49 protein-coding genes (2 of these 49 only partly in view) are annotated in these 57,671 nt (G+C 56.0%); 24 read left to right on the plus strand and 25 right to left on the minus strand.

Annotated features, from left to right (window positions below; translation table 11 throughout):
* Together ACP3PW_RS08810 and ACP3PW_RS08815 are read left to right on the plus strand one after the other, a co-directional pair.
* Window positions 1–1,334, plus strand: the 3' portion of a protein-coding gene (locus ACP3PW_RS08810; RefSeq protein ID WP_426416326.1) for a thiamine pyrophosphate-dependent enzyme. The gene continues 907 nt to the left of window position 1, outside the view; the window shows 1,334 of its 2,241 coding nt (coding positions 908–2,241); its start codon lies off the left edge, out of view; its stop codon occupies window positions 1,332–1,334.
* A complete protein-coding gene (locus ACP3PW_RS08815) occupies window positions 1,331–2,368 on the plus strand; it encodes an ACP S-malonyltransferase (protein WP_426416327.1) in 1,038 nt (345 codons plus the stop codon). The genes ACP3PW_RS08810 and ACP3PW_RS08815 overlap by 4 nt, the downstream gene beginning before the upstream one ends.
* Window positions 2,369–2,373: 5 nt before the next feature.
* Here ACP3PW_RS08815 and ACP3PW_RS08820 read toward each other — a convergent pair whose 3' ends face one another.
* Window positions 2,374–3,498, minus strand: a complete 1,125-nt coding sequence (locus tag ACP3PW_RS08820; protein WP_426416328.1) for a VanZ family protein — start codon at window positions 3,496–3,498, stop codon at window positions 2,374–2,376.
* 132 nt (window positions 3,499–3,630) lie between these two features.
* On the opposite strand from ACP3PW_RS08820, the gene ACP3PW_RS08825 reads away from it, so the two are divergent.
* Window positions 3,631–4,842, plus strand: coding sequence for a CaiB/BaiF CoA transferase family protein (locus ACP3PW_RS08825; protein WP_426416329.1), 1,212 nt, complete (start codon window positions 3,631–3,633; stop codon window positions 4,840–4,842).
* Between the two features lie 27 nt (window positions 4,843–4,869).
* On the opposite strand, the gene ACP3PW_RS08830 is transcribed toward ACP3PW_RS08825, so the two are convergent.
* Window positions 4,870–5,853 (minus strand): YheT family hydrolase, encoded by a 984-nt coding sequence (locus tag ACP3PW_RS08830; RefSeq protein WP_426416330.1) that lies wholly within the window; start codon window positions 5,851–5,853, stop codon window positions 4,870–4,872.
* A 208-nt stretch (window positions 5,854–6,061) separates the two neighbouring features.
* On the opposite strand from ACP3PW_RS08830, the gene ACP3PW_RS08835 reads away from it, so the two are divergent.
* Both ACP3PW_RS08835 and ACP3PW_RS08840 read left to right on the plus strand, forming a co-directional pair.
* Window positions 6,062–6,457: a phnA protein gene (locus tag ACP3PW_RS08835; protein ID WP_426416331.1), complete on the plus strand. Its 396-nt coding sequence runs from the start codon at window positions 6,062–6,064 to the stop codon at window positions 6,455–6,457.
* Between the two features lie 81 nt (window positions 6,458–6,538).
* On the plus strand, window positions 6,539–8,890 hold the full coding sequence (locus ACP3PW_RS08840) for a fatty acid cis/trans isomerase (RefSeq protein ID WP_426416332.1): 2,352 nt from the start codon (window positions 6,539–6,541) through the stop codon (window positions 8,888–8,890).
* Between the two features lie 1,181 nt (window positions 8,891–10,071).
* On the opposite strand, the gene ACP3PW_RS08845 is transcribed toward ACP3PW_RS08840, so the two are convergent.
* Window positions 10,072–10,314, minus strand: coding sequence for a hypothetical protein (locus ACP3PW_RS08845; RefSeq protein ID WP_426416333.1), 243 nt, complete (start codon window positions 10,312–10,314; stop codon window positions 10,072–10,074).
* A 136-nt stretch (window positions 10,315–10,450) separates the two neighbouring features.
* On the minus strand, window positions 10,451–13,204 hold the full coding sequence (locus ACP3PW_RS08850; RefSeq protein ID WP_426416334.1) for a UvrD-helicase domain-containing protein: 2,754 nt from the start codon (window positions 13,202–13,204) through the stop codon (window positions 10,451–10,453).
* A 485-nt stretch (window positions 13,205–13,689) separates the two neighbouring features.
* Here ACP3PW_RS08850 and ACP3PW_RS08855 point away from each other — a divergent pair, with 485 nt between their 5' ends.
* Complete coding sequence (locus ACP3PW_RS08855) at window positions 13,690–14,661, plus strand: IS30 family transposase (protein WP_426416335.1); 972 nt, start codon at window positions 13,690–13,692, stop codon at window positions 14,659–14,661.
* Window positions 14,662–16,775: 2,114 nt separating this feature from the next.
* Window positions 16,776–17,327: a hypothetical protein gene (locus ACP3PW_RS08860; RefSeq protein ID WP_426416336.1), complete on the plus strand. Its 552-nt coding sequence runs from the start codon at window positions 16,776–16,778 to the stop codon at window positions 17,325–17,327.
* 14 nt (window positions 17,328–17,341) lie between these two features.
* On the opposite strand, the gene ACP3PW_RS08865 is transcribed toward ACP3PW_RS08860, so the two are convergent.
* The 15 genes from ACP3PW_RS08865 to ACP3PW_RS08935 form a co-directional block, all read right to left on the minus strand.
* A complete protein-coding gene (locus ACP3PW_RS08865) occupies window positions 17,342–18,901 on the minus strand; it encodes a diguanylate cyclase domain-containing protein (protein ID WP_426416337.1) in 1,560 nt (519 codons plus the stop codon).
* A 357-nt stretch (window positions 18,902–19,258) separates the two neighbouring features.
* Window positions 19,259–20,128, minus strand: coding sequence for a DUF808 domain-containing protein (locus ACP3PW_RS08870; protein ID WP_426416338.1), 870 nt, complete (start codon window positions 20,126–20,128; stop codon window positions 19,259–19,261).
* A gap of 131 nt (window positions 20,129–20,259) precedes the next feature.
* Window positions 20,260–21,096, minus strand: a complete 837-nt coding sequence (locus ACP3PW_RS08875) for a 23S rRNA (adenine(2030)-N(6))-methyltransferase RlmJ (RefSeq protein ID WP_426416339.1) — start codon at window positions 21,094–21,096, stop codon at window positions 20,260–20,262.
* A 148-nt stretch (window positions 21,097–21,244) separates the two neighbouring features.
* A complete protein-coding gene (locus ACP3PW_RS08880) occupies window positions 21,245–21,712 on the minus strand; it encodes a DUF1643 domain-containing protein (RefSeq protein ID WP_426416340.1) in 468 nt (155 codons plus the stop codon).
* A gap of 61 nt (window positions 21,713–21,773) precedes the next feature.
* The gene (locus ACP3PW_RS08885) at window positions 21,774–21,995 is read right to left on the minus strand and encodes a hypothetical protein (protein ID WP_426416341.1); all 222 of its coding nucleotides are present in this window, start codon (window positions 21,993–21,995) and stop codon (window positions 21,774–21,776) included.
* Between the two features lie 49 nt (window positions 21,996–22,044).
* Window positions 22,045–22,455 (minus strand): hypothetical protein, encoded by a 411-nt coding sequence (locus ACP3PW_RS08890; RefSeq protein WP_426416342.1) that lies wholly within the window; start codon window positions 22,453–22,455, stop codon window positions 22,045–22,047.
* Window positions 22,456–22,562: 107 nt separating this feature from the next.
* A complete protein-coding gene (locus tag ACP3PW_RS08895) occupies window positions 22,563–23,099 on the minus strand; it encodes a GNAT family N-acetyltransferase (RefSeq protein WP_426416343.1) in 537 nt (178 codons plus the stop codon).
* Between the two features lie 1,220 nt (window positions 23,100–24,319).
* Window positions 24,320–25,303 (minus strand): formate dehydrogenase subunit gamma, encoded by a 984-nt coding sequence (locus tag ACP3PW_RS08900; protein WP_426416344.1) that lies wholly within the window; start codon window positions 25,301–25,303, stop codon window positions 24,320–24,322.
* A 38-nt stretch (window positions 25,304–25,341) separates the two neighbouring features.
* On the minus strand, window positions 25,342–25,938 hold the full coding sequence (fdh3B, locus tag ACP3PW_RS08905) for a formate dehydrogenase FDH3 subunit beta (protein ID WP_426416345.1): 597 nt from the start codon (window positions 25,936–25,938) through the stop codon (window positions 25,342–25,344).
* Window positions 25,939–25,967: 29 nt separating this feature from the next.
* Complete coding sequence (locus ACP3PW_RS08910; RefSeq protein ID WP_426416346.1) at window positions 25,968–28,835, minus strand: formate dehydrogenase subunit alpha; 2,868 nt, start codon at window positions 28,833–28,835, stop codon at window positions 25,968–25,970.
* Window positions 28,836–28,883: 48 nt separating this feature from the next.
* Window positions 28,884–29,084, minus strand: coding sequence for a twin-arginine translocation signal domain-containing protein (locus ACP3PW_RS08915; protein WP_426416347.1), 201 nt, complete (start codon window positions 29,082–29,084; stop codon window positions 28,884–28,886).
* 25 nt (window positions 29,085–29,109) lie between these two features.
* The gene (locus ACP3PW_RS08920) at window positions 29,110–29,739 is read right to left on the minus strand and encodes a TorD/DmsD family molecular chaperone (protein ID WP_426416348.1); all 630 of its coding nucleotides are present in this window, start codon (window positions 29,737–29,739) and stop codon (window positions 29,110–29,112) included.
* The gene (locus ACP3PW_RS08925) at window positions 29,736–31,358 is read right to left on the minus strand and encodes a 4Fe-4S dicluster domain-containing protein (RefSeq protein ID WP_426416349.1); all 1,623 of its coding nucleotides are present in this window, start codon (window positions 31,356–31,358) and stop codon (window positions 29,736–29,738) included. Before ACP3PW_RS08925 ends, ACP3PW_RS08920 begins: the two co-directional genes overlap by 4 nt.
* A gap of 243 nt (window positions 31,359–31,601) precedes the next feature.
* Window positions 31,602–32,219, minus strand: a complete 618-nt coding sequence (locus tag ACP3PW_RS08930; RefSeq protein ID WP_426416350.1) for a DUF3306 domain-containing protein — start codon at window positions 32,217–32,219, stop codon at window positions 31,602–31,604.
* The gene (locus ACP3PW_RS08935) at window positions 32,216–32,803 is read right to left on the minus strand and encodes a DUF3305 domain-containing protein (protein ID WP_426416351.1); all 588 of its coding nucleotides are present in this window, start codon (window positions 32,801–32,803) and stop codon (window positions 32,216–32,218) included. The genes ACP3PW_RS08930 and ACP3PW_RS08935 overlap by 4 nt, the downstream gene beginning before the upstream one ends.
* A gap of 298 nt (window positions 32,804–33,101) precedes the next feature.
* Between ACP3PW_RS08935 and fdhD the strand changes: the two genes are divergently transcribed.
* Together fdhD and ACP3PW_RS08945 are read left to right on the plus strand one after the other, a co-directional pair.
* Complete coding sequence (gene fdhD / locus ACP3PW_RS08940) at window positions 33,102–33,971, plus strand: formate dehydrogenase accessory sulfurtransferase FdhD (protein ID WP_426416352.1); 870 nt, start codon at window positions 33,102–33,104, stop codon at window positions 33,969–33,971.
* Window positions 33,972–33,973: 2 nt separating this feature from the next.
* Window positions 33,974–34,900, plus strand: a complete 927-nt coding sequence (locus ACP3PW_RS08945) for a substrate-binding domain-containing protein (protein WP_426416353.1) — start codon at window positions 33,974–33,976, stop codon at window positions 34,898–34,900.
* A 74-nt stretch (window positions 34,901–34,974) separates the two neighbouring features.
* Here the strand turns inward: ACP3PW_RS08945 and ACP3PW_RS08950 are convergent, their stop codons facing one another.
* Window positions 34,975–36,387: a sigma-54-dependent transcriptional regulator gene (locus tag ACP3PW_RS08950; RefSeq protein ID WP_426416354.1), complete on the minus strand. Its 1,413-nt coding sequence runs from the start codon at window positions 36,385–36,387 to the stop codon at window positions 34,975–34,977.
* 653 nt (window positions 36,388–37,040) lie between these two features.
* Here ACP3PW_RS08950 and mobA point away from each other — a divergent pair.
* From mobA to ACP3PW_RS08985, 7 genes are all read left to right on the plus strand, one after another.
* Window positions 37,041–37,652: a molybdenum cofactor guanylyltransferase MobA gene (gene mobA / locus ACP3PW_RS08955; RefSeq protein WP_426416355.1), complete on the plus strand. Its 612-nt coding sequence runs from the start codon at window positions 37,041–37,043 to the stop codon at window positions 37,650–37,652.
* Window positions 37,649–38,164 carry a molybdopterin-guanine dinucleotide biosynthesis protein B gene (mobB, locus tag ACP3PW_RS08960; RefSeq protein WP_426416356.1) on the plus strand — a complete coding sequence of 172 codons (516 nt, stop codon included), beginning with the start codon at window positions 37,649–37,651 and terminating at the stop codon, window positions 38,162–38,164. The genes mobA and mobB overlap by 4 nt, the downstream gene beginning before the upstream one ends.
* A gap of 52 nt (window positions 38,165–38,216) precedes the next feature.
* Window positions 38,217–39,464, plus strand: coding sequence for a bifunctional molybdopterin-guanine dinucleotide biosynthesis adaptor protein MobB/molybdopterin molybdotransferase MoeA (locus tag ACP3PW_RS08965; protein WP_426416357.1), 1,248 nt, complete (start codon window positions 38,217–38,219; stop codon window positions 39,462–39,464).
* A 142-nt stretch (window positions 39,465–39,606) separates the two neighbouring features.
* A complete protein-coding gene (locus tag ACP3PW_RS08970; RefSeq protein ID WP_426416358.1) occupies window positions 39,607–39,981 on the plus strand; it encodes a hypothetical protein in 375 nt (124 codons plus the stop codon).
* 302 nt (window positions 39,982–40,283) lie between these two features.
* Complete coding sequence (gene zwf, locus ACP3PW_RS08975) at window positions 40,284–41,768, plus strand: glucose-6-phosphate dehydrogenase (protein ID WP_426416359.1); 1,485 nt, start codon at window positions 40,284–40,286, stop codon at window positions 41,766–41,768.
* A 438-nt stretch (window positions 41,769–42,206) separates the two neighbouring features.
* Complete coding sequence (locus tag ACP3PW_RS08980) at window positions 42,207–42,863, plus strand: hypothetical protein (protein ID WP_426416360.1); 657 nt, start codon at window positions 42,207–42,209, stop codon at window positions 42,861–42,863.
* Window positions 42,864–43,028: 165 nt separating this feature from the next.
* Entirely contained in the window at window positions 43,029–44,441 is a 1,413-nt protein-coding gene (locus ACP3PW_RS08985) for a DASS family sodium-coupled anion symporter (protein WP_426416361.1), read from the plus strand.
* A gap of 14 nt (window positions 44,442–44,455) precedes the next feature.
* Here the strand turns inward: ACP3PW_RS08985 and ACP3PW_RS08990 are convergent, their stop codons facing one another.
* The 4 genes from ACP3PW_RS08990 to ACP3PW_RS09005 all read right to left on the minus strand — a co-directional run bounded on the left by ACP3PW_RS08990 (window position 44,456) and on the right by ACP3PW_RS09005 (window position 48,141).
* Entirely contained in the window at window positions 44,456–44,695 is a 240-nt protein-coding gene (locus tag ACP3PW_RS08990) for a hypothetical protein (protein ID WP_426416362.1), read from the minus strand.
* A gap of 127 nt (window positions 44,696–44,822) precedes the next feature.
* A complete protein-coding gene (locus ACP3PW_RS08995; protein ID WP_426416363.1) occupies window positions 44,823–46,406 on the minus strand; it encodes a methyl-accepting chemotaxis protein in 1,584 nt (527 codons plus the stop codon).
* Window positions 46,407–46,885: 479 nt separating this feature from the next.
* The gene (locus tag ACP3PW_RS09000) at window positions 46,886–47,251 is read right to left on the minus strand and encodes a hypothetical protein (RefSeq protein ID WP_426416364.1); all 366 of its coding nucleotides are present in this window, start codon (window positions 47,249–47,251) and stop codon (window positions 46,886–46,888) included.
* A gap of 35 nt (window positions 47,252–47,286) precedes the next feature.
* Window positions 47,287–48,141: a substrate-binding periplasmic protein gene (locus tag ACP3PW_RS09005; protein ID WP_426416365.1), complete on the minus strand. Its 855-nt coding sequence runs from the start codon at window positions 48,139–48,141 to the stop codon at window positions 47,287–47,289.
* Window positions 48,142–48,298: 157 nt separating this feature from the next.
* On the opposite strand from ACP3PW_RS09005, the gene gltS reads away from it, so the two are divergent.
* The gene (gene gltS / locus ACP3PW_RS09010) at window positions 48,299–49,531 is read left to right on the plus strand and encodes a sodium/glutamate symporter (protein WP_426416366.1); all 1,233 of its coding nucleotides are present in this window, start codon (window positions 48,299–48,301) and stop codon (window positions 49,529–49,531) included.
* 118 nt (window positions 49,532–49,649) lie between these two features.
* Here the strand turns inward: gltS and ACP3PW_RS09015 are convergent, their stop codons facing one another.
* Window positions 49,650–50,138, minus strand: a complete 489-nt coding sequence (locus ACP3PW_RS09015) for a GlcG/HbpS family heme-binding protein (protein WP_426416367.1) — start codon at window positions 50,136–50,138, stop codon at window positions 49,650–49,652.
* 162 nt (window positions 50,139–50,300) lie between these two features.
* On the opposite strand from ACP3PW_RS09015, the gene ACP3PW_RS09020 reads away from it, so the two are divergent.
* The 7 genes from ACP3PW_RS09020 to ACP3PW_RS09050 all read left to right on the plus strand — a co-directional run.
* Window positions 50,301–50,984 carry a response regulator transcription factor gene (locus ACP3PW_RS09020; protein ID WP_426416368.1) on the plus strand — a complete coding sequence of 228 codons (684 nt, stop codon included), beginning with the start codon at window positions 50,301–50,303 and terminating at the stop codon, window positions 50,982–50,984.
* The gene (locus ACP3PW_RS09025; RefSeq protein WP_426416369.1) at window positions 50,965–52,401 is read left to right on the plus strand and encodes a sensor histidine kinase; all 1,437 of its coding nucleotides are present in this window, start codon (window positions 50,965–50,967) and stop codon (window positions 52,399–52,401) included. The genes ACP3PW_RS09020 and ACP3PW_RS09025 overlap by 20 nt, the downstream gene beginning before the upstream one ends.
* A gap of 127 nt (window positions 52,402–52,528) precedes the next feature.
* Window positions 52,529–53,941: a DEAD/DEAH box helicase gene (locus ACP3PW_RS09030; RefSeq protein ID WP_426416370.1), complete on the plus strand. Its 1,413-nt coding sequence runs from the start codon at window positions 52,529–52,531 to the stop codon at window positions 53,939–53,941.
* A 163-nt stretch (window positions 53,942–54,104) separates the two neighbouring features.
* On the plus strand, window positions 54,105–55,355 hold the full coding sequence (locus tag ACP3PW_RS09035) for a GGDEF domain-containing protein (protein ID WP_426416371.1): 1,251 nt from the start codon (window positions 54,105–54,107) through the stop codon (window positions 55,353–55,355).
* A 344-nt stretch (window positions 55,356–55,699) separates the two neighbouring features.
* A complete protein-coding gene (locus tag ACP3PW_RS09040) occupies window positions 55,700–56,059 on the plus strand; it encodes a hypothetical protein (protein ID WP_426416372.1) in 360 nt (119 codons plus the stop codon).
* Between the two features lie 587 nt (window positions 56,060–56,646).
* Window positions 56,647–56,982 (plus strand): helix-turn-helix domain-containing protein, encoded by a 336-nt coding sequence (locus tag ACP3PW_RS09045; RefSeq protein WP_426416373.1) that lies wholly within the window; start codon window positions 56,647–56,649, stop codon window positions 56,980–56,982.
* A protein-coding gene (locus ACP3PW_RS09050) for a type II toxin-antitoxin system HipA family toxin (protein WP_426416374.1) crosses the window boundary here: on the plus strand, window positions 56,979–57,671 show its 5' portion. It continues 414 nt past the right edge of the window; 693 of the gene's 1,107 nt are visible here — the first part of the coding sequence; its start codon is at window positions 56,979–56,981; its stop codon lies off the right edge, out of view. The genes ACP3PW_RS09045 and ACP3PW_RS09050 overlap by 4 nt, the downstream gene beginning before the upstream one ends.

The raw sequence follows: 57,671 nt of genomic DNA on the forward strand, positions 1-57,671 counted from the left end.
ATATCGAAGCCAACGAGGCACTGGACCCCTTGCTCTTTAGCGCCGGCAGAGTTGTCGAGGCGGGGCTACAGCGCGCGGATCAACTGCTTGATCTGTACTGCGATCTAAAAAACCGTATCGAATGCATCGGCGAGCGCGCGGTTAAGCGCCCCAAGTTGACCCGGCCAGAGCAGGTTATCGCCTCCCTCGCGCCACAGCGCCCGCCCCTGCCGCCCCTGCCCGTGCTGCCGAAGTCGGAGCGCGAGCTGTTGTTCAAGCGTGATCGAACCCTGATGGCCAAACCGCAACCGATGGGGAAATTGATCAACTGGACCCTGGCCGAGTTGATGGCTCAGCGCGATAACATCGTGGTGTGCGGAGAGGATGTGGGGGCCAAGGGGGGCGTTTACCACGTTACTAGCGGCCTGCTACAGAAATTTGGTCCCTCAAGGGTGATCAACACCCTGCTCGATGAGCAGAGTATTCTCGGTTTGGCGATCGGCATGGCCCACAACGGATTTCTGCCGATTCCCGAAATTCAGTTCCTCGCTTACGTGCACAATGCCGAGGATCAGATTCGAGGCGAGGCGGCGACTCTGCCGTTCTTCTCCGACGGTCAGTACAGCAACCCCATGGTGATTCGTATCGCCGGACTCGGTTACCAGAAGGGGTTTGGTGGTCACTTTCACAACGACAACTCGTTGGCCGTGTTCCGGGATATCCCCGGGTTAGTGATCGCTTGCCCCTCCAACGGAGCCGATGCCATGGCGATGATGCGCAGCGCGGTCGCCTTTGCCGCCGAGCAGCAGCGCGTGGTGGTGTTCATTGAACCCATCGCCCTCTATATGACCCGCGACCTGCATGAGGAGGGCGACGGCCTGTGGAGCAATGAGTATTGCAGTGCGGACGCGTCTACCGCGATCGCGGTGGGCGAGTTCGGTGTTGAGGGAGAGGGCACCGAGCTGTGCATTCTGACGTACGGCAATGGCTACTACCTGTCGCGGCAAGCGGCGAAAACCCTGCGTGAGCAGGGTGTTGCGCTGCGCATTATCGACCTGCGCTGGTTGGCACCGCTGGATGAGGTCGCACTGGCCGAGGCCATCGCCCCCTGCGAGCACTTGCTGATCGTGGACGAGTGCCGCCAGACCGGCTCGATCAGTGAGGCGTTGGTCACACTGGTGCAGGAACAGCTGCAATCAGCGCCGAAATTGGCGCGCCTGACCGGCAACGACTGCTTTATCCCCTTGGCCGGAGCCGCTACCAGTGGGCTGCCCAGTGCCGAAGGCATTATCGATGCCGCGCTGGCTCTCATCGGCAAGAGCGGTCGACCCCGGACCCTGGAGGCTTGTAAATGAAAGAGCGTGTCGTCGTGGTGTGCCCGGGACGGGGCACCTACAACAAAGAGGAGCTGGGCTATTTCAAGCGCTTGCACGGCGACAAAAAGGCCCTGATCGAGGGGATTGACCGCTATCGTGCAGGCAGCGGGCAGGTGGGTATCGCCGAACTCGATGCCATGGCGCGCTACTCGTTGAAGCAACACAGCCCGGGAGAGAACGCATCGGCCTTGATCTACGCCTGTGCCTACGCCGATTTTCTCTCCATCGACCCCGAGCTTTACGAGGTGGTGGCGGTGACGGGTAACTCCATGGGCTGGTATATCGCACTGGCCTGCGCCGGTGCACTCGACCCCGACAGTGCCATTCGCCTGATCAACACCATGGGCTCTATGATGACCGAGGGTGTTATCGGCGGTCAGGTTCTCTATCCCCTGGTGGATGATCAGTGGTATCCCGATCCAGCCTTGCAGGCGCAGCTCGATGGGGCGGTGGAGGAGATCAACCGCGAGCCCGGTTGCGAGCTCTATCACTCGATCGCGCTGGGAGGTTACTGCGTACTGGGGGGCAATGAGTCGGCCCTGAAACGGTTGGAGCAGCGCCTGCCCAGGGTGCAGGATCGCTTCCCGATGCGGCTCTACAATCATGCGGCGTTCCATACCCCCCTGTTACAGGGTATCTCGGAGCGGGCTAAACAGCAGCTCCCCCCATCTCTGGTGCAGGCCCCCAAGGTACCGCTGATCGATGGTCGTGGAGCCATCTGGCAGCCCTACAGTACCGATCATAAGCGCCTGCATGACTACACCCTGGGCCATCAGGTAGTGGCTCCCTACGACTTTACTCGTGCCATCGAAGTCGCGCTCAAGGAGTTTGCCCCGGACCGGCTTATTATCACCGGCCCGGGCACCACACTGGGGGGTAGTGTCGCCCAGGTGCTTACAAAACTGCGCTGGGAGGGGATGGGTTGCAAGGCCGATTTTATCGCCAGACAGAAGCAGGACCCCTTTGTGCTATCTATGGGCTATGAGGATCAGCGTAAGCAAGTACTCGCTTAGGGGGGCTAATCTTTGGGTAGCTGCTGTTCGCGCAGCTGGTGCAGGGTGCGATAGAGTAAGGCGATCAGGATGATCAGGATAGGATCGGTGATCTCCGCCAGGTGGTGGTCGAATAGCAGCTGACCCATTTCGATGGCGAGGGTCGCCATGACCATAATGAGGGTCGCCACCGGTAGCCGCACCCCCAGTTTTAGTAGCAACCAGATGGCGGCGCCAAACAGGAAAAACTTCTCGAAGATCACTGCCGTGTTAAGCATCATCGCGCCCCCCAAAAAGCCATAGAAGGGGATCCAGTGAAACTCGGCGTCGTAGCTGCGTAGCTCAAAGGGTTCCAACCCATTGATAACCAGCATTCCCAGCAGTAGCAGGAACACCCAGCGGACACGGTCGGGATTGTGCTGCATCCATCCCAGCCAAAGGGCCGCGGCCAGCAACGCACCCACCACATTGGAGGGGCTGACACTGTTGTAGATCACCAGCACCTCCAGCGCGAACAGCACTGGAATCGCCAGCCACATCATCAGGTCTGGCCAGCGGGGTGGTTTCAGGCTTTGCCAGATCAGCGCGATTACCAGCCAGGCCACGGAATCATGCAATACATTGGTTGCTGAAAGTTGTGGATTGAGCAGGAGGGGCTTAAGACCGTTTTTGATCGATTGCCAGTCGATTGAGGGCACGAAAGGCATCAGTCGGTAGCCGATCCAGCTGGCGGCAACCAGCAAAGGGAATACCTCCAGCTGCTGGTGTCGGGCGAGCAGGCGATCGGCGCGCAGGAAAGGGATGCGTGCCCCGACGATGCCGACCAGGGTGCCGAGTAGATTCCACCATACATCCCGAATATTGGCATCGCGGCTGGGTAGGTAGACCTGGAACAGTTGCAACACCAACGCCAGCACCAAACCACTGATCAGCACCTTGAGCAGCCGTTTGCGGCGGAAGCTGAACATACCGAAGTAACCGTAGGGGATAAACAGGATGACATTGCCGAGGATATCGCCAATATGGCTACGCCCGTTCCAGCCCTGCATCAACTCGTTCCACAGGTGATGCTCCCCCAGCCCGGAAAAGTTGAAGGGGTAGAGTGATCCGTAGGTGATCAGCAGGGCGCTGAGGTAGAAAATACCCTTCAAGTGGCTGTCCTATGCCGCCGGTTTTTCTCAGCATAGTCGATGCACTCATGGAACCACAATAGGACTTTTGTGAGCCTCGTTCGCCTCGATTCAAGGGCTTTGGTATGCTGGCTTGCCTGGTAAGGAGATCCCATGAGCAAGTCGCATACACCCAGCCTAAAGCCGCTGGAAGGAGTTCGGGTACTGGAGTTGGGGCAGCTTTTGGCGGGCCCCTTTGCCGCTACCCTGTTGGGGTATTTTGGTGCAGAGGTGATCAAGGTGGAGCCTCCGGGCCGTGGCGATCCGCTGCGCAAGTGGCGCGTGTTGGAGGAGGGCACATCGCTCTGGTGGCGCAGTCTTGCGCGTAATAAAAAATGCATCACCCTGGATCTCAAGAGTGAACGCGGGCGCGAGCTGGTGCGAGAGCTGATGCTCAAGTCGGATGTGGTGATAGAAAATTTCCGCCCCGGGACCATGGAGAAGTGGGACCTGGGCCCGGAGGCATTCAAACAGGTACATCCTGGCCTGGTGTATACCCGCATCTCGGGTTATGGGCAGGATGGTCCCATGGCGAGTAAGCCCGGTTTCGCCTCGGTGTGTGAAGGCTTCAGTGGCTTTCGCTATGTTAATGGGTTTCCCGGTGAGGCACCGGTTCGGCCCAACCTCAGCCTGGGTGACTCTCTTGCCGGGTTGCACGCGGCGTTCGGTATTGTGTTGGCGCTGTTGCAGCGCCAGCAACCGGGTGGCGCGGGGCAGGTGGTCGATGTGGCACTCTATGAGGCGATGTTTAATATGATGGAGGGGGTGATCCCCGAATTCAGCGGCGCGGGTGTGGTGCGAGAGCCTTCAGGCACCACGGTTACCGGCATTGTACCGACCAACACCTATCGCTGCGGCGATGGCAAATACGTGGTGATTGGTGGCAACGGTGACTCGATCTTTTGCCGCTTGATGGAAGCCGTGGGGCGCGAAGAGATGGCAGCGGACCCGCGTCTGGCCGACAACGCCGGCAGGGTGCAGCACGAGGCCGAGATCGATTCGGTGCTCTCCCAATGGACCGGAGCACGAGGCAGCGACGAGGTACTCACGGCGTTGGAAGCGGCGCGAGTGCCGTCAGGTCCCATCTACAATGTGGAGGATATGATGGCCGACCCCCAGTATCGTGCCCGGGGGCTGTTCGAATCTGTCGAGATCAACGGTAAACCCCTCGAAATTCCGGCTCTTGTGCCGCGATTGGAGGGGACCCCCGGCGAGACTCAATGGCCTGGCCCGGAGCTGGGCAGTCACAATAACGAGGTGCTGGGAGAGCTTCTGGGGCTCGACGCCGATGAGCTGGCGGCGCTCGGGGAGCAGCAGGTGGTGTAGGTTCATCTGCCAGCGCGTGCCCTCGCGCTAGTGGCTCAGAAACCTGAACAGCGCCTCGTTGGCCCAGCTGCGCAATGACCAGTTTTTGATATAGCCGCAGTGACCGCCGTGGCGGGTAAGCTGGATCTCAAGATGGGGGTTATCCGCCAGCTCGGTGATCTTCTCGGCCCGTATGACCGGGTCATCTTCGGCCGCCAGTAACAGTGCCGGAACCTTCAGCTTTGCCATCCGCTCACCGATGATCGAATAGCTTTGCAGATAGGGTTCGGTGCCGTCGAAATCGGTGTGATGGCGAACGAAATAATCGGTCATCTCCCGCAGCGAACGCATATTGAGCAGCTCTTCGCGGTACCCTAGTTCGGGGAAGTGCTCCAGCTTGGTGGCCAGGGATCGTTTCCATTTGCGCACGAAGTAGTCGTGGTAGATCGACCAACCATGCTCCAGGGAGTCCATGGTTGAGGGGGGATAGAGTACGGGGCAGACGGCCGCCACCCGCGTCAGTGGTATATCGTATTCAGCGGCGCGCAGGGCGACGCGAAGGGCAAAGTTACCGCCAAGGGAAAATCCGGCCAGCATTAATGAGTGGGGTTGCAGGCAGCTCTGGATATCGTGCATCGCCCCCGCTACCTCCGCATCGCGAGAGGAGTTAAACAGCTCCCGGTTAAGGTGATGGCTGGGGCCGTGATCGCGCAGGTGAAGGCGCAAAAGATCGAATCCCTGTTCGAACAGGTACGCCGCAGCCGATAGCAGGTAAAGGGATTCGCTGCTGCCCTCCCAGCCGTGGATCAGCACCACCAGTTTACCGCTGGGGGAGGGTTGGGGGCTGTATTCACCATGCAGGCGCACGTTATTGCCGCAGTTGAATATCATCTCCTGGCTACATGCCCGCAGGTTACGAGCGCGCCATTTTTCCAAAGGCCTGCGCAGCGGCATGCTCGCCATCAGCGATTGCACATGACCGCTGGTGAAGGGCCAGCGGGGAGTAAAGGGATCGAGGGGGGGGAGTGTCACAAGGGTGCATGGATGCGGGTGCCTGCGGGTAGTGGGATTACTCTAGTGCCGTGACGGGCTGAGCACAAGCACCTCGTGTGGTTATCACCTGCGGTGATGGCTGGCGATGATTATCGGTGCTCAGTGCACCGCTTTTTGCTATGGTGAGCGCAACGCCCTGTGTCATGACGGGGCAACTAAAACAAGGGTATCAGGGGTTACAAAAGCTATGGCCAAAGGTTTGGATAAACACCGCGCACGTCAGGATTCCCTCTCCTGGTTTGGTAAGGATCTCGCGCGCCGTGCCAGCTCCTGTTGCGAGCTCTGCGAGGCCTCCGGCGTCAAGCTGGTTACCCATGAGGTAGAGCCGGTTCCGGTAGAGCCGGAGTTTGAGCGCTGCATTCTGATCTGTGAGGATTGCCAGCAGCAGTTGCTCAATCCGAAGCGAGTGCAAGCCGACCACTGGCGTCTTCTCGGGCGCGCCGTATGGAGCACGGAACCGGCTGTGCAGGTGGTTGCGGTGCGCATGGCGCGACAGCTGGCTACCCGATACGACTGGGCGCAGGAGATACTCGATCCCCTGTTCCTCGACCCCGAGGTTGAGCAGTGGGTCGATAACCCCTGACGAGGTGCCGCGCAGGGGGAGTCCTCGTCAAAAAGGAGGTGGCAGTGTGCCAAGGAAGCAGCAAGCGAGAGGTCGACCGCAATGATAGTGAAATTTAATCGTCTTATTCTGCTGGGTGGGGTCGTTGTTCTTAGCGGCTGCGCCGGGTTTGGTGCGATGACATTGCAGGAGCGCTACGGCGAATCCGAGCCCCGGGAGCGCACGCAAGAGACCCTGCCGCCCAATCAGGTCGACTACTGGAGTGAGGTCAAACCGGTGCTGGAGCAGCGCTGTGTGGTTTGCCACGCCTGCTACGATGCCTCGTGCCAGCTTAAACTCACCTCCAGCGATGGCATCGATCGCGGTAGTTCGCGCGCTAAAGTCTATAACTCTGTGCGCTTGCGTGCCGCCCCCCCCACGCGCCTTAACGAGGATGCCCACAGCACGGGCGATTGGCGTCGGCGAGGGTTCTTTCCGGTGTTGAACGAATATGAAAACACCCCCCAGGCCAATCGTGACGCCGGGGTGATGTATCGTATTTTGCGGCTTAAGCAGCAGCACCCCCTGCCCGCGCAGAAGTTGCTTCCCGAGAGTCTGGATATCTCCCTTGATCGCAAGGAGGTGTGCACAACGGCGGAGGCGTTTGATCTGTTCGCCAATGACAACCCTCTGTGGGGAATGCCCTATGCACTGCCGGGCCTGCCCCCCCACGAGCAGAACCTGCTGCTGCGTTGGCTGGAGCAGGGTGCGATGCACACGCCGCGTCCCCCACTGAGCGAAGCGCTGGTCGCAAAGCAGCGCCGCTGGGAGCGTTTTTTTAACGGCGATGATATGCGTTCGCGGTTAGTCAGCCGCTATATGTATGAACACCTCTACCTTGCCCATCTCTATTTTCCCGACGTCGATGAGCGAAGCTTCTTTCAGTTGGTGCGCTCCTCAACGCCTCCCGGAAAACCCGTGCAGCGCATTGCCACCCGGAGGCCTTATGGTGATCCGGGGGTGGAGCGGGTCTATTATCGACTGATACCCCACACCGAAACCATTGTTGCCAAGACCCATATGCCCTATCGCCTCGATGGCGAGCGCATGCAACGCTGGAATGACCTGTTTTTTAGTGGTGATTATCAGGTCACCCAACTACCCGGCTACGACGATGAACAGGCATCCAACCCGTTCCTGACCTTTAGCCAGTTACCCGTACAGGCGCGCTACCGGTTTATGCTCGATGAAGCCCGTTACACGATTAACGGCTTTATAAAGGGTCCGGTTTGTCGTGGACAGGTTGCTCTTAACGTTATTAATGATCATTTCTGGGTCTATTTCGTGGAACCGGACCTGCCGGGTTACGAGCAATCCGCGGCCTACATGGCGCAGCGCAGTCAACGGCTGGACCTGCCCGCGGCCAGCGACAATATCTATACCCCCATGACCCACTGGTTACGTTATTCCGCCCAGCAAAAAACGCTGCTGGCGGAGAAGGATGCTTATCTGAGCCAACAGTTGGGTGACGAGCGTTTTGGGTTGGATTGGGTGTGGGATGGCGATGGAAATAATCCCAACGCGGCGTTAACGGTCTATCGCCATTTTGACAGCGCGACGGTGGAGCAGGGGTTGCTGGGTGAGCCACCGAAAACCGCCTGGTTGATCGGCTACGAATTGCTTGAGCGCATTCACTACCTGTTGGTGACCGGCTACGACGTGTATGGCAATACCGGACACCAGCTCGTGACGCGACTCTATATGGACTTTTTGCGTATGGAGGGCGAGGCGAACTTCCTGCTCCTGTTGCCGGAGGAGGCCCGCGCTCGAGAGCGAAATTTCTGGTATCGGGGCGCGGAAAAATCGGTATTGGATTATATGACCCTGCCCAATTTCGAGGCAGATGAAAAACTGGCGATTGATTATAAAACCGATAATCAAAAGTTGGAGCTTTATGAGATGCTGGCGCGGCGGCTATCCCCGGTGTTGCCCACCAAGCAGCAGTTGCAGTCGTTACCCAATGCCAACATTCGTGACGGTTTTGCACCCTTGAGCAAACTGAAAGGCGGCGCGGTGACTCTGCTTCCGCAAACAGTTTATGTACGGATTCTATCGCCAGACAGCTATCATTATGTGACTCTTGTTCATAATAATGCGCACCGTAATATCACCGCCATGTTTGACGAGCAGGACGAGCGCCAGCCCGATGAAGATACCCTGGACGTCATAGCGGGTTTTATCGGTAGTTACCCCAATGCGCTCTACCAGGTGCACGAGTCCCAGCTCAAGGCGTTTGTCGGCCAATTGTCTGCGATGGAAACCCAGGACGACTACGAGGCGCTGGTGGATCGTTATGGCGTGCGGCGCACGGACCCTAACTTCTGGTCCCTGAGTGATCCGTTCCAGAAAGCCTATCGCGATCTGAACCCGGTCGACAGCGGCGTGCTCGACTACAGTCGATTGGAAAATCGCTAGGGGTAGTGTTTGGGGTTTGTATAGGCGCTGTTTCTGTAGGTCGCCCTTCGGGGCGGGAGGGTGTCGGGAGGCACCCCGACGGGTGCTTTAAGGTGTAACCCTCTGTAGGTCGCCCTTCGGGGCGACAGCGGTGGAAGCCCGCTAATCCTCCTTCGCACACCAGTTGAGTCTGGGTGTGTGCGCCTTTGGCGCGATGGTTTTTGCCTTGCGGCTGGCATTGTGTCGGGACGCACCCCGACGGGTGCCTCAAGGGGGCGACCAGCGCCCCCTTAAGAATCCCCGCTGGCCCTCACCAAACCGGCCTTCGGCTGCGCGCGTCGCCGCTTCCGCTATCGGGCGCTCCGAGCGGGCTCCTGCCCGCACGGAACGGCTCGGCGTCCATGCCTCGCCCCTTCGGGCCTACTTCGATAGCGCAAGCAGCTCCTTGCCGGCTTGGAGGGTAAAGAGGTGTCGCCTGACGGTTTCTTTGAGGAGAGCTCCTGTAGGTCGCCCTTCGGGGCGACAGCGGTGGCTTGTAGACCAATTACGTCTGGGTGTGTGCGCCTAGGGCGCAATGGTTTTTGCCTAGCGGCATTGTGTCGGGACGCACCCCGACGGGTGCCTCAAGGGGGCGACCAGCGCCCCCTTAAGAATCCCCGCTGGCCCTCACCAAACCGGCCTTCGGCTGCGCGCGTCGCCGCTTCCGCTATCGGGCGTTCCGAGCGGGCTCCTGCCCGCACGGAACGGCTCGGCAGTCGCTCCCGGCCGTCCATGGCCTCCGCGACATTCGAACATCACGTTCATCATCGCCCCTTCGGGCCTCTTTCGATAGCACAAGCCGCTCCTTGCCGGCTTGGAGGGTAAAAGCGGTGTCGCCTGATGGTTTCTTTGAGGAGAATCCCTGTAGGTCGCCCTTCGGGGCGACAGCGGTGACTCCTTGCTGCCAGCATTGTGTCGGGATGCACCCCGACGGGTGCCTCAAGGGGGCGACCAGCGCCCCCTTAAGAATCCCCGCTGGCCCTCACCAAACCGGCCTTCGGCTGCGCGCGTCGCCGCTTCCGCTATCGGGCGTTCCGAGCGGGCTCCTGCCCGCACGGAACGGCTCGGCGTCCATGCCTCGCCCCTTCGGGCCTACTTCGATAGCGCAAGCAGCTCCTTGCCGGTTTGGAGGGGAGGCATACAACTTGTGTTAGTAATTGGAGCTATTTTAGCCTATAGCCCACTGTCATTAATTTAGATCTTCCCATAAATTTCATTTTGGGAAGTGATAATTCTTCTGTAACTTCATTATTTGATACTTGATTACACGCCTTTAACTGTTCAACATCAACAGAAAAGCGATAGAACTTACCGTCCGATTTTATGAAATACCATTTTTTTGCTTTCGATTTACTTTCTGGTACATACCAAGTCATGTAAGAAGTTACATGCTTCTGAAACCGCATAAATTCTCCCAACTAACCCTTTATAGTTTTGCGCACTTAACACTTTTTATTAAACAGCTAACGACTAAGATCACCGGCAAAATAACGCTGCATAGCGAAGCGGCGCAGCTTTATTTTGTCCGAGTTCAGCGCCTTGTTATGCATTCTTTCTCAGTGAGCTCCACTGTCCAGAATGAATGGCATATATGTCAACCACTGATTCATGATCATCGACGATATGAACGCATATTTCATTAGCTAACGGTGACCAAATGGATTTTTGCAGGCTACCAAGAGAGAACCCCTCTTCTCGGAAACTTTTTTGCCAAACCTTATTCCTCGAGTCCCATCGGTAACCGCTTGCCTTCAATTGATCTTTTATAGCGTACGTCGCACCGGTGTTTTGCTGGTTTAGATTTCCTACTCGAACTGTTAGGCGGCTATTTTCATCTTTAACTGGTGGAAATTCTTCCCAACAAACATATTGAAATGCTTGGCTGGATATTGTGTCTTGAAGGAATGGTGATATATTGTTTTGTTCAGTTAGGACAATCAAGGTATCTACCGCACGAGTAAGTGCCACATAAAACAGACGTCTTTCCTCAGAAATGATTTTTTCAATGTTGTCGCCAAGAACTCGTGTAAAAACCCAATCAGGGTGAACAAGAGGGTAGCTCCGTAGAACAGCATCAATTACGATTACCGCATCATTTTGAAGACCCTTATATTTGTGGGCTGTAGATGTAGAAATTCTATATCTCAAATCTTCAGGAAAAAAGGAGCGTACAAGGTCACAATAATCATCGAGACAATTTTTCTTGCGAGATTTAACAACATCATAATTTACGTACCAAGGTAATGTGTTTTTTCTAGAAAGAAGAACCACGTTTTTGTCGGTAGACAACAAATTCGATACAAGCCTCAATACTGCGGGTGTAATCTCATCACCATTGTGACGCTCTTTTTCCCTATCAGACGGGATGAAATTCTCAAGGTTGCCATACAGAATTGTTCCGTTGTCTGTTTTATATGATTCAGCAGGTTTTCCAAGCCCTTTCATTAGGGCGTTACCAAGTGATACGATCGATTTAGATGATCGGTAATTAGTCGAAATGTACAGCTCACAAGAGGGGGAAAAGTAATGTTTAAAATTCTCATAAAACTGTAAGTCAGACCCGGCAAACCCGTTTATAGCCTGCCAATCATCTCCAACACAGAAAAACTCTATTCCATCATTTTGAGATCGTATCGCTTCTACTAGTTTAAGAAATAAATCAGAGAAATCTTGATACTCATCGATAAATATGTAACGTATATCTGTTAAATCTCCTTTTCCTGATTTTCTTTCAAATATTGATTTCCCTTCACTTATGCTGCCGGCCGCTCTCTGCATCAAGCCGTCGAAATCTTCTTCACCAGTTGCACTTAGACGTTCGAGGTATGCGCTATAGAGGTGTTGTGCGATCTGCAAAAACTGCTCCTCAACTGAACTCAAATAATTCCGTGAATCCACAAGGTTCATCAATTGCCTTGGAGTAAGAGATAGCTTTCTGCATCGTTGGATAAAACCGACTGATGTACTTGTAAACCGGTCTATTGCCCTACCTTTAACCCTATCCCATATTTCATCTTCAGTTAGACGCGAGCAAATCACGCCGTTATCTTCCAAAATCTGTTTGAATACGGTGAAAAATTCCTCTCGCCCTATGGATACATCACTGGGGGTTATTTCCACGAGCTTCCAAGAGTGGTTGTGTTCCCAGTATCTTCTTTTATCTTCAGTTAATTCATCATAATCAGGGTCGCCACGCAGACCAAAGTATTCAACGATAAGACCACTTTCGGGAGAAAGAAATACTGTAAAATCTGGTCGGTAGTTAACGCCATGCCACCAATAATTTCTTTCGTACTTATACGGGATGTCATGTTCAAACAAGAAATCCGCTATAAGCTTCTCTCCATGGGACTTTAAATACTCGCCACGAAGACTGACATTCGGTAATGTTCTGCGATACTCAATAAATTCACTTTTCCCTAGATTATATCCACCAGAAACTATTCTTTCCCAGTCAGTCCGAAAATGTTCAAGCATTAATAATCGAATTTCATCTCGGAACCTTGGGTTGCTCAGAAAATCATCAATCACATGTTGAAGTGATTGGCTCTTTGCTAGGGAATTGTTAGCGGGGTCATCATAGAGAAGCGCTTCTTCTGGATGAACAATTGCGTAGGCTAACGCGTGAAATGTCATTACATGGGGAATACTATCCCCGAAATATTTCTTGAGCCGTTCCTTTATTTCTTCTGCTGCTTTTCGATTAAATGCAAGCAGGATTATCTGATTAGGTGGTATGTAGCAGTGTCTTTGCAGGAAAATGGCGCGGTTTACAAGTGTAGTAGTTTTTCCACTACCTGCACGAGCTATCACCTGTATATGCTTTCCATAGCTTGCTATTGCTGTTGACTGTTCGCCATCAAGCTCAACTTTAGTATGAGTCCTTACCCAGGATCGAACAAAGCCAGCTTTCTCTTTCTCGTACTCTTCACGAGAAATTATCTCAGAATATTGTTCTCCGTAGAGGCTATCTGCTCTAAGAAAATCACTCTCAAAACACTTTTTCACCCTTGCAAGGGCCTTTTCTTTCTCCTGCAGCTGTCTTTTTTTCTCTATTCGTGCTTGTTCAGCACGTTGTGCTTGTTCAGCACGTTGTGCTTGTTCAGCACGCAGCTGTCTTTCTTTCTCCATTCGTGCTTGTTCAGCACGTTGTGCTGCGAGCAATTTCTCTTTTTCTATTCGCTTTGCTTCATCCTCATTTTTATACTTAAGTTCGTAAAACCACTCTCTGCTAATATATTCAGAATTTTGCTTAAATACTAAATCAGCTTCTATGAATTTAAAGTCTTCCAGCAATATTTTTATTTGCTGTTTTAACTTTGCTAACTTCTCATTTAATTGTTTATTTTTATATATTTTTTTCCTGTCTTCATACCAAGATTCGTCAACATAGCTTATATACTTAGAATAATATTTATCTGCCTTCGAAAATGCATATGATTCAAAACGCTCTATAATTTTTTGTCGAGAGTAAGCTGATATTTCATCCTGCTGTTTTTTGCCGTATTTTACTTTTATATCGTCATAATCAAATTTTCCTAGGGCCGATATGTTGCCTTTGTAATATTCATCCGCTTCATGAAACCTATAATCTTGCAGTAGAAAAATAAGTTCTTCCTGATTGTTTAAATAGGCAATCTGTTGGCCAAGCTCTATATATTTGTGTATTTCTTCATTGTTTATGACGCGGATTCAAATCTGAAGTGCATCATCTAACCCGGTAGAGAAGGAGGCCAGCTGAAGGTAAGCTCTCATCCTTTTCTCCGGCAAGAGATGAAGTAATGAAAAAGACCTACCAACAACTGACCTATGAACAACGGTGCCAGATTTCTATCTTAAAGAAAAGCGGCTTTAGCCAGAGGTCTATTGCGGCTGCCATAGAGGTTAATCAGTCTACTGTGAGCCGGGAGTTGGCCAGAAATACCGGAAGCAGGGGTTATCGTCATAGGCAGGCTCAGCGCAAGACTGAAAGACGCCGAGCAGACGCTGTAAGTGCTACCAAGATGACTATGGAGGCCATCGAGCTAATCGAGTCAAAGTTACGTTTGGAATGGAGCCCTGAACAGATATCGGGATGGTTGCTAATCGAACAAGAGCAGCTCATTAGCCATGAGAGTATTTATCTGCATGTCTGGGCCGATAAGCAAGCTGGGGGCGATCTTTACAGGCACCTTCGCCGTCAGGGGAAGAGGTACGATAAGCGTCGCAACGGCAAGTCAACGCGGGGCCATATAAAGAATCGAGTTAGCATAGATGATCGCCCTCAGGTCGTTGATGAGAAATCACGTGTAGGCGACTGGGAGATCGACACAGTGATTGGTAAGGGCCATCGTGGAGCGCTGGTCACTGTTGTCGAAAGAGTCACGAAATACACACTTTCAGCGCAGGTTAATAGCAAGAGCGCTGCGGATGTAACTCAAGCAACCATTCGCCTTCTCAGGCCGATAAAAGATATCGTTCACACGATAACAGCTGACAACGGTAAAGAGTTTTCATACCATGAAAAAATTGCCAAGGCGCTCTCGGCAGATATATATTTTGCACATCCCTACAGTTCCTGGGAACGGGGATTAAACGAAAATACCAACGGCCTCCTGCGACAATATTTTCCGAAAGGAACTGATCTAAAGGCAATTAAGGCGATAGATGTCAGGCAGGCGGTAGAACGGCTTAATACTCGGCCAAGGAAAGGGTTGGGGTTCAAAACACCTGAGAAATTGATGAATATACACCGGGCTGCCAAGGCGGCTTAACTATGATGCGGTTGGAATTTGAATCCGCGTGATTTTTGCTATTGGTGACCAACTATATTCAGGTGATAATGCAAGAATCCGAATTTTTTTTCTCAGTTCACAAGTCTCGTTAACTCCACGGCATGGATTTACCAAAATATTCAATAGCATCTCATATGCATCATTGCCTTTTTTACCATGAAGGGTTTCTATTCGCGTAAGCAGCGTCATGATGGTGACTAAGAACTTATTACTCATTATTGGTTCGGATTTTTTATGCATAACAGCTTAATTCTGTGCCGGCTTGTTTTGCCATGTTTCTGTTGTGAATGGTGGTCTTGTAACAGACTGGATTTAAACCTTTTTTATGTTTCATTGGTTTTCATTGTCCGGTGAAAACAGGCTGGCTCATATTTCATGGTGGCGCGGCGCGGTATCTGGTTGCCTGCTTTTTTCTAAGTTACTGATAATGCAGCAATTGCTGGATGCTTTCCAGAGGTAAACGCGCCAGTGTCTGCGATAAAGTGAGCGTTTTAGCACCTTTTGACTTATCTCACTGTATTCACATACAGCTGTTGTGATGGATGAGTATTGTTCAAGTTTATGGCTTGTGGTGTCGCCCTGAAGGGCGACCTACAAGGATTCTCCTCAAGGAAATCCTCAGGCGACACCCCTTTACCCTCCAAACCGGCAAGGAGCTGCTTGCGCTATCGAAGTAGGCCCGAAGGGGTGAGGCATGGACGCCGAGCCGTTCCGTGCGGGCAGGAGCCCGCTCGGAGCGCCCGATAGCGGAAGCGGCGACGCGCGCAGCCGAAGGCCGGTTTGGTGGGGTCCAGCGGGGATTCTTAAGGGGGCGCTGGTCGCCCCCTTGAGGCACCCGTCGGGGTGCGTCCCGACACAATGCCGGCCGCAAGGCAAAAACCATCGCGCCAAAGGCGCACACACCCATACCCAATGGATCTGCAAGGTGGATGAAAGGGTGGGGTTCCAAGAGCTATTCCATCAGGTTGGAGTTCAACGAAACCATCAGGTGACACCCCTTTACCCTCCAAGCCGGCAAGGAGCTGCTTGCGCTATCGAAAGAGGCCCGAAGGGGCGATGATGAACGTGATGTTCGAATGTCGCGGAGGCCATGGACGGCCGGGAGCGACTGCCGAGCCGGTCCGTGCGGGCAGGAGCCCGCTCGGAGCGCCCGATAGCGGAAGCGGCGACGCGCGCAGCCGAAGGCCGGTTGGGTGGGAGCCAGCGGGGATTCTTAAGGGGGCGCTGGTCGCCCCCTTGAGGCACCCGTCGGGGTGCGTCCCGACACATGCCAGCCGCAAGGCAAAAACCATCGCGCCAAAGGCGCACACACCCAGATTCAATGGGTGTGCGAAGGAGGATGATCGGGAGGGGGGATCGCTGACGCCATCCCTGGCTCTCGCGATCTACCTACATCCTGTAGGCATGCGGCGCTACCGCCGTCCCTGGCTCTCGCGCCATACGACCCACAAGGACGTGGGGAGTGCCGATTGCGCAGGAGCGCAGCTATCGGCCCACATCCCCTGATCGCTCCCGTTGGATCAATGTGGCATCGGGGATGCTGAGGGCGCCGCTCCTGGCCATCCTTGGCCCCGCGGCATACCGCCCGTCCCTGGGCATAAAAAAACCCCTGTAGCCGGTGGCTACAGGGGTAATGCGGAGATACAGATAGATTCACATCGGCGATCGAGACGTCCGTGAATCTATCCGCCATCAGTCATACGAACAGGAGCGGAATGTCTGTCGATTGAAAACTGATAGCTATCATGTGCAAACACATGATCCGGTTAGGCCAGGCCGCCAGCAGGCGAGTGGCTAAAACGGGTTTTAGCGCCGCATCAATTTCGAACCCGCAAGGGGACGTTTCGCCGCGCTAACTTGATAGAAAGTGTCTGGTTTTTAAGCTGATTACTCTATTAGACGTTGGTCTGTGACTGGTCAGTCAGCTCCTGAGCCGGCTGGATTTATTGCCACCATCGCCCAATACTGAGGGCTCAATGGGTGAAATCTAGCCTTGATGGGACTGCACTTGGGCGCATTGGTCTATTTATGACTTTCTCTGCGTCATGGGTCATACCCTGTGAGCCGAGATGCACAGCTGGTAGGAGGTCTTTTTGGCGGATAATTCAAGTGATATACGGTATGAGCCCGACCGCAAGCTGTTTCATATTCGGGCGCGCCGGGTCATCGGCCTGGTGGATGTGTTACTGACCAGTCTGTGGGGCAGCGCCCTCGGAGGTGTGGTGGTCGAAGGGCTGTTTGGTGGTATCCCCTGGCAAAGCCTGGGACCCATCAAGGGGTTGCTCACCCTGCTGGCCCTGGCCGCCATGTTTCTGATTAGCCTGTGGCGAATGGCGGAGGGGGTGCGATCGCTGGTGCTCGGTGTGAGCCCGCGCTTCGTGCTACGCCGTGAAACCCTGCTGGGGCTCAAATACCAGCCCGAACGAGGGTTGCCGACTCACTCCATTGCGCTGGGTAACCAGGTCATCACCCGGGTCGCTAACCTGCAAACATTTCTCGATGCCTGGCAGCAGGCCAAGGATGAGATCGCCCGTGAGCAGCTGCTCGCAGGAGAGGCCGTTGACGAGAAAGAGCGCGGGGCTCTGGCGGGCGAAGGGTCAAACCCAACGGACCCGGAGCGCCCCGAGGATCGGTCGGGGGATTAGGCGCACCGCCGCCCTCAGTTGAGTGCAGTACAGTGCACGCCCTGGCGCAGGGCAGGGTGCAGTTCCGCGCGGTTACGGCCCTGCTGCTTGGCGGTATAGAGCGCTTCGTCGGCCGCTTCGAGTAGCTTGTCGGGCATCATCTCCAGGGTTGGAACCGTGGTGGCAATGCCCAGGCTGATGGTAACCACCTTCGCCGCGGAGGAGTCTTCGTGGGGGATGGCGCAGGCTTCTACGGCCTCGCGAATTGCGTTTGCGACCCTGCTGGCGCCGTCGCTATCGGTGTCGGGCAACACCACCGAAAACTCCTCGCCCCCGTAGCGTGCCAACAGGTCCGAGCGTCGATGTACGGCATTACCCATGGCCTTGGCAGTTTGGCGCAGACAGTCGTCACCCATGCTGTGCCCGTAGTGGTCGTTGTAGAGTTTGAAGTGGTCGATATCCATAATAATGATGGATAGAGGCTCATTTTTACGGCAGCCACGATGCCATTCATCCTCGAGTTTGCGGTCAAACTCGCGTCGATTGGGCAGCTCGGTCAGGTAGTCGAGGTGGGCGAGGGCGTCCAGAATCGCGGCGCTCTGTTTGGAGCGCAGCTGGGCATCCAGTCGCGCTTGTGCCACTTTCGGGTTGGATAGGTCAAACAGGACATCCGCCGCGCCCGCGTCGAAAGCGGCCATCTCCTGCTCATCGTTGAGGCCATCGAGCAGGATCAGTACCGATGTGTGGCGATAGCTGTGTTCACGCTTGAGTCGGCTACAGAGCGCTAGCCCTTCGCTGGTCAGTGATGGGTAGTCGATCAGGATCACATCAGGGGCGCAGTCCTGCTCTTTGAGCCACTGTTCGGCCGCGGCAGCGCTGGGTCTGTTGATGAGGATATAGGCCGCTTCCAGCTCCACCAGGTTGCAGCGGGCCGGATCAAACTCGCCGACCAGTAATACGTTCTGTTTGGGTTTGAGTTGGCAGGCGGCAAGGGACTCCGGTGCGATCGGAAGCTCGGTTCCTGCGAAGAAATGGCGTAGCAGGTCGTAAGTAGGGAAGCCCAACAGGGGTTTTTTGTTGAGGGAGGAGAACATCACCGGGAGGCGGGTTTTATAGATATCTCCCTCCCACTCTTTCTGCCACTCCAGCAACTCCGCGGGAAATTGCTTGAGGAGCTCGGCGGACGGAAACTCAAGCCCCACTTCGGCGGTGAGTGATTTCAAGAAATCGGGGTTCGAGATGTCCTTGCCATCAATCCAGAGGGCTCGGTAGACGCGAGTACGAAACTGCGAGGCCAGCTTGGGGTCCTGTTCACGCAGGTGATAGGCCACCTGATTGACCAGGCGAGTGTTGGGTCTAAACGGGGGCGCATGGACCGTAATCTCTGATGCCCGTTTACGGACCACCGCGACCTCATTAAGAATCTGGTTTTTTTCATCCGGCGTGACCACCGCGCTGGTGGCTGAGGCTTCGTGTTCTATTCCGCGCCATTGGATGCGCTGGGTATCCCCCATGGAGATCAGCCGCTCGTTGAGGGCGTAGCAAAATGGACAGTTAAAGTCGGAGTAAAACTGAATGGTATCGGTTGTATTCATGCACAGAGCCCCGTCGATCTGTTGTGAACAGACTGGCTATTCCTTTGTTGAGCGATCCTTCAGAATATTCTATCTCATGGATATGGGATAGGAATCCAGATCAATACATCCTACCCTATCGGCTGGCGAGTTTTGCCGGTCTGGTACTCAAAATCACCATTGCGATACCGCTGGAATCGCGCTCCATGCCGGCACCAGGGGCAAGCTGATCGCTTCGTGCAATAACAGGGCTCCCGCCGGCGCAACGGTGACATTGGTGTTGGCTTTTAATGCGCACAGAGCCCTGAAGATAGCGCAACGCGATAACAGTAAGGCTTCAGGCGGGAGGGCGCTATCTCAGGGCACTATCTCAGGGCACTATCTCAGGGCACCGATCAACTTGACGCAGGCGACCAGCAGGGTGCCCAATACCAGCCCCACCACCAGGTCGGGCAACATGGAGGGCAGTATGTCGAGGGCGTGGTGCACCGCATCAATGTTGTGCACGTACATTCCTCCACCGACCAACAGCATCGCGACAGTACCGACCACGCCGAGCAGGCGAATCACCCTGGGGAGTGCGGCGACCAGCCCTTCACCCATCAGCTGGTACGGACGCCGCAGCCATGGCGCCTGTTGTGGTGCGCGCTCTATCAGGTAAAAACCGGTATCGTCCATGCGCACCAGAAGCGCAACCGCACCGTAAACGCCGACCGTCGCCAGCAGCGCAATCAGACTCACCACGATCACCTGCACCGCGAACTGCTGCTCAATCACGGTTCCCAGCGTAATCACAATGATCTCGATGGAGAGGATAAAGTCGGTGCGGATGGCACCTTTTATTTTGCGGGCTTCGAGCTTGAGGATCTGGGCGGGGTCAGCGGATTCTTGCGCGGCTATCGCGTGGGGCTTATGGGGGAAAAACCATTCGCTTACCTTTTCGGCCCCTTCGTAGCTGAGATAGGCACCACCCACCAGTAGGATGGGCACGATCAAACCGGGCAGGTAAGCGCTCAGCAAGAAGGCCAGCGGCAGGATAATCAGCTTGTTGACCATGGAGCCCTTGGTGATGGCCCAAACCACAGGCAGTTCACGGGATGCGCGAAACCCGGTGGCTTTCTCGGCATTGACGGCCAAATCATCCCCCAGCAGTGCGGCGGTCTTCTTTACCGCCACCTTGCTCATTACTGCCGCATCGTCGAGCAGTATCGCGATATCATCCAGGATCGCAAAAATTCCACTGGCCATAGATTATCAACACTCCGTCTTTGAAGGGGGAGGAGCGCACACCCAAGGCCGCTCCGGGTAAAAAGAGAATATTATCCTACTGCATTTTATGGTTTGTTTGTGATGGCCCGGTGAAACGGGCCGTCGCACCGCTATTCGCTGACCAGCTGGTCGCATTTAAAAAAAGCGCCTTTGTCGGTGCCCAACACCTCAACCAGCCTGGGCAATAGCCGGGACATCTTGTCGAACAGCCCCCACGGAGGATTAACCACTATCATGCCGGAGGAGGTCATTCCGCTGCCGTCGGTATCTGCGCAGAGGCCCAACTCGAAACGCTGAATGTTTTTGATGCCACTATGGATAAACGATGTTTCCAGCTGGGCAATGCGCTTGCGGTCGACCACAGGGTACCAGACTCCGTAGGTGCCGGTGGCAAAGCGTTTGTGGGCGCTCTGGACTGTTTTGAAAACCTGCTCGTAATCCGATTTGATCTCATAGGAGGGGTCGATCAACACCAATGCCCGGCGCGATATCGGGGGCAGGTGTGCCAGAACACCCTTGAGACCATCCTGGCATATCACCTTTATGCGCCGGTTGCCCTCGGTGTTTTTCCTCAACCGGTCGGCATCATCCTTGTGCAGTTCGTACAACCAGGCATTGTCTTTCCTGCGCAGAAACTGGCTGGCGATAAGGGGGGAGCCTGGATAATAGCGCAACCGGTTCGATGAGTTGCAGGCGGCGATCGTCTCGAAGTAGCGCGATAACTCAGGAAACTGACCGGCTTCTAGTTTGCCAATGCCGTTGGCGTGTTCTGCCAGTTTGAGGGCATGGCTCGACTCCAGGTTGAACAGCCCTGCCCCCGCGTGGGTATCGATGTAATCAAAGGGCTTGTCCTTCCTGGTAAAGTGCTCGAGGGCCTCCACCAAAACAATATGCTTGATGACGTCGGCAAAATTTCCAGCGTGAAAGGAGTGTCGGTAGCTGAGCAAAGGGAAACCCTGTTCGTGAGATCGACGATCGGTTGTCATCGACCTGGGTGGAGACCAAGGGCTATTATCGCCACTGCGAGGGTTAAATGCTATTGATGGCGTTGCGGTAACACGCCGGTCGCTGCTGTAGCGGGTGAGGCTTGGCGTTTTAATCGCTCATGGGAACCGGTACCAGGTTACTTTTCAGGTACAGCGGGTGGGCGGGCTCGCCCGATTTGTTCATTTTGAGGTAATGCAAATGGGGTAGCGATTGTTTTACGGCGCTGGATCTTTGCAGATAGCTGCCATCGTTACCCCAGGCGGCCACAACGATCGCCGCCTCTTTTGCCAGCGCCGCAAGCCATGCATCGTTCTCGGCTCCGATGGGGGCAGGGTAGGCTTTCATGTCGGCGGGATCCGTTGCGCGGTAGGCAAACAGGTTGGCCATGCACACGCCGCCATAGCCCCAGGAGGTAGCGAAATTGATACAACGGATAAGGGTTGGGTCGTCTACCGTCTCATCGGCTGTCGATGGGTTCAGGCCGATGACCATCGCCATGGGCTTGGTCTCATCCCAAATACGCCACAGCGCGTAGCGGTAGCGTCGGCAAGGGGATAATTTGGCGTCGGCTTTCAATCAATGGCTCCGCTGCAATTCAGGCTCGGGCGACTCATCATCGGATCTCTCGGGCGCGGTTCTAATAGGATGAATTGGGCGTATTATCAGGGTCGATTTCGCCATAGACCTCTTCAGGATCGACGTCGTTGATAAGCAGTATTTCCCTGACGGTTTCAATCTGGTCGAGTACCATCTGGTAGCGATCGCCGTATTCATAGCGGGTCACCTCTATCGCTTTCGGCATGTAGGTAAATGCAATCTTGAGTGCCGTCAACGCCTCGTTATCGATTTTTTCGCTCATGCAGGCCACCTTCGTGTTTGCTTCAGTGCTATGTCGTCGGGAATACCGATCATGGAGCCAGCATGGTATTCAGGCTTGACCGCACGCCCTGTTCGCCAATGCTCGGGTCAAGAGCGCCGCGTCGTGTCCCATCCGGGCCGAACAGCACAAGAACCGTCGTACCCACCTTCTGTTGCCGGCTAAACGCCCGTCCCTTGGGGGTGTTCACGTCAACCACCAGGAACTCCACGCTCTGCTCAAAGTCCGGGCGTATCCGATTGAGCAGGTCCATGGTTTCAATGCCTCCCACCGTATTCTTATCATGGGTTAGCACCACAACCGCCGATCCCTGGCCGATTTTGGACAGGTCGTCGCTAAACCCCTTGGGTAGCAACATCACCGCGGCGGCCAGTATAAAGCAGACAAATAGAATAAGGACCAGGTTGGTCGCTCGGGATGAACCCTGCTGTGAATAGCGCATAGTGATAAAGACCCTTTGTTGGATGCAAACAATATACTAAAGCGGTTGTATGGGGTCAGGTGATATTTTCATATGACACCCCATAGGCGGGTGCCGCCTGCGTTGTACTACCAATATTTTTGATCGCTTAATGCTTCCACGCATTCCGTGGCGCCTTGCATAGGCTGCACCGGGTGGCCGTCAAGGGACTGAGCCAGCCAGCCTTCGGGCTGACTCAGTACAAAGGGAGCTTTTACAATCTGTTCGCTGATCTGTTTAAAACCGATTTTGGAATAAAAAGCCGGGTCGCCGTAGGTGAAGGCCAGGTCGACGTCCATACGCTTTAAATGCTCGAGCCCATAACGGATCAGTTCTTGTCCTATGCCCGAGCCTTGAACGCGGGTAGAGACTGCAACCGGCGACAAAATAAACGCAACCTGATCGTTGGGCACAATAAAACGACTAAAGAATATCGACCCAACAATACGATCGTTCTCCGTTGCAATGCAGCCAATTAGATTTTTTGGTGCTGTGTCAGCAATCAGCCGTGAAACCAGATCGGCAATAATTCGGCCCTCGGATTCGCCCTCTGATGCAGAGAATACATCGGAAAAAAGCGCTACAACGTCCGCGGTGTCCGATGCTGTGAATAGTGAATATTTCATAGTAAAAGGTCAGCCTGCCACGATATTTTCAGCGAGTTTACTCTCTTCAAACTAGCCTACCGTCTTGAAATGGTTCAGAGAAGCCCTGTTTTCCTACCCTACAGGTCGTTTCAGTACCAAGGGAAGTATGCAGCTTTTTTATCCCTCATAACCGGCGATAAGTCCCGTCAAACCCTATGCCGGCAGGCAATAATCCACCGCGCCGGAGGCGCTCCTGCAAAGTGCAATGATGTAGAACCGGCCTCATGGGTGACACTTAAAACCGGCCACATAGGTAACACCTATGCTGGTCGGTCAGTACCCTTCCTCCCGTCATCCTCGCGAATGCGGGGATCCACAGCAGATTGAATTACTGGATGCCCTCCTTCGAGGGCATGACGAAGGGGAAGGGGCTCCCGACATCCATGTTGCCGCAGGGCAAAGAGATGAAGTCGCCCGACGGGGCGAGACCCGTCAAACCGTTTGCCGGCAGGCAATAATCCATCGCGCCGGAGGCGCTCCTGCAAAGTGCAATGATGTACAACCGGCCTCATGGGTGACACTTAAAACCGGCCACATAGGTAACACCTATGCTGGTCGGTCAGTACCCTTCCTCCCGTCATCCTCGCGAATGCGGGGATCCACAGTACCTTGAATTACTGGATACCCTCCTTCGAGGGTATGACGAAGAGGGGAAGGGGCTCCCGACATCCATGTTGCCGCAGGGCAAAGAGATGAAGTCGCCCGACGGGGCGAGACCCGTCAAACCGTTTGCCGGCAGGCAATCATCCACCGCGCCGGGGGCGTTCCTGCAAAGTGCAATGATGTAGAACCGGCCTCATGGGTGACACTTAAAACCGGCCACATAGGTAACACCTATGCTGGTCGGTCAGTACCCTTCCTCCCGTCATCCTCGCGAATGCGGGGATCCACAGTACCTTGAATTACTGGATACCCTCCTTCGAGGGTATGACGAAGGGTTGTGCCTGAAATTTCAGGCCGCTTCGGGGGGAAGGGAAAAGCTAAGAGTTGCCTGAGAGCCCCTGATCGCTCTCGGCATCCCTGCCTTCCGCGATCTACGCCCATCCCCGGGCGCCGCTATCGCCATCCGTGGCTCTCGCGGCATACGACCCACAAGGATGTGGGGAGTGCCGATTGCGCAGGAGCGCAGCTATCGGCCCGCATCCCTGGACATAAAAAAAGGCACCCGAGGGTGCCTTTAATCAAGTCAGCCAGGAGAGCTAGCTTTCCTGTTTCATTCGCTTGTACCAGAGGTTGTGGTGCTGCTTGGCCCAGGCCTCGTCAACATGACCACTGTTCATGCCCTCGAGGGCACCTTCGGTACCCAGTGATCCAATGTAGATATGGAACAATGAGCCGCAGAACAACAGTACGGCGGAGCCAGCATGGATCAAGTTAGCGTTCTGCATGGTGTCGCGAATCTGCCCATAGTTGGGGAAATCCAGCACCAGACCGCTGCCCGATACGATCAGTCCCAACAGGACCACGATCCAGAACCAGACCTTCTCGCCGCCGTTCATGTAGTCGGCATCGGGGTGCTCGTTGCCGATAATGCCGCCACCCTTGGCGAACCACTTGATGTCGATCAGGGTGAAGAAGTTATTCTTCATCCATTTTACGATCATCACCAGCAGGGCGATGCAAAATAGCGGCCCCAGGTAGTTATGCACATCCTTGCCAAGACTGAGGAAGGTCGAAAAGGCATCCTTCCCCATAAGCGGGATCAGAACCGATTTACCGTAGAGAATGCAAAGGCCGGTTACACCCAGCAGCAGAAACAGTATCGCCACGAACCAGTGAATGGTTCGGTCGGCACGGTTCCAGCGCTCGATGGTCTTGCCGCTGCGAGGCTCACTGAGGCGATTGGGTCCGATCAACAGGTAAACCAGTACCAGGGTGACCAGGCTCAGGGACAGCGCCCAGGCGCCGCCCGGAGAGATCCACTGGGCGCGGAACTCCATCCACCAGGTTCCTGACTCATTGATCAGCATACCGCTTTCGTTGCCCTGTATCTGTGTAGTGCCGATGGAGCCGTGGCGCACATGATCCCAGAATGCCGTGGCGGAGTCAGGAGCGACTGCTGCCAGGGTATAGGGGACCATGGGTGCCAGAAGCAACACCAGAGCACAACAGACGAGCGCGAGGTTAACGCCGCGTAAGCGGCGTTTCATCCCCGGGTTCTCTGCTTGTGTCGATGATTTCATAAGCATCTTTCCCGTTAAGCGGGTTAACAGCGCTGCCGTTAACCCTTGGCTTTACGACCGTAGGCCATGGACTGACCCCAGGCACCCGCATTGGAGCCGCGATAGGTCACACGCTCACGGAAGATGTCGGAAACATCGTTCGCATCACCGGCCAGCAGTGCCTTGGTCGCGCACATCTCTGCACACGCAGGCAGTTTGCCTTGGGCGATACGGTTGGCTCCGTACTTCTCCCACTCGGCCATAGAGTTATCCTCTTCAGGACCCCCGGCGCAGAAGGTGCACTTGTCCATCTTGCCGCGAACGCCGAAGGCGTTCTCCATCGGGAACTGCGGCGCGCCGAAGGGGCAGGCCATCAGGCAGTAACCGCAGCCGATGCACTGGTCTTTGCTGTGCAGCACGATGCCATCCTGGGCTTCGTAGATACAATCAACCGGACACACAGCGATGCAGGGAGCATCGGTGCAGTGCATGCAGGAGACAGAGATGGAAGCCTCATCCGCTTCGCCATCGTTGATGGTAACAACGCGACGACGGTTGATGCCCCAAGGCACCTCGTTGGTGTTTTTACATGCGGTAACGCAGCCGTTGCACTCAATGCAGCGCTCCGAATCACACAAAAATTTCATTCTAGCCATGATAATTATTTCCTGTGCTATGCGGCTGCTTATGCCGGCAGAATTCGACAAAGACTCACTTTAGACTCTTGCATCTGGGTCACAGAGTCGTAGCCGTAAGTCATCGCGGTGTTGGCAGATTCGCCCAGTACATACGGGTCAGCGCCCTCTGGGTACTTGCTGCGTAGATCCTTGCCTTCGAGCACACCACCGAAGTGGAATGGAAGGAAAGCGACGCCACGGTCAACGCGACGTGTGATCAGGGCTTTCACCTTGATTTTGGCGCCTTCGGGAGTCTCTACCCACATATCCTGTCCGTCGCGGATGCCAGCATCGTTGGCATCGCCCGGATGGATCTCGGCGAACATCTCCTGCTGCAGCTCAGCCAGCCAGGGGTTGGAACGGGTCTCGTCACCACCACCCTCGTACTCAACCAGGCGGCCGGAGGTAAGAATGACAGGGAACTGCTGGCTGAAATCCTTGCTCTGAATCGACTTGTAGAGAGTCGGCAGACGGTAATGGGACTTGCGGTCCTCGTAGGTTGGGTACTTCTCAACCAGGTCGCGACGGGTGGTATACAGCGGCTCACGGTGCACCGGTACCTTATCCGGGAAGGTCCATACCACGGCACGGGCCTTGGCGTTACCGAAGGGAGCGCAGCCGTGCTTGATGGCAACACGCTGGATGCCGCCGGAGAGGTCGGTCTTCCAGTTTTTGCCTTCGGCAGCAGATTTCTCGGCAGCGGTCAGGTCATCCCACCAGCCCAACTGCTGTAGCAGCTTGGCGGAGAACTCGGGGTGGCCGTCCTTGATCTCGGAACCTGCGTTGTGCGATCCCTTGGCCAGCAAGCTGACCCCGTCACGCTCAACACCGAAACGGGCACGGAAGGTGAGTCCACCCTCGGCGACCGGCTTGCTGTTGTCGTACAGCAGCGGGGTGCCGGGGTGCTTCTGCTCGGCGGTTCCCCAGCAAGGCCATGGCATGCCATAGAAATCACCATCGGCAGGGCCGCCTTCGGCCTTGAGGCTGGTGAAGTCGAAGGTGTGCCAGTTTTGCTGGTGCGCCTTCATACGCTCTGGGCTCTGACCGGTGTAGCCGATGGTCCACATACCTTTGTTGAACTCACGGGTGATATCTTCGATCAGCGGCTCTTCGCCATTCACCTTGATGTTCTTGCACAGCTCATTTTCAAAGCCAAACTTCTTGGCGAGCTTGTACATAATGGTGTGGTCAGGCAGTGATTCGAACAGGGGCTCGATCACCTTGTCGCGCCACTGTAGCGAGCGGTTAGACGCGGTAACGGAACCGTAAGTTTCGAACTGGGTTGTCGCGGGTAGCAGGTAGACACCGTCCTTACGATCGGGCAGTACAGCGCTGACGGTGGGATAGGGATCAATGATGACCATCATATCCAGCTTGTCCATCGCCTTCTTCTGCTCCAGTCCACGGGTCTGGCTGTTGGGTGCGTGACCCCAGAACACCATGGCGCGCAGGTTATCCTCTTGCGCAATGTTGCCCTTGTCCTCCAGTACGCCGTCGATCCAGCGTGATACCGGAATGCCCGCAGAGTTCATTGGGAACTTGGGCTTCTCGGCGGTGCCTTCGAACGCCTTGCGGTTGTCGAAACGTCCCTTAACCCACTCGTAATCCAGGTCCCAGACGCGGCTCCAGTGCTTCCAGGCGCCGGCTGAAAGGCCGTAGTAGCCTGGCAGTGAATGCGACAGAACGCAGAAGTCGGTAGCGCCCTGTACGTTGTCGTGGCCACGGAAGATGTTGGCACCGCCACCGGCGACACCCATATTACCCAGCGCCAGCTGCAGGATGCAGTATGCGCGGGTGTTGTTGTTACCGATGGTGTGCTGGGTACCACCCATGCACCAGACGATGGTTCCGGGCTTGTGCTCGGCAAGGGTCTGGGCCACGCGGCGCATCTGCTCTTCGCTGACGCCGGTGATGTTCTCAACCTCGGCAGGGGTAAATTTCTTCACCTCTTCGCGTACTTCGTCCATGCCGTAGACACGTTGCTCGATAAAGGAGGCGTCTTCCCACTTGTTCTCGAAGATATGCCACAACAGACCGTGGATAAAGGGAACGTCGGTACCGGGGCGAATCCGCACATACTCGGTAGACTTGGCTGCGGTGCGGGTGAAACGTGGATCAACCACGATCACCTTCGCCTTGTTACGCTCCTTGGCGTGCAGGATGTGCTGCATCGCGACCGGGTGCGCCTCGGCAGGGTTGGATCCGATCAGGATCATCGCCTTGGAGTTATGCATGTCGTTGAACGAGTTGGTCATCGCACCGTAGCCCCAGGTGTTGGCAACACCGGCTACTGTAGTGGAGTGACAGATACGCGCCTGGTGATCCACGTTGTTGGTACCCCAAAGGGCCGCAAACTTGCGGAACAGATAAGCCTGCTCGTTGTTGTACTTGGCGGAGCCTAGCCAGTAGACGGAGTCAGGACCGCTCTCTTCGCGGATCTTCATCATCTTGGAGGTGATCTCGTCCATCGCCTCGTCCCAGGAAACTTTCTGCCACTTACCGCCGACCAGTTTCATTGGATACTTTAGGCGACGCTCGCCATGGCCGTGCTCACGTACAGAAGCACCCTTAGCGCAGTGGGCACCGCGGTTGAAGGGGTGATCAAACGCTGGTTCCTGTCCGGTCCATACGCCTTCCTGAACTTCAGCGTAGATACCGCAACCCACGGAGCAGTGGGTACAGATGGTACGTTTGGTTTCGACCGGCATGTTGCTCTTGCTGGCCGCATGGGCCTTTTGCATCATTCCGGGAGCCAGTAGCTGGCTGGCGGCCAATCCGCCGGCCGCAACGCCACTGGCGCTGAGGAAGGAGCGACGGCTGATGCCGCTCTTGGCCTGGTCCTGCCCACTTTCGGGGCTTACTTTGGTCAATTTCATTTGGATGTTGCCTCGTGTTAATCCGATATCAGAACCTGATTACTTCGCCTAGATGCGGGCGGTATCGTAATAGGCCTTGACGTGATCCGACTTGCGGTAACGTCCCGATTGCTTCTCCTCAAGCGGCTGTTCAGCGGCTTGGGCCGTACCTGCGGCGCCGACAACTGCAGCGGCACTACCGGCGACGGCAACACCCTTAAGAAACTCGCGTCTCTTAAGTTGCTCCTGGCTCAGTGGTTTCTTGCTCATCGTTCTCTCCCCTACGGGTTTTTCGTTATTGTGGTTGGTTAAAACGGTTTATTTCGGTTTGCATTAACGACTCACCCAACTGACCCACAGCGATGTAGAAGTTGGAGTTGTTGGCGTTTTGCAGGTCTTCAAAGAAGCGCTGTATCCACCCCTGGATGTGGGAGCAGAAAAAGCGTTGTTGTTGCTCGGTAGAGCCCTCCTGAACCAGATACGCCATCACCTCACAGAGGGCGGCGACATGGTCTTCCGGTTCGTGGGTATTTTGCTGGCGCTCGAAGCCCATATCGGACAGGTCCTGGCGCAGGCTGATAAGTGGTTTTTCCATCATAAAGCCTGTCTGGTACCAGGAACCGAAGGGCAGTAGCTCGCCCCGACCGATACCGATAAACAGGCTGTTGTACTCCTGGCTTGCCGCAGATGGCGTCGTGCGGGAGGCGCTTTGCTGTAGCACGTTATAGGCATGCTCGATAGCGCTGCGCGGGTGGTCAATTTCGATTGCAGCCAGCAGGTCGAGAAGCTCCTGGGTGGCAGGACCACGCAGCATTGCGCCGAGCAGGGCATAGCCCTCTGCGCGCAGGCTGTCTTCTGCGCTCAGGGGAGCGGAGGCTTCGACAACCTCGGTGGCACTGTCGGTGGTAATAATGTTGGCGCTCATGGCAGTAACTCCGAATCCTGTTTCATTAACGCCTTAACCCGGCATTCCCCGCACAGTTCCAGCAAATTGAGATTGTCGCCCTGGAACATATGGTTACCGGCAAGTTTCGATTGCATCTTGCGGAACAGGCTTTGGGTAGCGAAGGGTGTTCCACAGTCGGTGCAGCACAGCGGAGCGTCTTCGTGCAGTGTTTGTTGCGACTTGCGCAATGAACGGTCGAGGAGGTATTCGCCCCGTAGCTCCAGTACCTGCTCAGGGCACGCGCTGACGCAGAGGTTGCATTGCACGCAGTTGTGCTGGGTAAACCGCAGTCTGGGCTCATCGCCACCGGACTGCAGTGCCATGGTGGGGCAGACCCCGGCGCAGGACATGCACAGGGTGCAGTTGTCGCCGTCGATGTTAAGGCCACCCATAGGGAAGCCTGCGGGCATGGCGAGGGCGCGGGGTGCTTGTTCGGTGGCGGTCGCCAGCTGGTCAATGGCCTGGAACAGAGCCTCACGGCGCTTGCTGTCGGGCAGGTAGCCTGCGGTGGAGAGTGGCTGGTCATCGCTGGCCAATAGCTCCGCCAGGCGCTGGGTATCGTTGTGTTCGATCAACGCGATGCGGCTGTCATCGATACCGAGTTCTTTCAGTAACGCCTGCCCATAACCGAGCTGGACATTGAGTGCGCTGCGAGCGGTGTCGGCGTAGTCGTTGGGGGCAACAATAACCACCTGCCGCGCTCCCCAGGCCAGGGCGCTGAGCCAGGTCTCGAGGCCCGCGCAGTTGATCTCTTCGAGTTCGAGCCTCACCAGCCCATGGTTGTTGTCGGTGGGCACGGCGCTGCTTTCGGTGCCCTCAATGACCACGACGGCGGGCTGTTGTTCACGAACCGCCTGCTGCAAAGGTTCGCGTAGTTGCTGCAGCAGCTGCACGGGTGGGGTGTCGAGGTGCTCGATCGCTCCCGTGGGGCAGGCGCTGGCGCAGCCGCCAACACCGTGGCAAAGGTGGTGATCTACCTCGATACGGCCGCTGAACGATTGAATTGCATCGGCAGGGCAGACGTCCAGGCAGCGGGTGCAACCCGTTATGTTGCTGTTGCTGTGGGCGCAGATGTCGGAGTTGACCTGCAGGTAGACCGGTTTGCTGAACTCGCCAACCAGTTGGGGTAGCTCCTCCAGTGCGCGTTCCAGACTCTGTTGGTCAGGGCAGTAGAAGTATCCCGCAGGAGCCCGCTCACTGCTCATCTGGGCACTGCTGCCGAGGTCAAGAAGCAGGTCGAAGGCTTTCAGCTGGCTGAGGCTGGCCAGTGAATTATCCGTAAGGCCGCCAGGCAGGGAAACCGTTGCGTCAAAATGACCCATATAGCCGCTGATCGACTGTAGTTTGTGGTGGTGGAGTGGGGCGCTGATCTCTAGCCCGGCTGCGCGCTCCATCTCTGCATCCAGGGTCGCCGGCATCGCCTCGGTGATTAACAGGGTGCAGCGCAAGCTGCCCGCCAGCTCAGCCGCTGCCAGACGGGCACGGTGCTCCGGTCCAACGATCAGCAGCTCACCGGAGCTTCGGTAGGTAATAGTATTTTGTAGGGGCTCAAATTGACTAACAAATGAGCCGCTATGTTCCATGGTTACTGCAGTCATAGATCCTCGTCAGGCTGGTTGGAAGACTAAGGCTTCTCTTATTTCGAATTGTTTACCAGCCCGGGTATACCTATATAGCAAATCCGGAACCGGCACCGCAGGGAAAAAAGCCCCTGTTAATCCTTTAATGTCTTACTGTTTTTCGGTTTTTTTGTGTCGTATGGGTCGTTTTGTCTGTTTTGGTTCCCTGTGTCCCTTTTGGCGCACTTGCCAGGAGTGTGTCGAGAGCTGTTATCCGGTGCCCTATAGGTGCTTGGGCTGTTGTTGTGTGTTGGCACGGACCGGGTCTTCGTCGATCTCCTGCGTTAACCCATTTGAATCCTGTGGCTCTGTGGGCTGGGTGGTTTCCCCTGACGGGGTCTCCGGGTTGTCATTAAGCGTTGCGTCGGCTTTAGCCTCAGGGTCAAGGTTCTCCTCGGTCTCGTCGAGGTTCTCTTCGTCGCGCTGGCGCGGGTGGGTGTTGTCCGGGTCTCGGTCGATCCACTGCTTCAGGTGTTCGCTGACGGTCTCTCCCAATGGTTCGAAAACGCTGTAATCATCGTCGTAATCGTCGAGATTGTCGGTGATATTGAAGTGGGACAGGTGAAAGAGCTGTTTCAGGGCCTTGGTCCGCAGCTCCTCGCTGACCCCTTCGCTGAGGAAGCCGGAATAATTGGCATCGTTGTTGAGGCTGGCAAGTTCCGGCATATCGGCATCGGTTTTCGGGGCGGGGGGCTGCTCCTCCCCAGTGCTCAGGGGCTGGCTCTCAATCTCGGTGTTTGCTGTCTCTTCGGTGGCGGGCGGGGTTGTTTCGTTTTCTGCCTGCAGCTTGCGTCGGCTCCAGCGGCTGGCGAAGCCCTCGTTGGTGTCGTCGGCGCTCATGGGGTTGTTTCTCCGTCGTTGGGGCCGTTCTTATGCATAGGCTTGTCGCCGAACAGTTCTCCGCTGTTGAATGAGCTGTGGCCCTTGGATTTTTCCTCCCGGCCTTTTTCTCCTTTCCCGCCTTTTCCACCTTTGCCTCGAAGTCGGCGTTTACCGTTGTCGCTTTGGTCTTCGCCGTGGCGCGCCATAAAAGCCTCTATCCAGCACAGTACCGCAGGGGGCATGGGGGCCGAGAAAACATCCTCTTCACCGCCGTCCATATAAGAGGACGCAAGATCCTGGCTGGCGCTGACTCGCAGGGGGTGCAGGGCATCCTCATCGTCGCTGTCATCGTCGATGTCGCAGACGACAAAGAGTTTAGGTGCGCGGGAACTCAGGTTGAAGCGGTAGGCGGCGCGTTCATCGCGGTGCAGTTGCAGTTGCAGTCGAGCGCAGGTGGTCGCGTTTTCAGGTGTCGGGGCGTCGGCAGGCACGAGTTCGCAGGCCCAGCTGGCGGTTAGCCAGGGGCCGACATGGCGTTCGGTTTTAATCATCGCCACCTTGAGTGGGTAGATCTCTTCGTCAAGGGTGTCTTGTTGTTGCAAGTGATCGCTCCTGATGTGGCGGATTGTTAATGGCAGTCGGGTTCCATGGGGAGCTGACTGGGCAGCCTGCTATCTATGCAAAGGCTGTTCCTGAAAAAAGTCCCATTGAAACCCTTTGCTTTGGGACGTTTTGGGGCAATTGTCCATGTTTTGAGCGTCAAGTGGGTCATATTGACTCAGTTTGAGTGGAGTATCGCCCCATTTAGGCAGGGTACGCTTCTTGCTTTTATAGCGGGCACTGAAGCCTGTCGGGATACCCTATTCCCTGATGGCAACCTATTTTGCTGGAGCCCACACCATGAATGCGATATCTGCCTATCGCCCCCTGATGAGCCAATCCGGTATTCAGGGCACCCATTGCATCGAGGCGTTGGATGAGCAGGGGCAAGCGCGAGAGATCCATATCGCCGGAGAGCGGGCGCTGACGATCTATATAGACAAGGTAGAGCTACTTACCCTGATGACCATGGGGCGACGTCCCGAAGAGCTGGTGCTGGGGTATCTGCTCAATCAGGGCATTGTCGATCGGGTTGAGCAGGTACGTTCCGTACAGGTGGAGTGGGATGTTGAAGCGGCGGCTGTTGTCACCGACGGCTCCATCGAGGGTTGGCAGGAGCGGCTGGGGCGCAAGACGGTAACCACTGGATGTGGCCAGGGTACGGTGTTTGCCAGCATGATGGATAAGTTTGAGGATATTCAGCTGCAGCGGCAGAGCTATTCCCAGTCGGGCATTTACGGGCTGCTTGATTCCCTTTCCCGCCACAACGAGATCTATCGACAGGCGGGAGCGGTGCACGGTTGTGCGTTGTGCCGGGGAGTCGATGTGATCGACTTTGTCGAAGATGTGGGGCGCCACAACGCGGTGGATACCCTCGCGGGAAGAATGCTGCTCGATGGCCTTCAGGGTAAGGATCTTATCTTCTATACCACAGGGCGGCTCACATCGGAGATGGTGATTAAAGTCGCGCAAATGGGTATTCCCCTGCTGCTGTCGCGCTCGGGCTTGACCCAGATGGGGTTGGAGATGGCGCAGCGGGTAGGGCTGACCATGATAGGCCGTGCCAAGGGTAAGCACTTCATGGTGTTCAGCGGACAGGACAATATCAATTTTGATCAGAGGCCACCGCCCCGTCCGGAGCGGGCTGGTGGTCGGTCACAGGGGGGATGAGTATGCAACAGGGACAGGTTGCGGTGGGGAAGCCGGGGGAGCGCGGTGGCGCGGAGTTTCTCAATATCAAGCAGGTGGCCGACTTTCTTCAGCTGAACGAGAAGAAGGTGTACGCCATGGTTAGCGAGGGGGTGATTCCAGCCACCAAGATTACCGGTAAATGGCTCTTTCCCAAGCGTCTGGTAGAAAGCTGGTTGTTGGAGTCGTGCCATGGAGGTGTGCTTTCCGACCGCCTGCTGGTGGTCGGCAGTGGTGACCTGCTTCTGCAGCAGGCCCTGTCACGGCAGCAACGTGATATGCAAGATGCGGGTCTGGTGTCGATGTCGGCCACGGGAACCCGTCTCGGGCTGGCAATGCTCGATCGCGGGCGCGCCGATCTTTGTGTGATGCATTGGGGGCCGGCTGGGGAGAGTCGGGTGCGCCATCCTGCGTTGTTACAGCGTTACCAAAACTTCCGTCAATGGACGATGGTGCGCCTGCTTGAGCGTGAGGTGGGTATTGCGTCGAGTCCCGGGTTGGTGCCGTCTGAGGCCGCATCCTGTTTTGCGAGCGGTAAGCGGTGGGTATTGCGTCAGGGGGGCACCGGTGCACGGCGTCTGTTTGATGAACAGTTGGCGATCCATCACGGCTCTATCGATGAGTTGAGTATTGCGGAGCCGGTGCTGAGTGAGTGGGAGGTGTCGGTGCAGCTTAATGAGGGACGGGTCGACCATGGCATTATTTCCCGTGCCTGCGCCCATCAGCTGGACCTGCCCTTTCTGTCGTTGGGCAGTGAGGCGCTCGATATGGTAATGCCCCAGCCGATCTATTTCCGGGTGTTGGTGCAGCAGTTGCTGGGACAGTTTCGGACGTTGGCGCTGCAGCAGCAGGCGAGCCATTACGGCGGCTACGATCTGGGCCAGTGTGGCGAAATTCTGTGGACCCCCTAATTCTGTGGACCCCCTAATGCCTGCTCGCCGGTCAGTGCAGGATTCAGCGAATGAGGGGCCTGTATTGCGGCATTTCAGCTGTCGGTGGCCCAGGCCTGTAATTTACGTTCGAGGGTCTTGCGGGAGATTCCCAGCTGGCGCGCGGCTTCGGATTTGTTGCCGTTGGTGTGCTGCAGTACCTGCTCGGTGTGGCGACGAATAACCCGCTCCAGATCCCATTCGCTGGGGTAGCCCGCACCGGGAGCCGTATCTTGCGGCGCCGGGTTCTCCTGGCGAAGGTAGTTCAGGGGCAGTTTTCCCAGTAGCAGGCAGCGTTCAATAAAGTTGCGCAATTCGCGAATATTGCCGGGCCAGTCGTGTTGCTGCAGTTGGGTGAGGTCGGCATGGGAGAGGGGGATCTCCGGTACGCTCAGCTCCCCCGATAGCTTGCCCACAAAATGGTGTACCAGGGGAGGGATATCCTCCGGGCGGTCTCGTAGCGGCGGCATGGTCAGGGTGAGGATATTGATACGGTAGTAGAGGTCTTCGCGAAAGTTGCCGTTCTGGGATTCGTGCTCCAGATTACGGTTGGTGGCGGCAACGATACGCACATCGATCGGGACCTGTTTATCTCCCCCGACCGGACGAATGCAGCGCTCCTCCAGAACTCGCAGTAGTTTGGCTTGCATGGACAGCGGCATCTCACCAATTTCATCAAGAAACAGTGTGCCGCCATGGGCATGAACAAAGAGCCCGTCGCGTGCCTGCTGGGCTCCGGTAAAGGCGCCGCGTTGATGGCCAAACAGCTCGCTTTCCATCAGGTCGGGGGCGATGGCGCTGCAGTTGATGGCAACAAAGGCACCTTTGCGGCGGCTCTGCATGTGAATGGCGCGTGCAGCAAGTTCCTTTCCTGTGCCAGACTCGCCCTGGATCAGAATGGTTGAAGGGGTGGGGGCGACCCGGGTAATGATCTCTGAAACTTCGTTAATCGCTGAGCTGTCACCGATCAGTTCGGAGTTGGTCAGTCGCTCCTGCTGCCAGGGAGAGCGCAGATAGCTGTGGCGCTCCTTGCTGCGTCGCTCAAGGCAATACTGTACCGAGCGCATGATTTCGTTGATGGTGCAGGGTTTGTGCAGCAGATCGGCACCGCCGGCACGGAGCACGCGAATGGCCAGTTCGGAGTCTCGTTGCTCGCTGAGGCAGATAATGTCGGAGTGGTCACTGTAGTGGCGTAAAATTCTCTCCCATTCGTCGGTGATGGAGGAGAATAGGTCCAGGTTGACGATGATCAGGTCAAAATGGCAGCGTTTGAGCAGTGCCCGTGCGGTTTCCAGGTCGTTGGTTTGTTCGAGTAAGCCACTGCTCTGCTTGAGCGATTGCATGACCGCTTGCTGGTCATGGGTTTCATCGAGCAGCAGAATAGAGGAGATGCGCGTGTTGCAAACCGGAATGCGGTGCAGGTTATCCGCAGGGGTGTCGACGATGGAGAATGGCAGCAGTTGGGCCATTAATGGAAGCCTTAACAAGTTGAGCCGCAGGGTGCGGTATGGATCGAATTACGATTAGGCTTCCTTGCTGCATTGCCTCCTGCAGGTGCTGGATAGGCATCCAAAACTCACCAGATGCTTACCGACGCCAGCTAAGTAACACTAGGTCATTCTGTCCCCTCCGTCCATAGCGCTGGGTCAATATGACGCTACAAAGCACGGCTCAGTAGGACTCATGTGGTTATTTGCGGGAGATTTTTGCCCACAGAGCAGGCTAATCGAGCTTTTAGGGCAAGCCTTTGGTTATTTATACCGAGGGGATAACCCGCTGGGGATGAGACCTTGGTCTAACGGTCATACCATTTGTGGCGTTCGTTACCTTAGTTGGTTCGGTTGTTGCTGGGTTCTGGCTGGACAAACGGGGCGATGAGATGGACGCTATTGGCTATCCACTGACATAGGTCGCTTTTCGGTTGAGGGGGCTCGGTGTCATACTGACCCCGTTTTGCTGATGAAGGCCCGCCGCTACCAAGAACCCTGTTGGAGCCGATTACTCCATAAAGCGATAACGGATAGTGTCGGGCGGGGTAGAATACGGGAGGGTGGTTCGTCCAATAGGGACGAGGGTACCCATCCAGCTAAAATGCACCCGGGAGTGCACACAGGAGAGATCGTTGAGTAACCCAGCAGTAGTAGTTGATGGCGTGATTCTGGCGGGGGGCGAAGCCCGTCGCATGGGCGGAGAGGATAAGGGGCTGGTAGCGCTAGGGGGGAAAGCGATGATTGAGCACGTAATAGCTCGCTTTGCTCCCCAGGTGGCGGGCTTGTGTATTAACGCGAACCGCAACCAGGAGCGCTATGCGGCGTTGAGTTTTCCGGTGATCAGCGATCGCCAGAGCGGTGAGTACCCCGGGCCTCTGGCCGGAATGGCTGCAGGTCTTGCCGCGAGTCAGGCGGAGCTGGTTGCATTTGTGCCCTGCGATGCACCGCTGCTACCCGGCGATCTTGTGTCGAGACTGCACAGCGCGCTGGAGCAGCAAAAGGCCGATATGGCAGTGGCCCACGACGGAGCGTTTTGGCAACCGGTGTTTGTATTGATGCGGCGTTCGCTACTGCCCAGTCTGGAGCACTTTCTTGAGGGGGATGGGCGTAAGATCATGCACTGGTTCCAGCAGCAGGAGATGGTCAAGGTGGTGTTTGACGATCAGGTCGACGCGTTCGAAAACATTAATACACCCGAGCACTGCCAGCGCGTTGAGCAACAGTTGGCGGGGGTAGAGTTATGATCGAGTGCAATATTCCCCTGGTCGGTTTTATCGCTCATAGTGGTACCGGAAAAACCACCTTGCTGTGCCAGCTATTACCGTTGTTACGTTTGAAAGGGCTGCGTGTGGGTATGGTGAAACATGCTCATCATCGTTTTGAGATGGACACCCCCGGTAAGGACAGTTATGAGCTGCGTAAGGCGGGTGCCGAGCAGATGCTGATCTCTTCCCGCGAGCGCTGGGCGTTGTTGAGCGAAAACCTGGGTGAAGAGCCACGGCTCAATGAGCTGCTTGGAAAATTTGACCAGCAGCGCCTGGACCTGATTCTGGTGGAGGGGTTTAAGCCCGAACCCTATCCCAAAATCGAGTGCCATCGTCCCTCCATGGGTAAGCCTCTTTTGTATACCCAGCACCCCAATGTTATTGCGGTGGCCTGTGATGAGCTGCCCCAAGAGGGTATTGGCGAGCTTGACCACCTCGACCTGAACAATGTGCAACAGATTGCCGACTATATCTGTCACCATTTTCTTTAATGGCTATTAACCCGGGTGTGCCCTGTTCGGGCTCAACCCTAAGGATGTTGTGATGAGCGAAATTTCCCTCAACAGTTGTTGCAATGCGCAAGGCGAGCTACCGGTTGATCTTGGTCGCAAAGCGATTCTGGAACAGGTTGCGCCCCTGGTGGTGGTTGAAAGTGTGCCGTTGTTGGAGGCGTTGGGACGGGTGCTGGCCGAAGATGTTCGTTCGCCAGTCGCGGTCCCCGGCCATGATAACTCGGCGATGGATGGCTTTGCGCTGCGCTTTACTGACCTCAACGAGGAGGGCGGGAGCTGCTTGAAACTGGTTGGTGAAGCCCTCGCCGGCCATCCCTTCCTCGACGCCGTGCCCGAGGGTGGGGCGATTCGTATCATGACCGGTGCCATGATGCCGGTGGGAACCGATACCGTGGTGATGCAGGAGATCGTTACTTGCGATGACTCCGGTGTACATATCCCCGCAGGCATCAAGCAGGGGCAGAATCGTCGCCGCGCGGGAGAGGATATCGCCCTCGATGCGGTGGCGTTGACCAGTGATACCCTGATCAAGGCGGCTGAACTGGGGCTGTTGGCCTCACTGGGGGTGGATCGGGTATTGGTCAAACGGCGCCTCAAGGTCGCGGTGCTCTCGACCGGCGATGAGATTCGTGCGCCAGGGAGTAAACTGCAACTGGGGCAGATCTACGACAGCAATCGCTTCAGCTTGCACGGCTTACTGGAGCCTTTGGGGGTGGAGTTGATCGACCTGGGTATTATCCCCGACCAGCCTGCCCTGTTGGAGGAGGCGTTTGCCCATGGGGCCAGCGAGGCCGATCTGGTATTGACATCGGGCGGGGTGTCGGTGGGAGAAGCCGACTATGTCAAGGATACCCTGGAGCGCATTGGCGAAATTCATTTTTGGAAAATGGCGATGAAACCTGGCCGCCCGCTGGCGTTCGGTCGTATCAAACAGTCGGTGTTCTTCGGCTTGCCGGGTAATCCGGTGGCGGTGATGGTGACTTTCCTGCAGTTTGTGTTGCCAGCCATTCGCAAGATGCAGGGCATGAAAAATTGGCTCCCTTTGACGCTGCCCGCAGCGGCCACCGAATCCTTAAGAAAACGGCCGGGTCGCACCGAGTTTCAGCGTGGGATCTATCATCGTGATGAGCACGGTGCATTTCACGTTAGCAGCAGCGGCACCCAGGGGTCCGGCGTGCTAAGTTCGATGAGCCGCGCCAACTGCCTGATTATCCTGCCCTCGGAACTGGAGCAGGTGGAGCCTGGCGAGAGCGTTGATATTCAGCCATTGATGCTGTGATCTTTCGGCAACCAGGCCACTTGCCTAAAGGTGGGTAAGATCCTGATTCACGCTTTGTCACCGCAGCCGCAACCCGATATGATCGGGACTACGAAATAGCTTCAGGCTGTTTCTTCACAATTGAGTCGTTACGGGTTTCTGCATGATCACCAAGTTTCTGGTTACCGTCGCTATTATCGTTGGCGCCGTCCTTTATTTGCGCCATCGCAATCGCACCGCGGTGTCAGCAGCGCCGGCGACGGTAGCTCCCGCGCCGCCCCCCTTCCCGGTATCGTTCCGAGTTCTCTCCTATATCCTCGCAGGTTTAGTGACCTTCTCTGCCATCGGCTACATGCTTTACGATTACCACGATAGCCATCGACTGCTTTCGATCCGGGTGGTAAACCCGGTGAATGGAGAGGAGGTCGAATACAAGGCGCTTAAGGGTAAGTTGGAAAACCGCCGTTTCGAAACCGTCAACGGTCAGCAGATACGGGTCTCGGATAACGAACGCCTGGTGATCGAGGTGATCGATTAAGCAGGGCCCGCCCCCTCAGCCGCGGTATACCCTTTGCACCGATCCATCGTGAATCAGCAGGCCGCGTGGGTGGACGCGGATATAAAGTCTGTGCCCATAGGGCCAAGGCGATCAAAGGCCAGGAGCAGTCCGTTGCCTGTAGTGATCCAACCATTGCCCAGTGGCTAGCGAAGAGGTCGCGTCTGAGGCTTATTAGCAGACTCCTTTATGGGGTATTGTGTACTGCAGCGGTATGCGGAGGGCTCGGTTGCCCCCGACTCGACCCGCTGGCACCCTTGCTATGCCGTAGGAGAATGTAGTCCATGATGCGAATTGATGATGCAATAAACCCCTGTGACCTGGTCCTGTTTGGCTGTGTCGGAGACCTGTCGCTGCGTAAGTTATTTCCTGCGCTTTACCACTTGCAAGTGGCGGGGCTGTTGCACGAAACAACACGCATTATTGGTATTGCTCGTAAGGATCTTGATGATACAAGCTTTGCGGCGATGGTCGACAGCGCGCTACGCACTCATGTTGCAGGGGAGCAGTTTGAGCGTCACCATTGTGAGGCATTGCTGAAACGGATCAGCTACCTGCGTCTGGAACTGACACAGGTGGATGATTACCGCGCGGTAAAAAAACTGCTTGTCACCCTGTCACCAACCGTTATCCATTATTTGGCAACGCCGCCAGAACTCTATGGGACCGTTTGCGAACATCTCCATGCCAGCGATGCAATTTCGCAAGGCGCCCGTATCGCGTTAGAAAAGCCCATCGGTCATGATCTGGAAAGTTCACGCCGTATCAATGACATTGTCAGTCGGTACTTTGACGAACAGGATATCTATCGCATCGATCACTATCTGGGCAAAGAGACGGTGCAGAACCTCATCGCCCTGCGCTTTGCCAATAACCTGTTTGGTTCCCAGTGGGACCAGCATCACATCGATCATGTGCAGATCACTCTCGCCGAAGAGGTCGGGATCGAAGGGCGCTGGGGATACTATGACCAGGTCGGACAGATGCGCGACATGGTGCAGAACCACCTGATCCAGCTGCTCTGTATGGTGGCGATGGACCCGCCTACCCAGCTGAGCGCCGATAGCATCCGCGACGAGAAGCTAAATGTGTTGCGTGCGCTGCGCCCGATCACCGAAAAGAACGTGTTACGCCGTTCGGTGCGCGGCCAGTATCGAGCGGGGCAAATCGATGGCACGGCCTGTCCCGGTTATCTGGAGGAGGAGGGAGGCCGCAGTGATAGCGACACCGAAACCTTTGTCGCCCTGCGAGTGAATATCGACAACTGGCGCTGGTCCGGAGTGCCCTTTTACCTGCGCACGGGCAAGCGCCTGGCCGACAAAGTGTCTGAGATTGTCATCAACTACAAGTCGCAGCGACACTACATTTTCGATCCACGGCATCGATCTATGGTGCAGAATAAATTGATTATTCGCTTGCAGCCCGATGAGGGGATTCGCCTGCGTGTCGCCACAAAAGAGCAGAGTCTGGGCCAGGGCATGGCGTTACAATCTCGGGCGTTGGATCTCGATTTTGGTGGCGGCCAGAAGGGGCGTATCCCCGATGCCTATGAACGCCTTTTGCTGGAGTTAATGCGCGGCAACTCCTCGCTGTTTGTGCGCCGCGATGAGATCGAAGCCTCCTGGGAGTGGTGCGATAATTTGATTGAGGCCTGGCACAAGAGCGGCGATCAACCCGAACCCTATGCTGCGGGAAGCTGGGGGCCGGAGTCGGCGGATTCGCTTATCGCAGGGCGGGGAAGAGCCTGGCATCAGCGCATCGACTCCTGATAGGTTAAGTGGTCGTTGCCGAATTGCTTTTGGTTGAATTTCGTAAAAAATGAAAAATCATCATTTTTGTGGGGTCGATCGAAAGCCGTAGCTAATTGAAACAGAGTTTCGCGCTGAGTGAGTAGGTGCAGGGGCGTGACATGTGCAGAGTGCAAACTTTTCTACTGATGCCAGGCATTGGGGCCTCAGTCCGCCCCGCTGGCGGGGTGAGCGCAAGAGATTGATAGACCCTCTATCCGCCTGGCAACGGCTGAGGCGTCGTTGTGCGGGCCCTCAAAATATGGCCTATACTGGACTTTCGACCAGAATGAATTCTCGATCTGAAAACCGTACCTATCGATCTTGCAGTCGATGTGAATAAACCACCGACTCGCAGTGGCTCTGGCAACCAGGATCCAAGCCGGATCATGACACTAACCATGGAATCGGAGAATCAATGTGAAACTAATTCTATCAAGCGCAGTTCTCGCCGCTTCAACCTTGCTATTCGTACCCGGCGCCCAGGCGGCGGGTGGTCATCCCATGGGGTTCTTCGTCACTAGTCAGGGTATCGGTAACGGTGCCGACCTCGGTGGTATGGCAGGTGCTGACGCGCACTGCGCAAAACTGGCCAGTGCCGCCGGCTCCGGACGCACCTGGCGAGCCTACCTGAGTACGCAATCTACGGATGGTAAAACCCGTGGCGAATCTGCTCGTGACAGAATCGGCCCCGGACCCTGGTACAACGCCCGGGGTGAGCTGATTGCCAGCGATCTGGATGAGTTGCACATCAGCCCAAATATCATCAAGCGAACCGCGCTGGATGAGAACGGCAACCCCATCAAGGGGCGCGGCGATAAACCGAATGAGCATGATATCCTGACCGGTTCAAAGGCCGATGGCACCGCCTATTTTCCGTGGGAAAAGGGGGATCACACTTGCAGCAACTGGACCAGCTCCGCAGACGGTGAGGGTAGCGCACAGGTCGGCCATCATGATCGCCACGGTGGTGGCAACACCTCCTGGAATTCGGCCCATGGTTCCCGTGGTTGTAGCCAGCAAAATCTGCAAGGAACCGGTGGCGCAGGCTTCCTGTACTGCTTCGCGGTAGACTAGTAGCGGGTGAACCCGGACAGAGAACTCATCTACCCGCCGGGGGCAAGGTGAAACGCCAGGCTCATGGAGAAGCCCTCTAATCACCGTTGTAAAACCCGCACTTATCGGTTTGCCCCACTGCTGGCTATACTCTGTTTTGTATAACGCAACGCAGGGAAAGCAGGGATGATAAGCACTCAGGGATGGCGCTCGACCGGGGCGACACAGTTGGTGATTCTAGTGGTGGCGATTGTGCTCTGGCTGAGCCCGGTTCCGGCTGGCCTCAGCCAACCCGCCTGGCAACTGTTTGTGATCTTCATCGCCACCATCGCGCTGGTGATCTCCAGTACCATGGCGATCTTTACCGCCGCCATTATCGGACTTTCGGCGAGTATGCTCAGCGGCACATTAGATGCCGAACAGGCGTTCAGCGGCTTCAGTGAAGATTTTATTCTGCTGATCATCGTGGCCTTCCTGATTGCGCGGGGGGTCATCAGTAGCGGGCTTGGAAAACGCATCGCCTACCTGATCATCAGTCGCTTTGGTCACTCCAGCCTGGGTCTGGCGTACTCGATCATCGCGGCAGACCTGTTTATCTCCCCGGCCTTTCCGAGTAACACCGCCCGCTCCGGGGTACTGTTTCCCATCGTCAATGCGCTGGCCAGCGACAGTGGCTCCAGCCCGGAGGACGGCACGCGCCATCGCGTCGGCGCCTACCTGATGCTTTGCTCCATGGCCGGTATCTCCATCTCCTCGGCAATGTGGCTGACGGCGATGGCGACTAACCCCGCAGGCGTGGCGATGGCCCGCGAGCTGGGAGTTAATATTAGTTACGGTAGCTGGGTGTTGGCGGCATCGCTTCCTTGTCTGGTCGCCTACGCGCTGGCGCCCTGGCTACTCTATCGTTTCTTCCCGCCAGAGCTGCAGCATACCCCCGAAGCTCCGGCGGCGGCGCGTCAGGCACTGGCTGACATGGGGGCCGTGAGCCGTCACGAGTGGATTATGGCCGCCACCTTTGTGGGTATGGTAACGCTCTGGGTATTTTCCAGCAGTCTGGGTATCAATAACACGGCGGTCGCATTTGCTGGCCTGTCGGTATTGATGCTAACGGGTGTGTTCACCATTAAAGACCTGCACGAGGAGGGACGGGCGCTCGATACCTTGATTTGGTTTGCGATACTCTTTGCCATGAGCTCAAACCTTAATGCTTTCGGCTTCATGGGGTGGCTCGGTGGTCACCTGACCGAATGGGTGGCCGGTTACAGCTGGTGGTTGGTTTACTCCTCACTGATCGCAGGCTACGTGGTGATCCACTACTTCTTTGTTAGCCAGACGGCGCAGATGCTGGCCCTGTTCAGCGTCTTTCTCGGGGTGGGCCTTAATGCCGGTGTACCGGGGGAACTGATGGCACTAATGCTGCTGTTTGCCACTAACTTTATCTCGGTGATCGCGCCCCAGGGCTCCAGCGCCAACGTGATCTATCTGGCCAGCGGCTACCTGGAACCGGGTGAGGTGTACCGCTACGGCGGGCTGGTTACCCTCGCCAACACTCTGGTTTTTCTCAGCGTGGGAACGGGGTGGATTCTGTTGGTGCTGTGAGCGGCAACAGGGCGTTAAACCAGATTGCTTCGCGCCAGTGCCCCGTGGATCTTGCGGCTGCGGTTGGCGAGGGAGCGCAAGTCTCCCAGATTCGGCACTGCACCCCTGTTGAGCCGAATCTCCCAATCCTCCAGCTCCCGATCCAGGTATTCCAGCAACTTTTTTGAGCAGCCCCGACACCCCCCGGAGCAGATCTCCGCTTCGCTGAGCCCGAAGGGAATCTGGCGGCGAATATCGCCGATCAGCGCACGCATCGCATCGGGAGTGCGGGGGCGGGTGTTGGGTCCGGTGTGTGAAATGGTGGGGTCTCTTTCGGGTGCGGCGGTGCCGTAATTGTAGACCGGTCGACACCCGGTGGCACCCGATCGAGATTGGAGACGATTAATCGTAGTCCTCCACCAGGGTGGTCATCCGTTCCATACCCAGCTTGAGCTGGCGGGTAGACTCCGAGGTGGCGGCACTGGATTCGGTGGTTTCCACCGACAGCTCCCGAATAATGACGATCTTCTGGCTCATCTCCTCGGATACCGCCGACTGCTGCTCCGCCGCCGTGGCGATTTGGGTGTTCATCTCATTGATATGGGTGACTCTTTCCAGGATCGACGCCAGTGCCTGCTCCGCCTGAAGGGACTCCTCCACGGAACGTTCCGCGCTCTGTTTTCCGCGCTGCATAACGCCTACCGCCTCCTGCGCCTGGGATTGCAGCTTCTCGATCATCTGCTGTATCTCCTCGGTAGACTCCTGGGTGCGCTGGGCCAGCGAGCGTACCTCGTCGGCGACCACCGCAAAACCGCGCCCCTTGTCGCCTGCCCGCGCCGCCTCGATCGCCGCATTGAGTGCCAGCAGGTTGGTTTGCTCGGAGATGGAGCGGATCACATCGAGTATGGAGCCAATGTTATGGGTGTCGGCGTGCAGGCCATTAATAACCTCCTCCGCTTGCTCCACCTCGGTCGCCAGGTCCCTAATGCTGTGGCGGGTCTGGCGTACCACCTGATTACCCTGGCTCACATCTTCACTGGCCTGGTTGGCGGCGCTCGCGGCATCACCGGTATTGCGCGCAACGTCCTGTACGGTGGCTGTCATCTCCTGCATAGCGGTGGCAACCTGTTCGATCTCCATCATCTGCTCCTGCATCCTGAGGTCGTTCTCGGCGCTCATGCGCGAGAGCGTTCCGGTGGCACTCGCCAGTGATTGGCCGGACTCCTTGATACGGCCGATAACGGTTTTCATGCGGGCCTGGATCATTCGCAGTCCCGTCTGGATATCACCCAGCGCGCCGATCTTGTCGATGGGAATCTGCTGCTGCAACTCACCATTGGTGATACCCCGTGTTGAGCCGGCCAGCGAGCGCAGGGTTTTGACCAGGCGCTGGTCGACCCACAGGTAACAGCCCACCATCAAAGCCAGCGCCGCTGCACCGAGGGCGAGCTTGGCGCTGCCCTCCAGACCGCCCCAACCCATAGCGACGACCAGTGCCAGCCAGCCACCCTGAATCAATTTAAACTCGGTACTGGTGCGCAGGCGCCAATCGCGTTTGTGGGGCAGGTCGGACAGCTTCTGCTGACGGACTTCCTGATACAGCGCCTCGGCTTGTGCTACCTGCTCGCGGGAGGGGAGGGAGCGGACCGACTGATAACCCAGAATTTTATCCTGCTTTACGATGGGGGAGACAAACGCTTCGACCCAGTAATGGTCGCCATTTTTGCAGCGGTTTTTGACCAGTCCACGCCATGGCGCGCCGCCCTTGACCGTTGCCCACAGGTCCTTGAAAGCCGCCGCTGGCATATCCGGGTGGCGGATAATATTGTGGTTCTGGCCGACCAGCTCCTCCTCGCTGAAACCGCTGATCTCGATAAAATCATGGTTCACGTAGGTGATGATCCCCTTGGGATCGGTCATGGAGATGATCTGTTGTTTTGGCTTGAGTGTGACCTCGCGTTGGGTCACCGGCTGGTTGTTCTTCATCTACTGCATACCTGAATTCGTGGCTAGGTCATGATAGGGCGGCAGCATAAGCGGGCATGCGACCAATGGGTATTCTTAATCTCATCTTGTTTGATTAATATCAACTGCAGGCGCTTATTCATCGGCTGCACAGAGGGTAACCGATCGACTGAGAAAACTGTTATAGCCAAGGTCATACCAATTGTGGCCGCAGCCATTGCATAGATTATTGGCACGAATGGCCTCGTCTTGAGTTCTAACCTTTTCGGCGCTCGGGACGGTTTTTGTGGTGCCAGCAGTGCCCCGGCCATTGTTTGGTAAACCTGGCGCGGTCGAGATAAAAAGTACGCTGTTGAGTGAGCCGTCACACGCGCAGCCGATTAGCTTATCACCTGGCCCGGACTGCAGCCTTTGCGGGCAAACTGATTGCCCTTCACGGGTTGGCGCAAGCGGACTGCCGGATAACAGGGCGCTGTTGGGCGCCCTCGGTCAGCCGCGCCTCAGGGAGTGGGAGTGTCGGAGGTTACGGAGGTGTCTGCTGGGTCGTCGGGTTGGTTGGCGAGCTCTTCGTCGATATAGCGCTGCACATAGGTGAGCCCGTTGCGGGTGGTGGAGTAGGTCCAGGCGATAAACAGTACCCCGGTAACAATAAACGCCAGGGCAAAGGTCTGGAATATCAGTGCCGGGATCAGGGTGGCAGGCAGGGCACAAAGCACCATCCATTTACCCCGGTTGCGAATATTGGCCAGCAGCGCCTGTCCGGCCTGTAGGGTGTTGACGTCAGACCCCTGCAGGGATTGGCGCACGACTTCGTACTCTCGCTGGCGTTTGGTCGCCATACGACCGAAGGGATCATTCAATTGCATTAGACGGGTTCCCGGATTATCGGAGTTGGAATAGGTTAGTTTTCAGGGGGTAGATTGTACTCGCCTCGCGCCAGAGCATCAAAGAGCTCCTGCAGCCTGCCGCTTTGACGAAGTTTTATCAGTCCGCGATTAAATCGATCCATCAATTGCCGACTTTTGGGGTGCTTGTTTGAAAGCAGCAATTGGTCTTTGTGGTCACCGAAGGGTTTGGCGTGGTGGGTAAACTGCCGCTGCCCGGAAGGGGTGAACAGTTGGTTGATCTGGTAGTAGCCGACCTCCTTCAGTTGTGGGAATAGCTCCAGGCGTCCCAGTAACAGCTTGCGAAACCCCTGGTCGTCGGAGGCAGCCCGGTCGAGGTGCAGCAGACCTTCCTGCACGGCCTTTTGAAACTCAGGGCTGTACATATAACCTTCGGTGCCACCGATACTGCGACCTCGCAGGTCTTCGAATGTTTCCCACTCGAAGGGTGTGGTGACCAGATGGAAAAACACCCAGGAGGACTCCCACACGATGTCGCTGGCGATCAGGTGTTTCTTGCGCTCATCATTCAGCTGCCAACCGACGGTGCCGTCGTAATCGCCACTTTTAGCCAGCTCCAGCGCTCTGCGGGCAGGAAAGAATCGGTACTCCACCGTGATCCCTTCCAGTGCAAAGGCTTCGCTGACAATGTGGGAGCCGATGCCATTGTGCTTTTGGTGCGCAGAGAAGTAGGGGGGCCATTCACTGTTGGATAGCCGCACGACCTCGGTGGCCTGGGCGGTACCGGCGAACGCCAGGCCGATCAGCAGCCACAGTACAGCCTGCCGCATCGATTCGGTTACGGACTTGGCGGCAGGGCGCGGAGTTGATATCACCCTTTTTCGCGCCAATAGAGCGATCAATTTCAGCATGGTGCGTCGCGGGACGGTGGCGTCAGATTCAATAGAGCCTAGAGAAGATGGTTTACAACGTCAACAATACCCCGGCAGGTAAAACAAGATATGTCTGATGCATGCCGGTTTGCTAAGCTATTGAGGACGTTGGGAATATAAATAGGGGGAGCGCTAAATGGATTTTGATGCAGCCAGTAATGTTTTACGTATGGAGTCATTTTTTGCAGTGACGATCGGGATCGTGGTGTTGTTTGTCGGTCGCCGCTTGAACCAAGCCATTGGTTTTTTAAAAGAGTACAGTATTCCGGAGCCGGTTAGTGGAGGCATTCTGTTCTCGGTGTTGCTGACGCTGGTCTATCTGACGACCTCCATCGAGGTCGAATTTGATCTGGCGGCACGGGACTTTTTGCTGGTCTATTTTTTTACCACCATCGGCATCAACGCCAGTCTCAAGGATCTGTTAAAAGGTGGAACCCCGCTGCTGATCCTGTTGGGGATTACCATCGGCTATATGTTTGTGCAAAACCTGACCGGTATCAGCGTGGCTGGACTGTTCGACCTTGAACCCGCCGTTGGTCTGCTGGGGGGCAGCGTTTCCCTTATTGGTGGTCATGGCACCGCGATCGCCTGGTCCCCTCGCATCGCCGAGGGTTATGGGGTGGTCAACGCGATGGAGATCGGCATCGCCAGCGCCACCTTCGGCCTGATCCTCGCCAGTCTCATGGGCGGCCCAATTGCAAAATTCCTGATTACTCGGCATAGCCTCAAACCTGCGGCTCAAGAGTCGATGGATGTGGGGTTTGCCGATGAGAAGGAGGCCGATGGCAAAATCACCGCCTTCGGTTTCCTTGATGCCGTATTGGCGATCCATATCTCGGCGATCCTGGGCCTTATTCTCAATGAGGTGGTGGAGAGCGCGGGATTGCAGCTGCCCCTGTTTGTAACCTGCCTGTTTGCCGGCATCCTGATAACCAACCTGATTCCCGATAACTTTCCGCGTATCAGTGGTACTAAATGGCCCTCGCGACAACCAGCGGTGGCGTTGATCGCCGAGCTGTCATTGGGAACCTTCCTGGCGATGTCGCTGATGAGCTTGCAGTTGTGGACGCTGGTGGACCTGGCTGGGCCGATCTTCACCATTTTGGGGGCTCAGTTTGTGGTCGCCATTTTGGTCAATATCTTTGTGGTATTTCCAGCCATGGGTAAAAACTACGATGCGGCGGTGGTCTGTTCCGGTTTTGGGGGTATTTCGCTGGGCTCCACGCCGACCGCGATGGCGAATATGTCGGCGGTGGCCTCACGCTATGGTAACTCCCATCTTGCGTTTATTATTGTTCCCCTGGTGTGTGCGTTCTTTATCGACCTTGCCAACGCGCTGATGATTCCCTGGTTTCTGGCGAATTTTTAGGGTGATGCACCCAATAGGGCTAACGCCTGTTATTGCGGTTTTGTTAACGGCAAACCGGCATCAGTGAAAGGGTAAGATAGTAAACAGCCACCGCCAATACGGCGATGGCTGTTTGGGTTTACTTGCTCAAGACACCATCAATAGCCGCTTGTGCGCAGGCCTGGTCGAGGTGACCACCGGGTGCGCCACCGACACCGATCCCGCCGACTTTTTCGTCGTTCACCTTCAGCGGTAAACCACCGCCGAGAATCAGCAGGTTGGGGTCCATATCGCGCAGGCCATCGAGTTCCGGCATCTTCTTGATCAGCGCCGCCAGGTCGGCTGTCGGGCGACCCATGCTGGCGGAGGTGAATGCTTTCTTGCGACTGCTCTCAAGGGTGTGCGGGCCGGCCTTATCGGCGCGAAGCTGGGCGCGAGTCAGACCCGCGGCATCCACCACGGTGACGCTGACGTTATAGCCGTCGGCGGCGCAACTCTTGAGGGTGGCGGTGGCCAGTGCCAGCGCAGTATCCAGCGGCAGGTAGGGCTGGGTTGGCAATGAAGCCGCAACGTTGGAAAGGGAGGTGCACAGTGCAGCAGTTCCGATGAGGGCGGGAATCATTTTCATGGTGGTGTCCTTTAAGTGTGTCTTGGGTTGGCTTTATGTTCCCCCTCAGGTTAACCGGCCACCCTTGCCCCAGTATTACGGCAACATTACAGATCGGTAAGGTTGCTCGTACCCGACAACCTAGCGTGGTAATTTTGCTGTTATAGCCTCCAGGTATCGCCGATGAAACTGCTGCTAATTGAAGACGATGACACGATTGCTCGCTATGTCTGCAAAGGGTTGCAGCAATCGGGCTATGGAGTCGACCGCGTGGCGGATGGCGATGAGGGCCTGCAACTGGCGATTGAGGGTGAGTATGACCTCGCGATCGTGGATATTATGCTGCCCGGCCGCGATGGATTGTCGGTGATTGCCGAGTTGCGCGCCCGCGGTTCGGCCATGGCGGTGCTGGTACTCAGTGCCAAGCGTTCGGTGGAAGACCGGGTGCGGGGGCTGGAGACCGGCGGCGATGATTACCTGACCAAACCCTTCTCCTTCTCTGAATTGATGGCGCGGGTTCAGGCTCTGTTGCGCCGCGCTCAGGTGACGGTGCAAGCGGTCTCGCCCATGACGCTCGCGCTGGCCGACTTGAGTCTCGATCTCCAGCGTAAAACGGTCACTCGTGGCGGAGAAAAAATTCACCTGCAGCCACGGGAGTTCCAGCTACTGGAGTATATGCTGCGCCATCCGGGGCGGGTCATCACCAAAACCATGATACTGGAGCAGGTGTGGGATTACGGCTTCGACCCCCAGACCAACGTGGTTGATGTATTGGTGTGCCGGCTGCGCAGCAAGATCGACAAGGGCTTCGAGTTGCGCTTGTTGCATACGCTTCGGGGGGTGGGCTATGTCCTCAAACTGGATTAGTCGGCGCGTACACTCAGTACGACGCAATACCGCGCTGGACCTCACGCTGCGTTTTGCGCTGGTATTTTTGCTGTGCGTGCTGGCCCTGTTTGTTATTGTCGATCGTCTGTTCGCCAACGCCCAGCTGGAGCAGGATAAGCGTCTGCTGACCTCCTGGCTTGAAAGTTACCAGCGTCTGGAAAGTGGTGCTGGCCTGCACAAACTAGAACTGGTGATCGAGCGCGATGCGGCATTTTTTCAACGCAGCGGAATGCGTGTTGAATTGATATCGGCCGATGGAGCGCAAAAGCTGTTGTTGCAGCCGGACAATTGGCTTTCTGGTCAGGTGACTGAGCTCCGTTCACTGGGGTCGGGCTGGTTCAGTGAGCGAGTCGCTCGTGACGGAGCTGGGGAGTTTGAAGTGCTTGTCGGGGAAAGCACCTTGGGTGGAAGCCTGCTCTTGCGGATCAGCCTCTCGGCGGAGCCGAGGGAGAGGCGTTCGCTTGCCAATCGGCAGTTGATGCTGCTGGTGATGGTGCCGCTCTTTGTGCTGGGCTTGCTGCTAACGGCCTATTTCAACTGGCGGGCGTTGCGTCCGGTGCGTGATCTGATCGAAATCGTGCGTACGGTGCGGGCGCGGGAGATGAGCGCACGGGTATTGATACGAAACCCCAGCAGTGAATTGGGTGAGCTGGCACAGTTGTTTAACGAGATGCTGACCCGGATAGAGGAGTTGATCAACGCCATGCAGCAATCGCTCGATTCGGTGGCCCACGATCTGCGTACACCGCTGGCTCGAATGCGTTTGAGTCTGGAAAACGCGCTCACCACTGATGCGTCCCAGGCACGCGATAAGCCTGAAGCCTTGCGTGAAGCCCTGCTTGATTGCGCCGAAGAGAGTGAACGTATAGAGGGAATGCTGCGTTTGTTGCTCGATCTGTCGGCGGCACAAAGCGGGACCCTCGGGTTACAGCCCGAAACGGTAGAATTGACCGAACTGTTGCGTGAATGCGCTGACCTGTATGAAGACGTGGCTCAGGATAAAACGATTAGCCTGCGGGTCGAGGCACCCGATAGGTTGAGCTTGAAGAGCGATAGTGTGCGCTTGCGGCAGGTACTCGCTAACCTGGTCGACAACGGAATCAAGTACACCCCCGCCGGCGGCTGGGTGGAGATTGGCTGCCGCCAGCAGGCGGAGGGTGTTGAGTTGTGGGTGGCAGACAGTGGTATTGGCATCGACGCCAGCGATCAGGGGCAGATATTTGAGCGTCTTTACCGCGCCGATCAAAGTCGGCATGAGCCTGGCATGGGTCTTGGTCTCAGTCTCGTGCAGGCGTTGGTTGAAGCTTTGGGCGGCAATGTCTCGGTGAGCAGTAGTATGGGGCAGGGTAGCCGCTTTCTGGTGGAGTTGCCCTATCGTCCAAGCACTGAGTCATAAACGCCATCGTGCAGAAAATGATCGTATCGGGGGGCAGTTTAGGCTATGATGCGCGCCACACGAGCCCCGAGCTCGCAGAATTTCTTCTCAGTTAGCGCGGCCCTCTGCCGCCAGGACCCACCACTCTATGACGTTTTCCTCCCTCGGCCTCGCCGAACCGCTGCTGCGTGCGGTCGCCGATAAAGGCTATTCTGTCCCTTCCCCGATTCAGGAGAAGGCGATTCCTGTTGTCCTCAGCGGACACGACCTGATGGCTGCCGCCCAGACCGGTACCGGTAAGACCGCTGGTTTTACGTTGCCATTGCTGCACCGCCTGGCAGAGGGCAAGCCTGCCCGGCCCAACCATGTGCGCACCCTGATTTTGACCCCGACCCGTGAGCTAGCCGCTCAGGTGGGGGAGAGTGTGAGCGACTACGGGCGTTACCTTAATCTGCGTTCGACAGTCGTATTTGGCGGCGTAAAAATTAATCCGCAGATGATGGCTTTGCGCAAAGGCGTCGATGTGCTGGTAGCGACCCCCGGTCGGTTGCTGGACCTTTACGGTCAGAACGCCATCAAATTTGATCATCTCGAATGCCTGGTGCTCGACGAAGCCGACCGCATGCTCGATATGGGCTTTATCCATGACATTCGCCGTATCCTCAAGGTATTGCCGGCCAAGCGTCAGAATCTGCTGTTTTCGGCCACCTTTTCCGATGAGATCAGGCGTCTCGCCGGTGGCATCCTGCAAAACCCCCAGAGCGTAACCGCCACACCGCCCAATAGCACGGCACCCACGGTTGAACAGTGGATGCATCCGGTGGACAAATCCCGCAAGCCGGCGCTGCTAAGCCACTTGATTCGCTCGGAGCAGTGGGGGCAGGTGTTGGTGTTTACCCGCACCAAACACGGAGCCAACCGCCTTGCTGAAAAGTTGGGCAAGGATGGCATTTTGTCGATGGCCATCCACGGCAACAAGAGTCAGGGGGCGCGAACCCGCGCGTTGGCAGGCTTTAAGGCAGGTGAGGTGCAGGTCCTGGTCGCGACCGATATCGCCGCCCGTGGACTGGATATTGATCAACTTCCCCATGTGGTTAACTTCGACCTGCCCAATGTGGCCGAAGATTATGTGCACCGCATTGGCCGTACCGGCCGCGCCGGCGCCACCGGCAAGGCGATCTCGTTGGTCTGCGCCGATGAGGTGAAAGAGTTGATCGCGGTTGAGCGTTTGATTCAGCGCAAACTGGAGCGCCAACTGGTCGATACTTTTGAGCCCAGTCAGGCCCTTCCCGATAAGCCGCTCAAAGCCCCGGCCAAACCCAGCAGGCCCAAGAAAAATCACCGGCATGATTCGCGTACTCCTCGCGCAGGCGAGACTCCCCGTGAGGGAAACCGGGCATCGAAGCCGGGCAATCGTAGCTCTAAGCCGGTCAAGCGCGTATCGCAGCCGGCTAAAGCGCCACAAGGGGCAGCCCCGAAGCCTGCCGGCAGCAAAATCTCCCTGGGCCTGGGTCGTTCAGGACGCCGCTCCAGCCGCCAGTCGGGTGGGGGGAGTCTGTAACGCCCTCCTGACCCTGGGAGCGGTCCAAAAGCGAATCTGTTGAACGCAGGTTCGCTTTTTTTATGGGGGCCAGACTCATTGCCCGGGGCTTGTTGAGCAAGCAGGGAAAGCGGTACCCTAGAGGCTACGCTTCCCATCAATTGCGCACAGCGAGTGGGTAGGAATGGATTCTTTTGATCGACAAAATGATACCTCCGCCATGGTCGGCGGGGGAGTCAGCAACCTGTGGGCTCGCTGGGTGCGGCGGCTGGTGCCTCGCGGCCGCAAAAACTATATCGAGAGCCTGCGTGACCGCTCTCTGGTTTCCTTCTTGCTGACCACGCTGATTAGTGTTGCTATCGTTGTCCCTAGTGCGGCGATACTGCTGGGTCCCACCAGTTTTATAGGGTTACAAACCCTGTTCGGAGGTCTGGCGTGGTTTCTGTTTCAGGGAGGGGTTCTGTGGTGTTTTCATCGTGGAATGGAGCGCACACTGGCCGTCAACGTATCGCTGTCTTCCTGTTTCCTGATTCTGGCTATAACCGCCTGGAGCTCTAGCGGAATTCTGGCGGTTGAGACCCCGCTGGCCTTTCTATTGCCCCTGGTTGCCCTCTCGGCCCATGGTATCAGAGCGGCGATAGGCTGGTTGCTACTGGTGTGCTGTAACTGGTTACTGATGGGGCTGGCCTCCCATTTTGGCTTTGAGCCGAGTCATGTGCCGGATATGGCAATCAAGGCGGTGAATGCCAGTTTGTTCCTGATTGCCACCGCCGTGATGGCACTTGCGGTGATCAGCATCAGTTACTCGACGAATAGTGCGATGCAGAAGCGTCTTAAATCGATTGCCGAACGGCATCGCTTGCAGGCGCGGCACGACGGCTTGACCCATCTGCTTAATCACGACACCTTTATGAAAGTGTTGGCCTCCAGTATCGAGCGTGCTCACCATGCTGATTCCAGTTTTGCTCTGGCTATTATTGACCTGACGGAGTTCAAACAGGTTAACGATGAGATGGGGCATCTTATCGGTAATCAACTGCTGAGAGGTTTTGCGCGCGCGCTGCGCAAAACCTTGCGCAGCACCGATACCCCGGCACGGATAGGAGGCGATGAGTTCGCAGTTGTACTCGAAGGGGTCAGTGAGCGCGGCAGTATCAACATCGCCCTGGATAAAATGGTGACGGGATTAAACCAGCCGATCAGCACCGACAAGGGTGAGCTGATGCAACGAGCAGCGATCGGTGTTGCCCTGTATCCTGCCGATGCAACCTCCCTCAATGCACTTTATGAGGCCAGCGATGCGGCCATGTACCACAGCAAAAGGGAGGGGATGCCGGTGGTGTTCTGGCGAGATATCGATCCGCAGCGTTATGAGCGCAGTGCTGGCTCGGTCAATCCTGCGGGCTCTGGCCCCAGGGGCAGCGCAGGGAATTGATGCCCCAGGCGGTGGTTTCCCATCGGGGTGTTCTGCTGCTGGTGGACCTGCTCAAGATCGCACGCTCCTTTGTCGCCCTTCGCGGGGGAGGGTTCGGGTGACCGGGTAGTACTCACGCAAGCCGCCTCTGTCGGTGGGAGGTTGAAACACAAATCGTTCAATTCAAGCATGAAGTGCCCCCATGTGATGACGCTGACTTTCGCTCGAAGCTGAACGCTTCTTGATGTCACTACTGCTTATTTGTACATGTCGTTTTTTACGACACTGTACGTTACCTCAGTGTTGAGCCTGTTACCTGCTGAGACTAGGCTGATAGCATCTAAAGATTTCAGGGAACGATAGAGATGGGAATTCAGGGTGTGTGGTTGCTGCTGTTGATCTCACCAGCGCTCTGGGCGGGGGGTGAAGACGACCCCTTTACGCCCAGGATTAACGAGGGCGCTATTGGCTCGGGGCGGGATGATCCATTCACAGAAGAGATCAACGAGGGTGCGATCGGCTATGGGCGGGACGACCCCTTTACCGAGGAGATTAACGAAGGGGCGATCGGTACGGGACGGGATGACCCCTTCACGAAAGAGATCAACGAAGGCGCGATCGGCAGTGGACGCGACGATCCCTTTACCCGGGAACTTAACGAAGGAGCCATCGGCTCAGGCCAGGATGACCCATTCACTGAGGGGGTCAACGAAGGTCGCTGGTAGGCCGCAAGGAGAGCCCTTGGCGGTGCTATCGATCAGAATGGTTAATGGCCAGTAAGGCTGGCAAGGAGCAGTGCCGATGGGAAGGTCCAGGGAGTTTACGTTTCTTGAGAGGGCTTATCACGAGGCGGGCCACGCCGTGGTGGCACATTATTATAGCCGCGCCAATTGCGGAGTTATGTAGCAATTTACTCCTATTCACTCTTGCCTCATCCTCATGGGGACGGTGGAGTTGTTAAGACCTGCCCAAGGGCAGAAGTTTACTCTTTGATGCTCGGCTCCCACCAGTTTTTACCGGCTGCCAATAACCCTTACAAGCGCTATGCCGAACCGTCTTTTAGGCAGTCGGATGATCGATTCAATCCTTAGCTTTCTGTTTGTACTGCAAGCAATAGCACAATGAGCGAATTTCGGCACAACGCAATAAGCGAATGACAGCACGTAGAAACGCTCACAAAAGCAATATATATGCTTCTTTTTGTGAGGGTGTTGCTCTCCATGCCCCGAAAAAAGAAACTTATACATTTCTTTTATTAAGGTAAGAAGCTAATATATTTCTTATTGGAAAATAGCAACATATAAGTATCATCATGAATACATTACTCGAACAGATCAAAAAACGCCGCATAGCACTGGAACTCAAGCAGCACGATATGATGTTGCGTGTCGGTATATCGCGTCAGCAATATCAGCGGCTTGAATCCAAAGGCAACCCGCGCCTTGATACCCTTGAGCTTGTCGCCAAGGGGCTAAAAAGTGAATTGCTGCTGATACCACAAGAAAAGCTGAATGCCGTGATGGCGGTACTTGCCGATGACAACTTGTCATCAACAGGGGCGCCAACCAAGCCAAGCCAGTCGACCAACGAAAAGAGTAAGTCATTAACCGATGACCCGTGGCAAGGATTGCTGGGAGAAAACGAATGAGCACAGATACCGATGAAGAGGTGAATGTATTACAGCTCTCAATCCACGGCGTATTGATTGGATATCTAACAGGTTTTAAGAATGGTCGCAATGTATTGACCATTGCAGACTCGTTCAGGAACAACCCTGATCGGCCAACGTTTAGCCTGATTACCCACCCGAAGTTTCCGAGTGCGGCCAAGCTCATGGCCGAGCCATGGGCACGAAATCAACGGCTACATCCCGTGCTTTCAAATTTGCTGCCAGAGGGATCATTACGTGAACTGATCGCGCAAGGCCTGAAGGTGCATGTAGATAATGAACTTCACATTCTCTCGTATCTTGGCGAAGATTTGCCGGGGGCAATCGAAGCCACGTCAATGGAGCCTGATGATGTTCCCGATTACGTACTGAATGCGCATGGAAAGGCTAAGGCGGTTAAGTTCGATAAAGTCACCCAAGAAAACAAGTTTTCCTTGGCTGGGGTGCAAATGAAGTTTTCCATGAAAGAAAAGGATGGGCGCTATAACCTATCCAAGGGTGATGTGCTGGGTGACTGGATTATTAAAACGCCCTCAACCAAGCATAAGTTCGTACCCCTGAACGAATACACCGCCATGTCGCTTGCGGGGATGGCTGGTGTGGATATTCCCGAGATCAAACTTGTCGAGCTGGATAAGCTCGACAATCTACCGCAAATCAACTTACCC

The organism is Aestuariirhabdus sp. LZHN29 (genome assembly GCF_049985285.1).
In the GTDB taxonomy this organism is placed as follows: domain Bacteria; phylum Pseudomonadota; class Gammaproteobacteria; order Pseudomonadales; family Aestuariirhabdaceae; genus Aestuariirhabdus.

What these genes read in the sequence shown, in the direction of transcription:
- ACP3PW_RS08865 (WP_426416337.1), bottom strand. Translation starts at nt 18,901, where the DNA reads ATGAATACAACCGATACCATTCAGTTTTACTCCGACTTTAACTGTCCA.
- ACP3PW_RS08915 (WP_426416347.1), bottom strand. Translation starts at nt 29,084, where the DNA reads ATGAGCAAGAAACCACTGAGCCAGGAGCAACTTAAGAGACGCGAGTTT.
- ACP3PW_RS08965 (WP_426416357.1), top strand. Translation starts at nt 38,217, where the DNA reads ATGAGCGAAATTTCCCTCAACAGTTGTTGCAATGCGCAAGGCGAGCTA.
- ACP3PW_RS08930 (WP_426416350.1), bottom strand. Translation starts at nt 32,219, where the DNA reads ATGAGCGCCGACGACACCAACGAGGGCTTCGCCAGCCGCTGGAGCCGA.
- ACP3PW_RS09005 (WP_426416365.1), bottom strand. Translation starts at nt 48,141, where the DNA reads ATGCTGAAATTGATCGCTCTATTGGCGCGAAAAAGGGTGATATCAACT.
- ACP3PW_RS08985 (WP_426416361.1), top strand. Translation starts at nt 43,029, where the DNA reads ATGATAAGCACTCAGGGATGGCGCTCGACCGGGGCGACACAGTTGGTG.
- ACP3PW_RS08855 (WP_426416335.1), top strand. Translation starts at nt 13,690, where the DNA reads ATGAAAAAGACCTACCAACAACTGACCTATGAACAACGGTGCCAGATT.
- ACP3PW_RS09000 (WP_426416364.1), bottom strand. Translation starts at nt 47,251, where the DNA reads ATGCAATTGAATGATCCCTTCGGTCGTATGGCGACCAAACGCCAGCGA.
- ACP3PW_RS08885 (WP_426416341.1), bottom strand. Translation starts at nt 21,995, where the DNA reads ATGAGCGAAAAAATCGATAACGAGGCGTTGACGGCACTCAAGATTGCA.
- ACP3PW_RS08870 (WP_426416338.1), bottom strand. Translation starts at nt 20,128, where the DNA reads ATGGCCAGTGGAATTTTTGCGATCCTGGATGATATCGCGATACTGCTC.
- ACP3PW_RS08900 (WP_426416344.1), bottom strand. Translation starts at nt 25,303, where the DNA reads ATGAAATCATCGACACAAGCAGAGAACCCGGGGATGAAACGCCGCTTA.
- ACP3PW_RS08825 (WP_426416329.1), top strand. Translation starts at nt 3,631, where the DNA reads ATGAGCAAGTCGCATACACCCAGCCTAAAGCCGCTGGAAGGAGTTCGG.
- ACP3PW_RS08815 (WP_426416327.1), top strand. Translation starts at nt 1,331, where the DNA reads ATGAAAGAGCGTGTCGTCGTGGTGTGCCCGGGACGGGGCACCTACAAC.
- ACP3PW_RS08895 (WP_426416343.1), bottom strand. Translation starts at nt 23,099, where the DNA reads ATGAAATATTCACTATTCACAGCATCGGACACCGCGGACGTTGTAGCG.
- ACP3PW_RS08950 (WP_426416354.1), bottom strand. Translation starts at nt 36,387, where the DNA reads ATGGCCCAACTGCTGCCATTCTCCATCGTCGACACCCCTGCGGATAAC.
- gltS (WP_426416366.1), top strand. Translation starts at nt 48,299, where the DNA reads ATGGATTTTGATGCAGCCAGTAATGTTTTACGTATGGAGTCATTTTTT.
- ACP3PW_RS09020 (WP_426416368.1), top strand. Translation starts at nt 50,301, where the DNA reads ATGAAACTGCTGCTAATTGAAGACGATGACACGATTGCTCGCTATGTC.
- ACP3PW_RS08925 (WP_426416349.1), bottom strand. Translation starts at nt 31,358, where the DNA reads ATGACTGCAGTAACCATGGAACATAGCGGCTCATTTGTTAGTCAATTT.
- ACP3PW_RS08995 (WP_426416363.1), bottom strand. Translation starts at nt 46,406, where the DNA reads ATGAAGAACAACCAGCCGGTGACCCAACGCGAGGTCACACTCAAGCCA.
- zwf (WP_426416359.1), top strand. Translation starts at nt 40,284, where the DNA reads ATGATGCGAATTGATGATGCAATAAACCCCTGTGACCTGGTCCTGTTT.
- ACP3PW_RS08890 (WP_426416342.1), bottom strand. Translation starts at nt 22,455, where the DNA reads ATGCGCTATTCACAGCAGGGTTCATCCCGAGCGACCAACCTGGTCCTT.
- ACP3PW_RS09045 (WP_426416373.1), top strand. Translation starts at nt 56,647, where the DNA reads ATGAATACATTACTCGAACAGATCAAAAAACGCCGCATAGCACTGGAA.
- ACP3PW_RS08835 (WP_426416331.1), top strand. Translation starts at nt 6,062, where the DNA reads ATGGCCAAAGGTTTGGATAAACACCGCGCACGTCAGGATTCCCTCTCC.
- ACP3PW_RS08840 (WP_426416332.1), top strand. Translation starts at nt 6,539, where the DNA reads ATGATAGTGAAATTTAATCGTCTTATTCTGCTGGGTGGGGTCGTTGTT.
- fdhD (WP_426416352.1), top strand. Translation starts at nt 33,102, where the DNA reads ATGAATGCGATATCTGCCTATCGCCCCCTGATGAGCCAATCCGGTATT.
- ACP3PW_RS09035 (WP_426416371.1), top strand. Translation starts at nt 54,105, where the DNA reads ATGGATTCTTTTGATCGACAAAATGATACCTCCGCCATGGTCGGCGGG.
- ACP3PW_RS09030 (WP_426416370.1), top strand. Translation starts at nt 52,529, where the DNA reads ATGACGTTTTCCTCCCTCGGCCTCGCCGAACCGCTGCTGCGTGCGGTC.
- ACP3PW_RS08910 (WP_426416346.1), bottom strand. Translation starts at nt 28,835, where the DNA reads ATGAAATTGACCAAAGTAAGCCCCGAAAGTGGGCAGGACCAGGCCAAG.
- ACP3PW_RS08970 (WP_426416358.1), top strand. Translation starts at nt 39,607, where the DNA reads ATGATCACCAAGTTTCTGGTTACCGTCGCTATTATCGTTGGCGCCGTC.
- ACP3PW_RS08945 (WP_426416353.1), top strand. Translation starts at nt 33,974, where the DNA reads ATGCAACAGGGACAGGTTGCGGTGGGGAAGCCGGGGGAGCGCGGTGGC.
- ACP3PW_RS08845 (WP_426416333.1), bottom strand. Translation starts at nt 10,314, where the DNA reads ATGCGGTTTCAGAAGCATGTAACTTCTTACATGACTTGGTATGTACCA.
- ACP3PW_RS09015 (WP_426416367.1), bottom strand. Translation starts at nt 50,138, where the DNA reads ATGAAAATGATTCCCGCCCTCATCGGAACTGCTGCACTGTGCACCTCC.
- fdh3B (WP_426416345.1), bottom strand. Translation starts at nt 25,938, where the DNA reads ATGGCTAGAATGAAATTTTTGTGTGATTCGGAGCGCTGCATTGAGTGC.
- ACP3PW_RS08920 (WP_426416348.1), bottom strand. Translation starts at nt 29,739, where the DNA reads ATGAGCGCCAACATTATTACCACCGACAGTGCCACCGAGGTTGTCGAA.
- ACP3PW_RS09025 (WP_426416369.1), top strand. Translation starts at nt 50,965, where the DNA reads ATGTCCTCAAACTGGATTAGTCGGCGCGTACACTCAGTACGACGCAAT.
- ACP3PW_RS09040 (WP_426416372.1), top strand. Translation starts at nt 55,700, where the DNA reads ATGGGAATTCAGGGTGTGTGGTTGCTGCTGTTGATCTCACCAGCGCTC.
- mobB (WP_426416356.1), top strand. Translation starts at nt 37,649, where the DNA reads ATGATCGAGTGCAATATTCCCCTGGTCGGTTTTATCGCTCATAGTGGT.
- ACP3PW_RS08990 (WP_426416362.1), bottom strand. Translation starts at nt 44,695, where the DNA reads ATGCGTGCGCTGATCGGCGATATTCGCCGCCAGATTCCCTTCGGGCTC.